A 57,671-nucleotide genomic window follows, 5' to 3' on the forward strand; every position below is an offset into this window, starting at 1 on the left:
GTGATATTTCTCTTATGTTGCGTCAAAAAACCACGTATCGCTATAAAATAGCCCTCGGTACTCGCCCCAAAATGTACCGAGTTCCGTTCAAATATGGGGAGGTTAGCCAATGACAACTGCTTCTGCTTTCCATTTTGAATCTTTAGTTTGGGATTGGCCCATTGCCGTTTACCTCTTTCTAATTGGTATTTCAGCAGGGTTAGTGGTGCTTGCCGTGCTATTGCGTCAATATTATCCGTCTGAAGCAACCAGTAAGAGCACACTAATGAGAGCCACTCTATTTCTGGCACCGACGACCGTTATTTTGGGATTACTCATTTTAATTTTCCATTTAACACGCCCATGGACCTTTTGGAAATTGATGTTCCACTACAGTCCGACCTCCGTCATGTCGATGGGGGTTATGCTCTTCCAAGTCTACATGGTGGTACTCGTTGTCTGGTTAGCTAAAGTTTTCGAAACTGAACTGGTCGCAATACAGCAAAAATGGCTACCGCGTTTTGGCTTTATTCGCTCACTATTAAATTTATTCACACCCGCTATACGCGCCATTGAAATCACCATGCTCGTACTGGCGGTATTATTAGGGGCTTATACCGGTTTTTTACTTTCCGCGTTAAAATCCTATCCATTCTTAAATAACCCTATCTTACCTGCTCTCTTTCTCTTTTCAGGGATCTCATCGGGGCTTGCCGTCGCGCTCATTGCTTTAGCATTGCGCTATCGCCAAAATGTCCATAACCCAGAAGCGCATTTTCTACATCGCGTTGAAGGCTTTGTCGTTTGGCTGGAAATTTTCTTATTAGCGGCTTTCTTTGTCGGTTTAGCATTAGGGGATGATGGCAAAATGCGCGCGCTTATCGCAGCACTTGGTGGAGGCTTTTGGACTTGGTGGTTTTGGATTGGTGTGGTTGGCATTGGTTTTATGATCCCACTGGCCTTGAAAAAATGGGTCAATAATAGCCAAAGTGCCGCCCGAGTGGTTTTTGTCAGTAGTGCGAGTTTGGTTGGGGTCTTTTTATTACGTTTCTTTGTCCTTTATGCAGGGCAATTAACGGTCGCTTAATTAACACAAACAAGGTGCTCATTGGAACTTATACTCCCTGAAATCGGGTTTATTAGCTTGCTGTTAACACTCTGCATAACCAATTTTCATGCCTTGTTTGGGTTGGTTAGTACCTACAAACACACCCAAAAATCACGCTTACTTGGGGTTTATTGGTCTACTCTGCAATTTATATTTCTCGTTATTGCGTTTCTTTGCCTAACTATTTCCTTTATTCAAAGTGACTTTTCGGTGGTATATGTTGCTCAACATAGCCACCGTTTATCCCCTTTATTAATAAAAATAGCGGCGGTTTGGGGTGGGCATGAAGGTTCACTCCTTCTTTGGGTGCTTTTACTGTCGACTTGGCATCTGTTATTCGCTTGGCGCTATCGCAAACAAGATCACCCCTTTTTTGCTTTAACCTTAGCTATTCTTGCCGCAATGAGCGCAGCGCTACTTTGGTTTATCGTGCTCTATTCAGACCCTTTTATGCGGATCTTTCCGCCCGCGATTGAAGGTCGCGACCTCAACCCAATGTTGCAACATTGGGGGCTTATTTTACATCCTCCGCTACTTTACTTGGGTTATAGCGGCTTGATGGTCGTCACATCATGCGTTTTGGCTTCGCTGATTGCTGGAAATTTCAGCCAAACTATTGCATGGGTTTGTTGGCGTTGGGCCGTACCAAGTTGGTGCATACTTACCATGGGGATCACGCTAGGCTCATGGTGGGCCTATAGCGAATTAGGATGGGGCGGTTGGTGGTTTTGGGATCCTGTCGAGAATGCCTCACTGTTGCCTTGGCTAGCGGCAACCGCCCTACTACACAGTTTAGCGGCTTCGCGAAAACAGGGAAGTTACCGCCATTGGTCGATGATCTTAGCCATAGTCACATTTATTTTATCATTACTTGGCACGCTTATTGTTCGTTCGGGCATACTCGTGTCAGTCCATGCATTTGCCCTAGATAATGTTCGTGCAATACCATTATTTTTATTATTTATTAGCATGAGCATCGTCGCCTTACTTATTTATGGTTGTAAGGCGAAACCCGCAGTATCAGCCTCTAAACGGGCATTAACCCTACGCGAAATCTATTTACAGATGACATTGATTTTATTTGTGGTTGTCCTGTTTATTGTGTTAGTCGGCACGCTATATCCCATGCTCTACAGCCTACTTGGGTGGGGAAAGATATCAGTCGGAGCGCCTTATTTTAACCAAACATTACTGCCTTTTGGCTTAATTATGCTGATGGTTATCGGCGCTTGGGCCGTGGGGAGCCTCAAATCATCTACCCGCTCTTTTTTCCGTTGGCGTTTGTCTGTTAGCATCATTGCCGCTGTAATCGCCCTACTTTTGCGATGGAGTGATGCTAAATTTATCGCGAGCGCAACGGCTATAATGGTTGGCTTACTGTTGCTATTATGGCTACGCCCTCTCAATGAAATACAGAAGCGACTAGCCTCATTACTTGCACACACTGGCGTGATTATTTTTGCCACTGGTATTGCTTTTTCTACTGTAAGCAAACAAGAAATCAGTGCCAATATGACGGTTAATCACACCGTTTCACTCGCCGGTTATCAATTTAATTTCAAGCAATTACAGTTGGATACTCAATCCAATTACACCACTGAAAAAGCGCTCATTGCCGTTTATCAAAAAGATACATTTATTACACACCTTGAGACTGAACGTCGATTTTATACCGCTCGCCAACAGATAATGATTGAACCTGGTATGCACTGGGGATGGATGCGAAATTGGTACGCCGTATTAGGTGAAAAGACGGGAAATAACCGCTATGCGCTACGATTCTATGTGCAAGATGGTATCCAGTGGATCTGGGGAGGGGCTTTTATCATGTGCATCGGTCTCTTTATTGGGTGGTTTAAAGGGCGAAGTCAGCATGAATAAACTCTTGCATTATGTTGTTCTAACGTTATTACTTATGGCGACGAATATAGCCAAAGCCGACATTGTGGATACTTGGCAATTTGCTACCGCAGAACAGCAAACAACTTCATTACAAATTGCGGCTCAATTACGCTGCCCTCAGTGCCAAAATCAAAACCTGCTCGAATCCAATGCCCCTACCGCTGTCAGTATGCGCCATCAAGTGTATAAAATGGTAGCGGAAGGGAAAACTGAAGCTGAAATACGCTCTTATATGACCGAGCGATACGGTGATTTTGTACTCTACAATCCGCCATTACACATGGGAACCATTGTACTCTGGAGCCTGCCTTTTATCGGATTCATCTTTGTCATCGCCCTGCTCTATTATTTAATAAAAAAAAGAGCCTCAGTACCGCGAACAAATCAACATAATTCAACGGAAGCTACCATTACTCCGACGTCTAAGCTGTCCATACAATTAACTCATGAAATTCCATCACAGCACGCCGAAGTGAAGCGCAACGATACCCTTTCTTATTATGCTATCCATTTATGCGTAGCTCTATTACTGCTCCTTACAATAGCAGGGTATTTTTTTCTACCGCGCTTTAGCGCCACTTATCATGAATACCAGCGCATCTCAGACCCATTACATATATTGCCCCCACTACAGCAACAACAAAGCGATCTGATACGCTTACAAAATAATATTCGACAATCCCCCCAAAATGGTGACCTTTGGGCAATCCTCGGTGAATATTATTTATATCAAAATAGCTATGACAATGCCTTGATTGCCTATAACCAAGCACTTAAATATACAGGAGAAAACGCGCAACTTTATTCAGCTATCGCGACTGTGCTCTATTATCAAGCGGGGCAACAGATGACTGAAGATACAATGCAAGTAATAGAGCATGCATTATCCATTGATAAACATGAAGTGACCGCTTTAATGCTATTAGCCTCAGACGCCTTTATGCACGCCAACTATGAAAAAGCCATTAGCCTATGGCAACAACTACTCGATAGTAATAGCCCTAGAATTAATCGTTCACAATTAATAGAAGCGATAAATATGGCCACAATAATGAAAAATAATCATTAAATCATTTTTTGATTATTTTTCATTTAAAGTACATACACGTCATCAATAAAAAACTTAAAATAACAATAACTATTCAAATAAACTTAACATAACAATTTATTATTAATTGTAACCCTTTGTCTTTAATTGACTATTGTTATTTCATCCCCATATAAACACGCCTATGCTTATGCTACCTTAATATCGCCTAATTCTAAAATTACTACTATTATTCAAATATAAAAAGAGTAACTTCATGAAAAAGAATATATTTTCATATTTAATTATTGCTCTTATCGCAGGCGGCTCATTTGTTGCTGGCATGATGGCAAATTATACCCCTGATCTGGATATCGTTAAAAAATCACAAAAAGCAGTGGAGGATTTCCTTACATTTCCCGAAACCGCCGAATATAAAAATGTTCATTACTATGAAATTCGGCAAACACTCGATCACGGAATACTTGGTTATGTATGTGGTGAGGTACTCGTTTTTAAAAGCGAAAATTCCTTTGGCTATAAACGATTCCTCGTCAAAACATATATGCACCAAGATGGAAGAAATGTCGTTTCTATCCCTTTAATTGAACGTTCTGGAAATATTTTTCCTAACGACAACTTCAACATCATCTGGGATCAATTTTGCCGTGAACAATCTGATAAGAAAGAATAATCTCTTTTGACGCCTGTAGTATGCAACTTAACCTTTATCAGCTCACCTTTTTGGCTTAGTAATAAATCACTCTTAATAAACCAGCACGCCCTCTTTTCTTCAACCCATTGATGAATATTGTTAATCTCCTTCAATTCATGTCTATTTATTACATAAGCCAAAAAGCCAATCTATTGAATACACAAGAAAATTTTACATAAGCAATATTAATATCTTTAAAAATATTAACACTTGACGTGTGTTTTGATACACAGTTCACATTTTTATCATCGGATTTATACGGTACATTAGTGTCAAGTCAAACGAAGGGAGAGATATCTCATCATTGAGGAATAAAAATTAATGTTGATGTTCTTTAATCACATTAACCAGTATCAATGTCGTTACACCATAAAATAGTAAATAATAATATTCGCAAAAATAAAAGTATAATATTTAACCAGTTGAATACTGAATTCTAATACCAGGGAATTTATTAGTACCAGTGTTATATCATTTCCTATCTGATATAGCGCGTAACAAAATATTACGCTTGTAATATAAAATAACATGCTAAGTTGAATACTTAAGTTATTATCATATAAACATTATATATTTAAGCTATGTATCAACGAAAAGCTAAGATATTTATTAAAAACTAACGTCTTCATCATGTACGTAGATATGCTATAGTACCGATTGCATAATTATAATATCGCTGTAAAGAACAAATCATGTAGTAGTGATTTCATTCAGTTAGAGTCCCTAAAGGGACTCTTTTTTTTATGTTTTAATATGGAAAAAAGCCATTAATACAAATCATTACCATGGCTTGCTATCACTTTTTTATACCACCAAAAAGATTTTTTACGTATCCTTGTTAGTGAGCCAGCTCCCTGATCATCCTTATCAACATACACAAAACCATATCGTTTACTCATTTCGCCTGTTGAAGCAGAGACTAAATCAATACATCCCCATGAAATATATCCCATAATGGGGATACCATCAGCGATAGCATCACCTAAAGCTTGAATGTGTGAACGATGGTAATCGATTCGATAATCATCAATAATTTCACCATCCTCATTTAACTTATCATGCGCCCCCAAACCATTTTCTACTAGAAATAATGGTTTTTGATAGCGATCATAGAGCATGTTTGCGGTTAATCTTAAACCGAGAGGGTCAATTCCCCACCCCCACTCACTCTGTTTTATATACGGAGAGCTTAAAGATTGTGCAGCATTAATCGACGGGTTTGTACCATCCCCCATATCCGCCGAGGCACAACGAGAGGCATAATAACTAAACGAAACAAAATCGACGGTATTTTTAAGGATTTGTTCGTCCTCTTCCGTGACCAGAAGTGTCACCTTGTTTTCACGAAAAATACGTTGCGCATAGGCGGGATAATATCCACGCACCTGTACATCAATAAAAAACAAGTTTTCACGATCTTTTTCCATTGCCGCCCATACATCTTCTGGTTTAGGCGACCAAGGGTAATATCCACCACCTGCAAGCATACAGCCAACTTGGTTTTGAGCATTGACTTCGTGGGCTATTTTTGTCGCTAATGCGCTAGCAACTAATTGATGATGAGCGGCTTGATATTTAACTTGTTCGCTATTTTCCCCCGCTTCAAAGACTAACCCTGATGATGAAAACGGCGTATGCAATAGCAAATTAATTTCATTAAATGTCAGCCAATATTTCACTATCCCATCAAATGCTTCAAAGCAGGCTTTGGCATAGGTCACAAAAAAATCAATCATCTTCCGGTCACGCCATGAGCCATACTCAGTGACCAAATGCATCGGAACATCAAAATGGCACAAGGTTACTAGCGGTTCAATATGATATTTTTTGCATTCATTAAATAAGTCGAGATAATAGGCGATACCTTCTGGGTTTGGAGTGACTTCATCCCCACGCGGAAATAAACGGCTCCATGCAATCGATGTGCGAAACACCGAAAATCCCATTTCTGCCATTAGCGCAATATCACGCTTGTATTGATGATAAAAATCAATTGCCAAATGGCTTGGGTAATATTCATCATCTCGTAATTTAAAACGTTTTTCGATCCCCATTTTTACCGGATGCCTGTTAGCTCCATAAGGAATAACATCTGCAATACTGAGTCCTTTCCCCCCTTCAAAACAAGCCCCCTCCGCTTGATTTGCCGCTATTGCACCACCCCACAGAAAATCTTGAGGAAATAGAGATCCTGGCATAATTACCCTCATTCAATAGTGAAAAAATTATTTACTTTCTGGTTAACAAAAATTTTTTATATTTCTTTGGCGATACTGTTTTTGTTTAATCTTACCTATTAATTATTTATTGATAATTAATGACGGTAATATCTATTAACTCCCTATTAATCATCTTTATTAATCACAAAATCAGTAGAAACCATTGCGGTAACAGCCACAACTATCCGTCGATTAAAGATAAAAACAATGCCATTTTGAATAGTAATTATTTTTTGTGATGCACCACACACAATAAAAAACCACACACGCAATAAAGCGCTATGCCACATCATTCATATCGATAAAATAATAATCATTTGATTGATTATTTTATTTACAATATTTATCTATAAGGGGGGAGTTTTGTTAGAGAATAATGTTTTTATTGATAGGATAAATTAAAAAAAGCGTTATAACCACAAAAACCCAATACTATCAATTAGTTAACAATCATTTTTTACTTGCTTTACTAAATACCACTATCGTTTTTTGATCATTAAAATAGTGGTTTCAAGCAGTAAGGTGATTAAATCATAAAAGATAGCAACAAGGTGCCCATACTCTCAATCATGTTTTCCTGGCAGAAATACTCCAATGGGTTAAAAATCATATTTATGGTATTGATAATGGAATAACCTAGTAGGTCAGTTATATCAACTGTTGGCATACTCATTCCTCATTTTGATGGCTCTCAGCAGGATAAATAATCCAATTAAAACTATCAATCAGAATCGTGTTAAAACTCATCTATTAAATACACCACCTATTTATCCCCTTTGTCAATATTATGTGATGACTAAAATACAATCGATAAGCTAAAAAATGTTTTCACTGCCTTTAAATGAAAACATGCTAAATCGCCCAATAACCCTAACTTATCTTAAATTTATCGATATCAAATCGTGATTATTACCTGACGTTTTAATTATAATAGCATCACAATATAATTAAATCACCTATATAGTGGTTAATAGAATGCTTATTTAGAATACGCGAGATATTTTATTAAAAGAATAAAATTGTGAAGTCGATCAATCTGAAAACCACTATAAAAAAGTTAAGTATTAACACTTAACCTTATTTCCACACCAACTTAATCATTGATGTTTTAATAATAATTCCAGCATGAAATATTCTTATTAGAAAGGATAAGAATAAAAAATAACCCATTCAAATCAATCAGATGAAAACAACATCCATTGCCTTTTATATCTCTTTATTATTTTAATTTAAATATTTCATCGTAATAATAAATTTTATAAATTACTTTTTACGGCCCTGCGTTAAAAAAAGATAAAAATCAGCCAGTTTGATAATTTGGTGTAATATTAAATAGCACAAATAGCTAATAAAAACTTCAATAATTTATTTAAATCATATACACTCAGCATGAAACGATAAAAAGGAATTGTTATGTTTAGATTTTTTGAAACATTTTTTAATGAGCTGTCCAATATAATGACTGCAAATAGCCGACGTATCATTGTGACAATCTTAGCTGTCGCAACGATTTCAACAACAGTAACCATGGAGTCTATCAACATCTATTTTATAGCCGCATTTATATTTATTAGTTTTTCACTATATCTACCTGAAATATATAAATTTATAATGAACAGGGTAAACTAAGTAACGTTGAATACATTGAGCTATAACATTTGACTTTGTCTTTTTAACAACACACATGCACCTGTTTTTGCCGTTAGTTGATTAAAAATTACGTATTAGCACCTAATTCACTTTTTACCATAAATCAAAAGAGCAATACGTAATCAGTAAAAATAACTACCAATAGTCACTAATCACATCAGCAAAGATAAAAGCCTGCGTATTGTTATCCTTAAAGTCAGAGTAAATACCTACGACCCGCCTTAAATACAGTTAGCTTCATTTGTAATGATGCTCAATCGCTGTTTCTTCCTTTAAATACCTATTAACCATGGCTGCTTTGTCACCTCACTTTCTATATCTTACGACAACCAATCAACCAATATAAATTTCTACCATCATGGTACATCACCGTATTACTACAGCTTCAAAAAGTAACTGTATCCGTTAGCGTAAATACAATCATTCCTTTCTGCATAGAAAGAGATAAGAAATTAAATGGCCCCATTAAAGGATTAATATATTTTGTATTTTCCTTTACACGAATGAGATGACTCCCCTCCTGCATGGATTCTCGAATGCGCTAATAGCGGCCTTATTTAGCATTAGCATGAGGGAATAGATTGCAGAAAGCAAAAAATGCCCTCACAAGGAGGGCTGTTATCAAATATGGGTCGGATAACTTAAAATCGATTTAATCTAAAATCTGTAAAGGCTAAATGGTTTCACATCCAATGAAGGTTCTTTACCTAACAGTAGATCTGCCGTGATTTCAGAAGAAACAGGGCTTTCTGTCATACCCCAACCTGTCGCGGTGTTAATCACCAGACCTGGATATTCATTAACTTGAGAAATGATAGGATTCTCATCTGGTGCTATCGCCATCGCACCACTCCACTGGTCGATAAGTTTAGAGTCTTTAAATGCAGGGAACTCTGCTTTCAATTTCTCTAATGAAGAATTTAGCTCAGGAATATCTGGCAGTGCGGTCATATTCCTATTTTTCTCAAACGGAGAAACTTCGTCTAGCTCCCAGTGTGTCGGTTGTGTAAATGAATTAATTAACTGTTCATTTAATGAAATGTGTACTGGGAAATCTGGCATTGATAGCAATGGCAGATATTTATAACCATAGATAAATGATTCTTTTACGACTGGAGCAACGATCACACGAGGCGAAGTCGCATAGGTGCCATCAGCTTGCTCACGGAAGAAAATGTTACCTGGTAAAGCGACGTTACCACCCGGTGCAGTAGGTGAACCACTGATCAATTGCTGAGATTGGTAAGCCGGTAATGTTGGTACGTCAACATTCAGATTTTGCATGAACAGTCTAGACCATACACCGCCAGCAACAACCACTCTAGAAGTTTTAATCGCACCTTTTTCTGTCACAACATCAGAAATTGCACCCGCTTGAGTTTCTAAGCCTCTTGCAGCACAGTTTGTGTAGATCTTAACCCCAATTTTTTTAGCGTATTCCGCCATAACAAAGGTTGCAATCTCAGCATCTAGGCTACCTGAGTCTTCTTCAAAACCGGCGATTGTCCAATTTGATGTAGCTCCACGAAGGCGCTGATTTAATTCATCACCTTCAATAATTCTAGTTTTGAATGGAATATCTGAACCGACATTCTTACTTCTTGTATCAATCCATTTTCTGACGTGATCTAAATCTTCTTCATCAAGAGGAACTTCTACGCGCCCTTGAGTACGATAGCTAGTATCGACACCCACTTTCGCATTCATTTCTCTCCAACGCTGTTTACCAATATGATGAAGCAGGAATGTCTCATCAGGCATTTTGTAAGTAATGACTTGGCCATAGAATCTAGAAGATTGTTCGCCAGCAATATTCCCCTTCTCAACGATTACAACAGACAAGCCGCGTTCAACAAGATTGATAGCGGTCATAATACCTAAAATACCAGCACCAATCACAACAACGTCAGCTTGCTTAGGTAGAGGACCTGCGGTTCCTTCAACAAACCCATGTCTCGGTGTGCCAGGAACAAATCTACCTTCTCGAGTTAACATCGGGGTTAAAATTCCCGCCCCACCAGCCACGGCTACAACAGCCCCGCCGATAAGAAACTTTCTTCTAGTTATTGCCATTTTAAAACATTTCCTTTTATCAAATGAACGTCAGTATCTAAATAATAAGATCATCATTTAATTTTTATTTGTAACGTAATTGTATTCTAATTTAGATTAAAATTAAATTTATTTGTTAAAAATTATTTTTAATGAATGTTTATTCATAAAATAAAAATAGAATATTAACTAAATAAAACTGAATACTTTTTAGACAAATAGCAATGCAAAACCCCTATTCTATCAATATCGGAACTTCTGCAAGATATAATATATTTAGCGCTAACAGAAAAATGACAAGTCACTATAAATGAATAGTTATTTTCATTATTTAAAAGAAAAACACTTGGTCGCTAGGGAGAATTTGTAACATCTGTAGGAAAATTAACCTATCGTAGACCTACGATTTGGGCAATATTAAAGCTAACAGGATACGTTATTTTACTTAAGTATTTTATCAATTCATTTTTAGCTTAATATATCAATGACCATTTAAAAAAGGGGGACTCTTGAATCACTCTTACGGATATTATTGACCACTTATTAATTAAGGTCTTTTTATGCCATCGCACTTTACTCTCTATTATTTTAAGATTAAATTTCACACTAAAATTAACCTTATTCTTTGAGCTGTTATGACGAGACTATTCATGTTAGTGAAAGCTATTTAATGGTTATCTCATATCTCACCACAATTTAACCTACAGTGGTTACGTATTGTATTATCAGCACCTAGACCCCGACTTTCTTCGAATCAAAGAATAAATCATATTGATATAAAACTGGGAGCTAGAACAAATAATAGGCGCCCTTTGTCAACCTTTTCCCACTCATTCATTTTCATTGCTAGCCCTAGCTTTGTCGGTATTTCCCTTTCAAGGCTGATCAAAAAAATCATGCTTAAAAATAAGGTGGTCTAGAGAGGTGCTGATCTGATATCAACTAACTGTGCTATATTCAATTTAGTCTGATATAAAAATCCCCCAGTCCGAGTTAGGAGCTTCCTCCTAACTCATTGGATATAAAATGGTGGCACAACAATAATTCTTTTCGCCTATAAGAAGTGATTGTGATGAAACTTATTTTTTATATTTATTATAAAATTCTTCACCGCACATCACTTTAGTAAAGTCGCTGCCAACGGTCATTACAGATAAAGGCTTAACTTTATCGACATAGATAAAGTGGTTTCTAATCTTATCTTTTTCTTTCACTGGTTTTACTTGACCATTTTCTATTTGGTCAGAGTCATAATTCACACAATACCCAATTGTGTTAGCCGTTTTTTTATCTTTTACCACCATGATTTCATTATATTTAAAACGATAACCTTGGTTGTCTTTAGCTAACTGTTCTTTCGTTTTATCGCTTCTCGCAAAAGGGCTTGATACGCGATATAGAGCATCAGCATATTCAGCATCCATTTTTTTGCTGACAAACTGTTGATCAGCAGAGCTAGCAGAAGCGTAAGTCACACCCTGCTGTGTTGTTTTAATACTATATGCTTCCCATTCCTCTGACTCTTGAACAACTGGGTTGGCGTCGCTCAGAATATTCGCGAATTCACCCCACATATCATTATTTGAGCTACAGCCTGTAACCAACAATGTGGCGGCGCTAAGTACTGTAATTGAGAGAATATGTTTTTTCATTTTTACCCTAAAAGTTAAGATTAATGGTACGCGATAGATTTGTAACCAATGATTTTTAAAGTATTTTCATTGTATCTAGGAAATAAATAATCTGCAAATAGGTGCCTTAATATCAATTACCATTAAATTTATCAGATAAATTAAGCATAGAAACTACAAGGTAATAAACAAACTATCACATCAATTTAATCCGATATTTAAAAATAAAATTTCTATCAATAGCCCTAATGATGGGCACTGAGTTTATATAAAAAGTCGACGGAGGTTGTGATCTATCTCTTTCCTACTCTCGATTTGTTCATCACGACAAAATGAAATTTAAAATAAAAACACACATCATTATTAAGTATTAATAACTAAATTTGTCAGATATATCTTAATTCTCACTTCATTAAAAATAAGAAATATCCTACTCACCAAGAGAATTAAATACTATACTTTGATTTTTATTGTTCGTATGCAGCATACGATAGTCAGTAAAATTAAAGGCTGGACATTCATGTTTTCTCTACGCAGCTACGCATTATATTTTTATATTTTTTCTATCCTCTTTTTTATCGCACCGCTTGTCTATGTCATAATAAATGAAGATAAAAATAACTTACTGACCTTCTTAAGCAGCCTTACAATAATTTTTTATGTTATCGTCTGTATGGCAATATTTTTTTAAATTAAGGTAATTAGCAAAATAAAATTCGCTATTTTTATAGTCTCCTTCTTTGTGCGATACACGTTTTTTAATATTCTTTGCCTTTTCACCTTCTTAAGTCATTTTTCAGTATCGAGGTATTCAGACTAGCCAATGATTAAGCGATAAGTTCAATAACAGCATTTAGTTTCGCCTTAGCCCAGAGGTTAGCCAGCTACCACAGTCACAGCGATCAATTAACGTCACATTTTAAGCAAAGGCTCTGCTTGAGCATGCCAATCTCAGTTAACTCTTATTTAAAATATTACCCCTCTTTTTTATTATCTGACTTATCTCTTACATTGGATTCTTACAAGCAAGGTACGAATATGGGCGTTTCTATTTATTATTCCGCAACAAAAAAGACTCCTTTCAATTTTGAAGAAAAAAATACGTTTGAAACCATGGTAAATCAGTTGAATCAAGCCTTTCCATACAAAGAAGATGCGGAGACTCTCTATTTTTATGAAGAGCCATCAGATCAATTCTTACTACAAGGTTCAACAAAATTACCACTTGATGATGAGTCCATTTTGCTCGAGTCTATCGATTATTGGTTAGATTGTCTTTCGCAATTAACTCTAGCGTTTTCGACAGCACAATGGAGTGTTAGCATCGAAGACTCAGAAGCTACATGGGTTGATGATCATTGGGAAATGTAATATTACGGGTAACCTAGAAATAGGATTATTTGCTATAATTAATTATTCCTATTCCCTCTCTTACCAATAAATACCCTTTATGTTTGAAGTACCGAATAATTAAAAAGACCCAACCAATGCGGGTCTTATATTATAGGGGGAATCCCCTTATCTTGCGTCACCATTTTCTAAATATAGAGAGAAGGCTCCCCATCAGGGCGAGTTTTAAACCTTCTATGCGCCCACAAGTACTGCTCTGGTGCTTTCATTATTTCTTTCTCTAGTACAGAGTTAATTGTCGCGGCATCATGTAGCGCATCGCTAGTTGGGTAATTGACTATTTCTTTCCCTAGCACCAAGTCATAACTAATACCATTACGGTTACGTAGCAGTGTGACAGTTAATGTTGGTGAGTGAGATAATTGAGCAAGCGTTGATGTACCTTTTGACGTTGAAGTATTTTTGACTGAAAAAAACGGAGCAAATACAGTTCCCTTTCGACCAAAATCTTGGTCAGGTGCGAACCAAATGGCCTTGCCACTTTTTAATTCTTGAACCATAAATCTTAAATTTTTACGATCAATCATTCCTTTGCCAGAACGACATCGACCCTTTGTTTGAATATATTCCATTGCTTTGTTGTTATGTGGTCGATACATCGCATTTACAGGAAAGCATAGCCCCATAATTCTGCCACCTAACTCCAGCGACATAAAATGAACCCCAACGATAATTACCCCTTTATTTTTGGCAATGGCTTCTTGATAATTAGATATTCCTTTGACTTGAAAGAGCTTTTTAATTCTTTTATCACTCCAGAACCACGCTATTCCGGTTTCAAATAACGCAATACCTAGCGATCTCAAGTTTTCGATAACTAAATCGTCTATTTCTTTGCGGTTTTTATTTGGAAAACACAATTCTAAGTTTCTTTTTATAATGGAAACTCGTCTTTTAATAAAATACTTCGAATTAACCCCCAAAAATGCACCAAGCCGAACAAGCCATTTATAAGGGAGTTGAACCAATAAAAATAAAATAACAATTCCTAACCATGTTGTAGCGTATTTGGGATGGAGTAACTTTAGGGAGAACAGGTTTTTAGCGTACATATGTATCTCAACACTTCGTCTTTGCGATATGCAATGTAAGTTAGACAGTTATTCTTATTTTTAATTCAAAAATTTCATCAATCCGCCATCGTCTATTTATCCTTTATTTTCAATAAGATAAATGATAGAGAAAAGATATCAATCACTTTGTAATGATTGATTTTATATATCACGCACCTAATGGGTATAAAAGTTTAAATCACCATTTAGCGAAGACATATCAAAAATAGTTAAAAACACTAACTCATCATACCCCTAATAATAGCTATGAGTCTTATCATCTATCAAATTTTCTGCCATTTGTTGATTTTAAATAGGCATATTCACTATAGGGAAGTCTGATAATAATATTATCTTTATCAATAGCGCTTCCTAACATTGTCATTCTACAGAGTAAATTAACCTTGCCGACTCTCTGCATACATAATCCGTCAGGACTTTCAAAAAAACGCATATCACCTTTCTTCCACATAACAACAGTGACACCATCCGGTATTGTGCCTATTGGCTGAACAGTAAAAATTGTCAGCTTATTATATGCAAATACAGATATTGCACTGATTAAAACAATAAATATTATTAGTATTTTCTTTATCATTTAACAGCCTATCATCTCGCCAGTATTTGTTATTGTGCACGTATTCCCTTCGCTATCAGATGTATGGCATCCAGAGCTGTCACACCAACTTTTTATCGAGTATTCATTGCCTTCACTATCAACTGAAAAGACTTCAGATGAACCATCCGCATAGTCTCTTGAGCCAGATGTTATTGAATATGAGTTACCGTCAGTATCATACGATTCAATAATATTATCGCCTTGTGCATTAGTACTCGATCTTGTACATGCTTGATAGGTACTATCACCTATACACTCCTCTGCCATTGCCGCTGTTGATATAAATGCCACAATAAGCGTATAGATTGTTTTATTTAGCAGCTTCATCCTGCCTCACCGATTAATTTTATTATTTAAAGGAATTGCACTGTTTTAATAAACTAGAAATCTCAATAAATATAATCTAATTATTAATCTTAAAATAGCGAAAAAAGAAGCCTGTGCAGCTTATTGGAAAGCACACAGGATAATCATTTATCATTTTTAGGCTGCCTATACGGCAGTACACCCAGATGGCATTAATAGATTGCCGCTTGTCTGTTTCTAAGCTGCCTATACGGCAGTACACACGAAGCTACATTTAAAAAGCTAGTTATTGATTTTCTAAGCTGCCTATACGGCAGTACACATGATTGAAGTAAATCGCTAAGTTTACTAACTTTTCTAAGCTGCCTATACGGCAGTACACCATCATCCTGATTCGCTAAGTGCTCACGGTCTTTTCTAAGCTGCCTATACGGCAGTACACTGACTTTGATAAACAGGATGTTATTAATTGGTTTTCTAAGCTGCCTATACGGCAGTACACTATCCAATAACTACATAGCCGGTTTCGATATATTTCTAAGCTGCCTATACGGCAGTACACACACGAGTAAAAAACACGAATGGGGCTGTCATTTTCTAAGCTGCCTATACGGCAGTACACGTTTTTGTAAGTAATCCGATACGGAGTGACTTTTTCTAAGCTGCCTATACGGCAGTACACAATATAACCCAGAAACCTCGTATCACGTCGATTTTCTAAGCTGCCTATACGGCAGTACACTATAAACTATCAGGAAAAAACCTTCGTGCAACAATAAATTATGGTTAATTTGTGCAAAATACCTTATTTTTTAGAGGGTATCATAACACTTTGTTTTTAAACAGAATAAAATTTCAATAAAAATAGAAGGTAAAATAAGATAACTATCACGCATCTTCCCCTTCTTACATCAAAAGAGATAGAAAGAGCCTTATTAGAAGCTGCCGATAAAACAATCTCTTCAAAAGTAATAGTGACATTTTAACCTTAGCTTGATTAATCAACTTATTACAATAAGAGCCATTTTAATGTATCTATTAAAATGGCCCTTATTGTTAACTCATTCAACGTATAAACTTAATCAGTAATTTCATTCCGTTTTACCGATTTTAAAGGTTATGGATTGGTTTTGTGTACCGTGCCATGACGACTTTACAAATAATCAAAAATACTGCCTTACTTGCCATAAGGGCATTTGGTCTATTCCAACAAAGAATGTCGCTGATAAACATTAACCAACAACAATGATTTCAAAGCATCATTTACTTTATTCTGCACCCTTGTTTATCAACGACAACTTCACCATCTTCTTTGACAAATTCATTTTGTTGCCGATTAGGTAATATATCCAGCACTACCTCTGAAGGCCGACACAACTTTACGCCTAGCGGAGTGACGACAATCGGCCTATTAATCAGTATCGGGTACTGCAACATAAAATCAATGAGTTGGTCATCTGTATAGCTATCTTGTTCTAAATTTAATTGTTCATAGGGTTCGACATTTTTTCGTAATAACGCCCTTACCGTGATTTTCATATCGGCAATAAGTTTTACTAACACATCTCTAGAGGGTGGTGTTTCTAGATAATGAATAATCGCCGGCTCAATACCACTATTGCGGATCATTGCAAGGGTATTGCGTGAAGTGCCACAATTTGGGTTGTGGTAGATGGTGATCTCATTCATTGGGTTACCCTTAATTTAACAATGAAAGTCGAAGCACTAAAGCAACGAGTGTGACAATGAGCACAGGGATCGTCATGATAATCCCTGTTTTGAAATAATATCCCCATGTAATGGTCATGTTCTTTTGTGATAACACATGTAACCACAACAATGTTGCTAAGCTACCAATTGGTGTAATTTTTGGCCCCAAATCTGCGCCAATTACATTGGCATAAACCATTGCTTGCTGAATTACCCCTGACGCTTCACTCCCTTCAATGGATAGAGCACCAATTAATACCGTTGGCATGTTATTCATTATGGATGATAAAAATGCGGTAATAAATCCAGTTCCCAGAGTTGCTACCCATAACCCTTTATCGGCAAGGTAATTGAGCGTTTCAGAAAGATAATCGGTTAACCCTGCATTTCTTAAGCCATAAACCACCAAGTACATACCTAAAGAGAAAATGACGATTTGCCACGGTGCACCACGTAAGACTTTTTTGGTATTAATCGTATGGCCTCTGGCTGCAATCACCCAAAGAATTAAGGCGCCAATTGCAGCAATAGCGCTAACAGGAATACCTAATGGTTCTAAGACAAAGAAACCGATGAGCAACAGCACCAATACAAGCCAACCTGCTTTAAACGTTGTCATGTCCTTAATGGCTAAAGCAGGCTCACTCAATTTAGTCATATCATATTGCTTAGGAATATCTTTACGGAAAAACCAATGCAGCATCACTAACGTTGCAATAATCGCCGCGATATCCACTGGCACCATAATTGAGGCATATTCAGTAAATCCAATATTAAAGAAGTCCGCAGAAACAATATTCACGAGGTTTGAAACGATAAGCGGTAAGCTCGCTGTATCTGCAATAAAACCCGCCGCCATGACAAACGCTAACGTCGTGCCTTTGTTGAAACCAAGTGCAAGTAACATCGCAATCACAATGGGCGTTAATATCAATGCCGCACCATCATTGGCAAATAAGGCTGCAACAGTTGCACCAAGCAATACGATATAACTGAATAACAGCCTTCCTTTACCACCGCCCCACTTGGCAACATGTAATGCCGCCCATTCAAAGAAACCACTTTCATCTAAAAGTAGGCTAATAATAATCACTGCAACAAATGTCGCGGTGGCATTCCAAACAATGTTCCAAACAATCGGAATGTCTTGAAAACTGATCACACCAAAGATCAGTGCTAATACAGCCCCTACTGTAGCACTCCAGCCAATCCCCAACCCTTTGGGCTGCCATATAACAAACGTAATCGTTAGAACAAAAATTAATGCGGCAATAAACATAACAACCTCGTTTAAAAGGTGCTTTCGTGCACCTTTTATTTTCTAAAAATAAAACTTATTCTGCGAGCTGACTTAATGCGGATATCCCCACAGGCTCAGTCTCAAGTAAAGGAACGATAGCAACACGTTTTGCTAACGTTGATGCCACCTTTTCAATCTGAACGACTTCCTGCTCTGCCCTTGAAAGTAACAATGGTGAGGTAGTTTCCGTGATAGATAGGCTATTATTAATTACCCACGCCCACGGATGTATATCTGCTCGTATTAAGTCATTCTGTAAGTTTTCCGCCTCAAGCACAGGCGTTGTTTCAGCGAGTGTCGTAATAATGACTTTGGTGCGCTCAGGATCTTGTAATTGCATCATAGGGGTCAAAAAGTGGCCTTTTTTGCCCATTTTCTTAGCAATTTCTTTATGATATGCCCCTGTTGCATCAAGAAGTAATAATGTATGTCCAGTCGGTGCAGTATCCATGACGACAAAACGTTTCCCTGCGTCTCTAATGATGCGAGAAAAGGCCTGAAACACAGCAATTTCTTCAGTACATGGAGAGCGCAAATCTTCCTCAAGTAATGCACGCCCCTCTGCATCTAAATCTTTCCCTTTTGTTTCTAAGACATAATTACGATAGCGTTCAGTTTCGGCGATGGGATCAATTCGGCTAACTTGAAGATTGGGTAAAACACCATCAAGTGTTGATTCAACATGAGCAGCAGGATCTGATGTAGTCAGATGCACATCAAGCCCTTTTTCTGCCAATTTAACCGCTATTGATGCTGCAATCGTTGTTTTCCCAACACCGCCTTTGCCCATTAACATAATCAGCCCATGTTGTTGCTGAGATATTTCCCCAACCAGTTCTGACAAGGAGGGTAAAGAAATAGGTTGTTTTGTCGGAGTAATGGTTGAAAATTGTGGCATGTCATTCGATAACAACTGCTTCAATGCATCGACACCAACCATATTGATATTTTGTAAATAAAGAATATCAATGGGTAACGAACGCAATGCCTCAGGCAGAGACTTTAATGCGGCTTGCTCTCGAGAGTAGAGTGCATGGGATAACTTATCATTTTCAGTCATCGCCGTTTCCGGGAAAACACCATTTATAATCAATTGTTGATTTTTGATACCCAGAGAAGACAATTCACTATAGGTCCTCGCAACCTCCCTCAAAGCGGCTGACTGAGGACGTGCAACCAATACTAACCTTGTTAGTGAGTTATCACTCAACGCTTGCACTGCCATGCTGTACTGCTCACGTTGTTTTTCAAGGCCAGACATTGGACCTAAACATGTCGCACCGTCAGGATTGTCACTAATAAAATCACTCCACGCGCTCGGGAGTTGTAATAAACGGATGGTATGCCCCGTAGGTGCGGTATCAAAAATGATATGGTCAAATTGGCGGGTAATTTCGGTATTGGTTAACAATCCAGTAAATTCATCGAAAGCCGCAATCTCTGTGGTACAGGCGCCTGATAGCTGCTCCGTAATGCTTTGAATTACCGCTTCAGGTAAATTTTCTTTGATTGGATTAATAATTTTATTTCGATATTCTTCGGCAGCAGCTTGAGGGTCTATTTCAATGGCAAATAGGTTTGGAACCAATGTTATTGGCTGAATATTGTTGCCAATCGATTGAGAAAATACCTGCCCAACATTAGAAGCCGGATCCGTACTCACCAGTAAGACTTTTTTCCCTTCCTCTGCCAACTTGATTGCTGTCGCACAGGAAATAGAAGTTTTACCCACCCCCCCTTTTCCAGTGAAAAATAAATAATTAGGTGTGCTGTCTAAAAAATTCATTTTATCGCCCCTGTTAACAACATGTTTTGTCATTACCGCAACACGACTTAACTGTCTCCACCTTCTCAATATTCAGGCGAATACCAAACCATCTTGCTAGCTCATGACGTTTAGGGTATCGACCTGTCAGCACAATCTCACCATCAAGAATAAAGAGCGGGAGTGATTCGGCGCCAGCGGTTTCCAGAAATGTTTTTACTTTTATGTTGTTAACAAATGCCATAGGCTCTTGCGCTAAATTAAAACGCTTTACATTCGCTCCTTGTTTTTTTAACCAATCTGCATCTGTTGCAAAGTCCACTAATGCTTGATCAACTTCTGTTCCACAAACGCCAGTGCTACAGCATAACGCGGGATCAAATACTTCGAGTTTTTTCATGTCTCAACCTTATATATGATTTTTCGAATATGTTAATTTAAAAAATTTTATATAGAACAGCGATTAGCAGATTCTTTTTTCTCTAAGCTTTTGAGTAAATCTGCGACTCTATTTTTCTCTGTGGCATAGGTGACATCAATGATACTTTTTACCCACGGTAGTAATGCCGGAGATAGCCGATAATGAACCCATTTCCCATGTTTTGAATCGAGTAGAAGACCCGCCTCTCTAAGCATTGCTAGATGTCGAGAGGTCTTCGGTTGCGATAAATTTAAGGCCGTATAGATATCACAGACACATAGCTCACCGGATGCTTTCAAAAGCAGCACGATATCGAGCCTTGTTTGGTCGCCTAAAATTTTAAACAGTTGTAATGGTTCCATATGTACCTCTTTAGCCTTTTCTTTAAATTATACCTAAAAAACACATACGTCAAATCGAATGTGTTTTATTTATAAACCATTTGTTCCTTTTTGTACTAGTTGATAGAAAAGGTAAGAATCAATGATGATAATACCACGCTCACTCTCTAGCTTGGCTCAACGATTCAAATAAATAAGCAAATCAAAAAATTACGACAAAACGAACCATTAAAACGCTCGATAAAGCCATTTTGCTGTAGCTTATCGGGTTGAATATGGCATAACGCTATCTGATTATTTTCACAGTAATTCAATTAATTCACTGAATTTTAGGCATAAAAAAAGACATCGGTTGATGTCCACTGACTTCGAAATGGTACGCCCTACAGGGTTCGAACCTGTGACCTACGGCTTAGAAGGCCGTTGCTCTATCCAGCTGAGCTAAGGGCGCATAAGAGAAATGCGGCAACCTATACGGTTGATGGCGTTGAATTATACGGTTGCTACGCGCTGAGTCAATGGCTTTTCTCTACTAAAATAACTATCTGCTCATTTTATGTTACAGATTGAACTGACATTGGCGCTAACTTCTGACAAAATAGGCACATCCCCAAGTCTCATATATGGATTAAGTCACAGATGTTAGCAAAAATTATTGATGGGAAAACGATTGCGCAGACAATTCGGCAGGAAGTTGCCCAAAAAGTCCAACAACGTATAGAACAGGGCAAACGCGCACCAGGCCTTGCTGTTATCTTAGTCGGTGCAAACCCGGCTTCACAAATTTATGTCGGCAGCAAACGCCGTGCATGTGAAGAAGTGGGTTTCCTATCTCGCTCTTATGATTTGCCTGATACAACAACTGAAGCAGAGCTTCTAAAACTGATCGATGATTTAAACCAAGATACTGAAATCGATGGTATCTTAGTTCAGTTACCTCTGCCGGCGGGCATCGATAACGTTAAAGTTATTGAGCGCATTCACCCAGATAAAGACGTTGATGGGTTTCACCCGTATAATGTCGGCCGTTTATGCCAACGCGCACCACGTCTACGCCCATGCACACCAAGAGGGATTGTTACCCTGCTCGACCGCTACGGTATTAACACCTATGGGCTAAATGCCGTTATCATTGGTGCATCTAATATTGTTGGTCGCCCTATGAGCTTGGAGCTGCTACTTGCTGGCTGTACAACCACCGTGACTCACCGTTTTACAAAAGATCTTGAGCAACACGTTCGCAATGCCGATCTTTTAGTTGTTGCTGTAGGAAAACCGAATTTTATTCCGGGTGAATGGGTTAAACCGGGTGCTATCGTGATTGATGTTGGCATCAACCGCCTTGAAAATGGTAAAGTCACCGGTGATGTAGACTTTGATGAGGCCTCCAAATATGCCTCTTGGATCACCCCTGTACCAGGTGGTGTTGGCCCGATGACGGTAGCCACACTGATCCAAAATACATTGCAAGCGTGCGAAGAGTATCACGATATTTAATGAAATCAGGAGCTGTCATGGATATTTTCAGGCTTGAAGGCCACCCACACATAGAACTGTGTGATTTGCTCAAAATAGAAGGATGGGCAGAAAGCGGGGCAATGGCTAAGGCCATGATCGCTGAAGGCTTAGTGCAAGTTGATGGCGTAATAGAAACTCGCAAGCGTTGCAAAATCGCGGCAGGAAAAGTAGTTTCTATGGGCGACCAAAAAATCAAAGTTCAAGACTAAATACCAACAAGTAAGCTGATGTGCAGATCAGCTTACTTTTACCGCCATTTTCTCTATTAACATACTTTTCTCTCTCACTTACCACCGAGTCGGCTCATCTCAATCTCATCTTAAAATGAAGGCGAGTAAGCTATACCCCACCAACGAGCTATAACTGAATAACTTATCTGTGACCGACATCCGAATTAGGAGAAATATTTGCACTCTATTCCAATAAACTATTCTTCCTAAACTAGATGATTAATTTAAGAAATTAATAGCCCAAGAATTATTTAGTCTCGAAATGTGATAATAACCGCCTATACCTATATTGCCTTTCTGCTGCACTGTGTGCCATTATCGAAAAGCAAGTTTGTAAGAGGTGCAACAACCACACCTAATAGCAACTCCTACTTGATTATGATAACAATTAATATACTTCTGTTTTCCCCCTTCAATGGGGGACTTTTTTATCTTACTTATTTTTATTTGAAAATTATATCAAGCTGCGCTGCGCCGGTTGCTTTCCCTGGTTTTTCCGTCTTATTAGGACATAGCGACCACACCAGCGGCTGAGATTGTGAAGAGCTTGCGGTTTGTGCGCCTATTTGCATGAAATTTAACCCTTGGTTATTGACGGAAAAAGGGATACTTGAAGTCCTATCCACGCAGCCTACTGCATCTGCTGCCGCATTACTGCCAATATAGCCGCGCACTAATCCCCCGATTGTGCCATCACTATAGTGTAAGCTAATTGCATGATTTCCGACGGCAGTTGATGGGGCAACAGGCTGCCCTGAAATAGCAATTTGGAAAGCTCGCCCATCATTAGCACCACAATTCACACTAATTGAAGATGTTGGATTGATAACGGGAAGCCCTTTTCTCGTATCAAATGAGACTTCTGTCGGCGTTGAAATGGAACAAGGTGGATAACTGACCGTCACTGTTCCGCTCGGAAAAATTAGATGGGAGACCAAATCACCCGACGAAGCTGATTTTATAAGATAAAGACTCGGTAACGTATAAGAGCCAGGCTTTGCATTATTACCAACATATAAAAATAACTCCCCTCGTATTGATGCCTTATTATTTTTCCTATTCGTATTCCATTGATGCTGAGTTGCTTCAGGCCAAGCAGAGCCACACCACATGGTCGACGCATTTTGTACTGGTGACGGTGTATAATTACCGTAGTTATCCCACGCCCCTTTTACAGTAACATCATGAAAAGGTCCTGATGTGCTCGCACCTGCTCCAACCGACGCAACCCCTGTTGCATTTGTACTACGAAAACCAATAATTATGTCCTGATCTACCCTATAACCTTTCATTTTACCCACTGTCATTTCATACGAGCTTGCTAAGCAATCAACCTTAGAAGAAGATGTATTAATACCAAAACCATCGGCCCTAATCGCGCTAGATGAGTTTACGGCACTAATTTTTGTTAGGGTTATTTCGGCGTTCACATTACCAAGTGAAATAATCTCTTGGCCAGGCATCGCATTAAAATTTGCAGCCAACGCGACTGGATGGATAAAACCAAAGGCAATGACTGTGCTAGTCATATATTTATTAAACACTGAACTCATCATGGTTTTATATTTAAAATAATAATATTTCATGGTCAGGCAAATACCTTAATCTATTTTATAATTTCACAGGGGTACATGTATAAGTTACTTGGCGTATTGGTTGGTCTGCCTCTAACTCGATATTGGCTAAATCGAAGCGAACTTCACATTGTTTTTCTGTAGACTCCCCCCATTTAACCAATAATTTTCCTTTTTCAGGTAATCCTGTTAAATAAACCAGCCCTGAATCACCAACGATGCTGCTATAACTATCTGACGTATTTTGTAAGCTAGCTATCGCACCAAACGGCACATTGACATTATTCTTAATCAACGTCATTAACACTTGATACCCTCGTTTTGTCGCAAATTTAACCGGAACAACTGCGCCCTTACTCGGATAAATATTGATATTTGTTTGAGCAACATCGACATCATCAGGTAATGTTGTTGGGTCGATACTGATACTATTTCTCTTATAGTCAGAAAGATAAGGAGCTATACCATAACCTCGCCAATCAGAGTAAGAGGAACCATTATTAATACTGACATTCGGTGCATCCGGTAAATAAACTAATGCGACTGATTCCCCCATATTTTTTGTCAGTGTAAGTCCGCCGGAATGGAGCAGCATGCCGCCATTTGCGTTCATATTAAATGTCTTCATCTGGCTACTATAACTATACCCCGCGGTAATACTTCCCTTACTTCCTTGATAACCAGCATTAATATTACTGCTATTAGCGCCATCTTTATTTTCCCAACTTTGAGAAGCGCTATAGGTAAAATCACCATCCATCAAACTACCATTTATCCCAGTTTGAATTTGCGATTTACCATTGTTATCGCGTGTATAGTAGCTAGTAGAATAAATAGACTGTAAGGAATCTGAATAACCAAATACACTAAATGGAATACTTATGTTAAAGGAAATTTGTCTATTCTCAGGCCAATTTCCGTTATCATCTTTAACCCTATCAATAGTAAAGTTACTGCCATAAGTTATCCCTTTATAGCTATTACTGTAGCCAATCGAACCTCCAGTTTGGGTTCTAGAGCTTCCCCAATAATCATCACGCGTAGCTCGAAGGTAAATTGTTCCCCATTCTCCCATACGCTGGCTGACTTGAGTTTGGAAACTACTACGCCGTCTTTGCATTGACCACGGGTAAACCCCGTCTTCAAGCTGATAACCTTCAGAGTTAAATTCACTAAAATTATAATAGTTACGTGTTGAATAACGTAATGCGGTGAGATCTACGGAGGTTCCCGTATTCATCATACTTTTCGAGTAACGAAGGCGATAAGACTGCCCCGTTTTCCGTGAGTTGTGATTTAATTTTGCAGCAGAAGCCGTGATATCAAGAGAAATGGCACCTACGTTGCCTAGTGAAATACCCGTTCCTACGTTTGCAGCTTGGTAATCTTCAGCAGCTAATACACCACCATAAACTGTGGTGTCATAAGGTAACCCATAAACAGCCGTTCCTAATAAAAAATCGGCCTCGCGGGATTGATTCGTCACATTACCGTCATAACGTCCAACTGTAACTTCATATTTCCAGCCACCGGGCCTTAGCATGACAGGTAATGATGAGTAAGGCACAATGAACTTCCGTTCAGTACCATTTGCCTCAGTGATAGTGACATCATAGTCACCTGAAAGCCCTGCTTCTTGAATATCATTGATGTAAAAAGCACCTGGAGCGACATAGGTTTCATAGATAATATTCCCATTTTGGCGAACGGTTACCCTTGCATTACTATTCGCAACCCCTTCTATGGGTGGAGCATAGCCCCGTAGCTGGCTTGGTAGCATCTCTTCGCTAGAACTCAATTTTATACCGCGAAAAGGGACACTATCAAAAACATCACTCCCCGTATTATTTTCACCAACTAACAGCACAGAGCGCAGTGGGAATAATTCGCGGTATAAATATGTATTCGTAAAACGGGTATAGTGCTGGTTATTATCTTGGTTATCACCACCATCCGTTTTTATTTGGCTATGGGTGATCGTGCTCCGTAAACGCCATGCCCCCGCGTTCAAACCAGCTCTTACTGTTGCAAAGAAGTTATCGGTTTTTCTATCTGAGCTATACCGTGAACTATTTTCAGTATGCCCATAACTTAAATTATAATTCGCAATAAGTGCCGGGATCCCATAATCCAATAAGTCAGGATCGAGTACCTCAGTATGGCTCGATTTCATTGCTATCTGCGGAATACTGATTTCAAGTTCTAGAATAGAAATATCAAAATGTGTTGATGCATCTGGGATCAAAGCCGGCAAATTATCAATCGGGTAATCTAACGGCAAATCCTTTGTTGTAGGAAGTTGCTTAATATTAACGCCATGTTTTTCTAGTAGCTCAGGTGTTAATACTGGAGAAACAACGCCTTGTTTATTTTCCTTAAATGTAATTGGAAGTTGCCCAATACCGACCTTATTAATATAAACAGAAACGAGATATTCACCCGGAGCAATACTCCCTTTTTTAGAATACACGGATAAATCAACTTGATCGGTTTCTCCCATTGCTTGTAAAAAAGCAGGATCAAAATAATCTTCTGCGGTAGCGGAGTGAATGCTTAACATCAAGCACAACGCAATAGGATGCCATGTAAACTTAGCTGGACTTACGCAAGCAGGTAGTGTGTGCTTATTTCTATTCATATTTATATCCATTGACTTATCAATAGCAAAATTAAGCCTAAAGCAGTAAGTGCTCTTTTTTACTTATATTCATTTCAATAACGAGTTCTGAAATAATTACAATAAACGCGTATATTGCTGTGTTACTCCACCATCTTGGTCAATTAAACTCCATTCAAGCTCACCTTTAATATTCTCAGGTAATGGATACCGCTGTTGCCCCATAGGTGGAACCATTTCAAATAGAGATAAAGAGTCAACATCTTGATTGCCCACTTTTATTGAATAAAAAGTGACATAATAAGGTGTTGGATTTTTAACAACTAAAGAGTCCTTATCACGAGAAAAAACTAATTTTTTTGATATTTCATCAGTACCATATTTGGGTAAACCACTTGGACGATAAAAAAGTTTTAAATGATTCTGTGTCGCAATAATCATTTGTGACTTTCCTGTATGGCCTGTTTCTTTTTTCTGATTAGGTATCGCCTTAATGTTAAGAATAAATAGTGACTCACGATCTTGCGGCATTTTATGATTAATTGATTTAATCATTAATACGACCGCGTCTTTTTCATTTATTTTTTCTAATGGCGGCAAAACAATAAAATCAGGCTTATTAAGTCCATCATCATTTGGGTTTACAACTTGAGATTGCAATAAATAAGCCATATTACTGTAATTAGTCACTTTAAAGGGTACACCTTTTTTCGCAGACTCTGGATAAATGACCCTTGTCGATTGCATGGCAATGCCATCATGCTTCACCATATTTTGCCCATAAGATGAAAGAGAAAATAACCAGAAGCAATGAAAAATAAACAAAGTAAACCATGATGAGCGTCTCATTATTTTTTCTCCGTATGACCCATTAAATAATGATACTCTCGACTTTCTCCACCAAAATCATTAACAACTCGCCAAGTTACCTCTTTAGCATTTTGGTTGATGTGATATTTTATTTCCGAAAACGGTGCAACCATCATTCCATTATTTTGATTATCAATTTGTTGTCCATTCACCTTTAACGAAGAAAAGGTCTGAAAATAGGCTGTTGGGTTATTTACAACTAAAACATTTCCTTTTTGTTGAAAAGTGAGTTGTGATGCTGACGAATTTACACCCTTGATAATACTTTCAGGGCGATAAAATAGTTTAATCACCATTTGCAAACCAAAAGAGACTTGTGAGTAATTATCACTCTCCTCACTTAATCCTTCCTTAGGTATACTCGGTATTGTTAAAAAGCTTAAATAGAAAACCGATTCCCTATCTTTAGGTAGATGCTTTATCTGATTAGGAACAATCACTACCGTATTTTGACTTTGTGGCTCCATTCTAAATAATGGTGGATTTACTAAAAAGGGAGCCTTTTCTAAGCTATCAGGTGAAATAAGTGCATTAACTTTAATTAAATAGGTATTATTGCTACGATTTTGAATCGTTGCTTTTGTGTTTTTATCGGTCTCTAAAAAGATCACACGCGTTTGATTCAATAACACACCGCCATCCGCAATAGCGCTATTAAATAGAGAACTAAGCAATAATGTTAATAAAGCTAAGAAATATTTCATCATCGTTTTCAGTCATAAAGAAATTGAAAAGTTACGGTGCTGTGTAATTTCCCAGCTTGTAATTCGCCACTACAATTCCCGCATGAAATTGTTGCCGTAAATGGTATTTTGGTTTTATTCAATATTGATAATGGACTTTCTGCCACCCAATTAGCATTAATTAATCCTGTTTCGGCTACATTAGTATTTTTCTTGAAATAAGTATTTCCTTCAGTACTAAGTAAAAAACCATACCCTTTAGTAGTTGAGCTTGCTGAGTTCACATATAGATGACGCCCACCAAGGGTTTTGCTTTCCCCCGTAACTTTAATTTTCGGCGTATAGTGTGTTAACCCTTTACTATCACAATCAATAAAGTCTAAGGTAAATTTTTCTTGTTTAGCTGTACCATTTTTAACCTGAGAGGTCGAAATATTAGCGCCATTATTAAACGCAATAACTGGATGACTAACGCTAATTTCACATGTGCCTTGAAAGTATTCAGCTGAAAAATTTATTTGAACTGGTGCAGCCTTTGCTAAGGGTAAATAACTCAATGTCAGTATCATCAAGCTAATTTGCGTCACCCGCTTTAATTTCTTATACAATGTAAAAAAATTCTGCACAGTGGCCCCTTACTTTTCACTGAAAAAGAACGGTAAATGTAATATTGGCTTTTAAAAAATCAGGGGTAACTGTGTTATCCACGCTTACAAGCCCAATCCCAAAATACTCGGTACTTGAAAATTGGTTCGATGAATTTAGCGGTGTTAAAGCCACCTGTTTTCCTTGATTTTCTAGCGCGTCACCATTATAGAAATCATTTAATCCAAGCTCTTTTTTACCATGCTGGATCATAAACCCTGTGCCATTAGGCGTACTGTCTAAAAAAACTTGATTATTACCGCTATAAGGCGTTATGCCTTTTAATGTTAATAACGGTGTGGTATTTCCCCCTTCACAGGTCACTTTTGCTGAAATAGGTTGAATTTCAACTGTTGTTTTTGCTGTTGGGAAACTAGCAACCGAATAAGGCTTAAAATGTAACGCCTTATCTGATAATTCAATGGAACAACTACCATCGACTAAGGAAGCCGACAAATCAACTTCTGCAGTACCTACCGCATATAATTGGCCAATGTTAGTTAGCATCAGCACAAAAAAGATCGAGGAAGACTTATTGAACCCAACCATCGAATTGATCCTTTCCGCCAAAGTCATTGATTGCGCTCCACTGTACTTTGCCTTTTTGGTGAATATCTTGATACAGCATGTCACTAAAAGGCGAAATCATGGTATTACCTAATTTAGGCTCCAGCTTAGCGAGCTTATTGCCCACTTTGATTTCACTGAGCGTAATATAATAAGGTGTCGGATTGGTCACCTTTAAGCCATTATTTTGCAAAGAGAACTTCAATAAGCCCATTGCCTCTTTTTGGCTGACAGAAAACTGAACAGGTCTATAGAATAATTTTATTGTGTTTCCCGTTGCGATTTGCAATGAGCCTGCTAATTTGGGGGTAGAATTATTATCTAACCCATCCGTTGCAGGTAACGCTATTGCTCTAAAATAAAAAATAGACTCACGATCTTTAGGTAAGTCATTTTTAACTTTTAGAATTTTAACTTGATTCAAGTCACTCGGTTCTAAACGGAACATTGAAGGTGTGGTGATAAAATTATTTTGCGCTATTTGCCCCTGTACATCACGGTAAATTTGCGTACGAACTAAATAAGGAGTATTCGAATTATCTTCACTTTTGATAGTAATATTAGCCCCTACATTATCCTGACTTTCATTATAAATTATACGAGTTCCATGCAGCACGATCCCCGCCATTGCTGAAGTTGTACTCAGTAATAATAATATGGTTCCGATAACTCTAAATACTTTTACTATCATTTCCCTATCCTAATAATTCACCTTAAACGATAAAATGAAGCGCAGGGCTCTGCGCTTCAAATATTATTAATTACTCAGATGCGTAAGAAATAATAATTGGCGCTGAATAGGCACCAACAGCAGGCGAGGCATCCGTTGTACCCATACCAACTTTGAAGGTATACGTTGTTGGTGCAGTATCAGAAACAGTCACAGGAATTGCTTTGTTTGCAACAACTTGATCGGGTTTACCCTCTTCTTGCAGCATAAAGCCAACGGTTGAACTTTCACCAATGAAGATATTTTTTGCAGTATTTGAAGTAGCCGTTGTGCCTTGTACATACAGTGCACCTTTATCGGATGCCTTGTCACACGCATCTAATTGTACGACAAGTGGAGTATCACCGTTTTGTACATTTGGACTAAAGGTATCTTGAGCAAATTTACCTACATAAAATACTGAATTACCACCATTAGCAGTCACATTACAAGTTACCGCCGTAATTACACCATTAAGTGTAATATTGTCACTATTACTACCAGCAACAGCACCTAGGCTGACACCGGTAAATAACATCGCTGTAATTAACTTAGTTTTAAAAGCCATGATATACCTCATGAACAAGTAGTGATTAATAGAGCCTAAATAGACCCCACAACAAATACAAAATAAAGAAATAAAAAATCAATTTAAAACAAGAATAGGAGTTTATTCCTACTCATCAGAATAATAGATAAAAATAAAAGTATGTAAATACCTACAATTTTAATAATTGAAAAATATCACGTCATTATATTATTTTTACCTTTATATAAATCTAAGTTTTTATTTAAAATAATATAGTAAAAACACTTAAAGCGAAAAAACAAGCAACAAAATCCATAACGATTAAATATTAAACTCAAAATTAGAATATAAATTTATATTAGATTCCATTGGTAGTTTTTTATTTCAATTAGGTGTTAATACTTATTACCATTAGATGACAATAACTGTTATTTATTAAAAAAGTTAAAAATAATTAATTATTATAAAATACAACTTATTCAAAATACACTTATTATGATAGTCGTAAAAAGACCAGTATTGCGTTTACTCCCAAAATAACGCTGTTTTTTTCTATCTCTATTTTATAAATATAAAGATAATTAATATGTGATACCGCATAAAGTTTAATTCAGCTAATCTATTAAGCTGAATCGATAAAAATTTGACTTATTGCGCTAATAATAGGGCTAGCTGTTGAATATCGATAGATATAATAAAACCCGTTAAAATGATTGAGTGCTATCTACTCAAATTTTAACGGGTTGATTTTAAATAAAGATAAGACTATTTACGGCGCCAAGTTGTTCCTTGAGCACCATCTTCTAATACGATTCCCATTGCCGTCAGTTCATCACGGGCTGCATCAGCCAATGCCCACTCTTTATTTTTACGAGCATCATTACGCTGTTTAATTAACGCTTCAATTTTAGCCACTTCTTCGTCGCCTTCACCTTGAGCATTACCTTGTAAAAAGGCTTCCGGGTCTTGCTCAAGTAAACCAAGCACACCCGCTAATTTACGTAACTCAGAGGCCAATTCATTGGCTGCAACCTTATTTTCTGACTTCAGTCGGTTGATTTCACGCGCCATATCAAACAGTACGGAATAAGCTTCAGGTGTATTGAAGTCATCATTCATGGCATCTTCAAAACGTTTTTTAAAGACTTCACCACCCGCTGGGGCGACTGATTTATCAGTACCACGTAAGGCAGTATATAAACGTTCTAAGGCTGTACGTGCTTGTTTCAAATTCTCTTCAGTGTAATTAAGTTGGCTACGATAATGACCAGATAGCAAGAAATAGCGCACCGTTTCAGGGTCGTAATACTCAAGCACATCACGGATAGTAAAGAAATTATTCAGTGACTTAGACATTTTTTCACGATCAACCATCACCATTCCTGAGTGCATCCAATAATTCACATAAGGACCATCGTGAGCACAAGATGATTGCGCAATTTCGTTTTCATGATGTGGGAACATCAAATCCGAACCACCGCCGTGAATATCAAAATGGTTACCCAATGCTTTGCTATTCATCGCGGAACATTCAATGTGCCAACCAGGGCGACCTAACCCCCATGGTGATTCCCAGCTAGGCTCGCCTTCTTTTGACATTTTCCAAAGAACGAAGTCCATCGGATTACGTTTTGAATCAGCAACTTCAACGCGTGCCCCAGCTTGCAGCTGCTCTAGGTCTTGACGAGACAATTGACCATAATTTTTATCCGTTTTGACTTCAAACATCACGTCACCGTTATCTGCCACATAAGCGTGACCTCGTTTAATAAGCAGATCGGTGATTTCGATAATTTCATCAATATGCTGGGTGGCTCGCGGCTCACTGTCTGGGCGTAAAATATTTAATGCATCAAAATCTTTATGCATCTCAGCTAACATCCGTGTTGTCAGCGAATCGACGGTTTCATTATTTTCAGCCGCACGTTTGATAATTTTATCGTCAATATCTGTTACATTACGCACATAATTCAGGTCATATCCCAAATAGCGCAAGTAGCGGCTAATCGCATCGAAAGCGACGAAGGTTCGACCATGACCAATATGACACAAGTCATAAATGGTGATACCACACACGTACATCCCTATTTTCCCTGGATGAATGGGTTTAAACTCTTCTTTTTGACGACTCAGTGTATTAAAAATCTGTAGCATCTGAACTATTCCGTTTAATGTGTACGTGTTTTTCCTTACTGGCTTACCTTGATTCAAGCCGCAACACAAACGGCGACTGCCTTTAACGCTAGCCATACATATTGCCTATGCCTAGCCGACTAGTCTGTTGCCGCCCTGTTACACCTTGAATTATTTAGCGTATTACTCGCTCAAGCTATAAGGGGTATCTCAATAATAAGGTATCAACCTGTTAAATAGAGTGATATTGAAACCTGAACATTGCAATAATGCAAGGTTTAACCATAGTGTTTACCTGTCTATTTTTATCACTCGCTGCTTTTACAAACCAGACTGTGACTTCAAGTCAGGTTTCATCTGTGATATAAACTTTCTGACAACAACGCCTTCATAAGAAGGCGCAATAAAACAATTATTCAGGATAGCTATTATGGTTACTTTTCATACCAATCACGGTGATATTGTTATTAAGACTTTTGACGATAAAGCCCCTGTTACTGTCGAAAACTTTTTAAGCTATTGCCGTGAAGGTTTTTACAATAATACCATTTTCCATCGAGTCATTGACGGTTTCATGATCCAAGGCGGCGGCTTTGAGCCAGGCATGAAACAAAAAGCAACAAAAGCACAAATCAAAAACGAAGCTAACAATGGCTTAAAAAATACGCGTGGTACTCTTGCTATGGCACGTACCAACGATCCTCACTCAGCGACAGCACAGTTCTTCATTAACGTTGTTGACAACGACTTCCTTAACTTCCGTTCAGAACGTCCTGAAGGCTGGGGCTATTGTGTCTTTGCTGAAGTTGTAGAAGGCATGGACGTTGTTGACAAAATCAAAGGCGTTGCAACAGGAAACAGCGGTTTCCACCAAGACGTTCCTCGCGAAGATGTTGTGATCGAAAAAGTGACTGTTAGCGAATAATTCGACTCAACAATATGTCCACTTATATCATTGCAGATTTGCATTTGAGTGAAGATGAACCGGCGATCACCGCCGGTTTTATGAATTTTATTCATCAGCAAGCAATTCATGCCGATAGCCTCTATATACTCGGTGATTTTTTCAATTACTGGATTGGTGATGACGATAAAACCCCACTCCACCAGCAAGTCGCCAATGCCCTAACAATGCTCACTGAGCGAGGCATTCCCTGCTACTTTATCCATGGTAATCGAGACTTTTTACTTGGGAAACGTTATGCCAAACAATGTGGTATGACTATACTCAACCAAGAAACATTACTGGAGCTTTATGGTAAACGCGTACTCATTTTACACGGTGATACACTGTGTATTGATGATCAGGCTTATCAAAATTACCGTAAAAAAGTGCATACGCCTTGGATCCAACGCCTATTTTTAGCCCTACCGCTGTTTATTCGCCGGCGGATAGCAGAAAAAATGCGCCAAAACAGCCAATACGCCAGCAGTATGAAGGCCGAATCAATCATGGATGTCAACCCACAAGCGGTGATTAACGCCTTAACAAATTACCAAGCTGATTGGATGATCCATGGGCATACACATCGTCCTGCTATTCATGAAGTGAAGGTTGGCGATAAGTGCTGCTATCGTGGTGTATTAGGAGCATGGCACCATGAAGGCTCCGCATTTGTGATTAACGAACAAGGTATCGAACTTATTTTTTTCCCTTTCGAGCCTGAGACACACTCGACTCGCTCTTAAACCCCCAGTCTGTTTGCTGACATTTTAACCACGCAAACGTTTTCCTTACCCTTTTACCATGATATGATCGAGATAATTTATTTTTCCCACCTCACGGTGAAAGTTTATTAACCACAGGATCACATCAAATGACTGCCCAAGTATCTGCACAATCTGCGGCTAAAATCGCCATTGTTATGGGTTCTAAAAGTGACTGGTCAACTATGCAACATGCGGCGGATGTTTTAACTGAGCTGCAAGTGCCCTTTCACGTTGAAATCGTCTCAGCACACCGTACGCCTGATAAATTATTCTCCTTTGCTGAAAAAGCAAAAGCAAATGGCTTTGATGTGATCATTGCTGGTGCAGGTGGCGCGGCACATTTGCCGGGGATGCTAGCTGCGAAAACATTGGTTCCTGTATTAGGTGTTCCTGTACAAAGTGCGGCTTTAAGCGGTGTCGATAGTCTCTATTCTATTGTGCAAATGCCAAAAGGCATTCCTGTTGGCACATTAGCAATTGGCAAAGCTGGAGCAGCAAATGCGGCATTATTGGCAGCGCAAATTTTAGCAAACACTGACACAGCCTTATTAACACGCCTATCGGCTTGGCGCGAAAGTCAAACTAATGACGTGTTGAACAACCCAGACCCTCGGGAGGCGTAATGAAACCTGTTTGTGTCCTTGGTAATGGTCAATTAGGAAGAATGTTACGCCAAGCAGGTGAACCACTTGGTATCGCGGTGTTTCCTGTTGGTTTAGATGCCGAGCCAGAAGCCGTTCCCTATCAACAAAGTGTCATTACTGCAGAAATTGAGCGCTGGCCTGAGACACCACTGACCAAAGAATTGGCCCGCCATAATGCGTTTATTAATCGCGATATTTTCCCTCGCCTAGCTGACAGGTTCCCCCAAAAAAGTCTATTTGATTCATTGGGCCTAGCAACCGCTCCTTGGGCCTGTCTTGAATCCAAAGATCAATGGCCTGAGTTATTCTCAACGCTTGGCGATTTTTTGATAGTTAAACGTAGGACTGGTGGCTATGATGGGCGCGGTCAATGGCGTGTTCGCCCTGGTGATGAAGCCAGCCTGCCCGATGAAATCTACGGGGAGTGCATTGTCGAACAAGGTATCCCTTTTGATGCCGAAGTTTCAGTCATTGGCGCGCGTAACCGCGCTGGTGAGAGTGTGTTTTATCCGATTACCCATAACCTACATCAAGAAGGGATTTTACGTACCAGCGTAGCGTTTCCGAAGGCAGATAACTCACAGCAAAAACAAGCACAATCCATGTTGAGTGCAGTAATGAATGAGTTAGATTATGTTGGCGTGATGGCAATGGAATGCTTTGTGGTTGGTGATAAGTTACTCATCAATGAGCTTGCTCCTCGCGTGCATAATAGCGGCCATTGGACTCAAAATGGCGCCTCCATTAGCCAATTTGAGCTACATTTGAGGGCTATTTTAGATTTACCAATGCCATCACCTGAAGTGTTTAGTCCATCCGTTATGGTTAATTTGATTGGTACTGATGTCAACTCACACTGGCTCAGACTACCACTCGTACACTTACACTGGTATGAAAAAGAAGTACGCCCAGCCCGCAAGGTTGGTCATTTAAATCTCACGCATAATGCTCCGTCAATGCTTGCTGATACATTAGACGCACTCGTCGATATGTTACCAAATGAGTACAAAAGTGGCATTGAATGGGCAAAAGCAAAATTAAACTGGTACTATGCCCAATAAACAGGGAAAATAGCGCGATACGATGCCCGATATTTTCGGGCATTTTGCGTTTATATCGCTGTCTTTTTTGTGCAAAAAACAGGCAGAGTGACCGGAGTTGACATGGTAGCCTCAAATTCCCCGTTGTTTAGCCCACTTTATCAGTGGAGTATCCTCATTTTGTTAGGGATGGTCTATTTTTTAGCCACCGCGACAACCTTTACCTCGTTAGGTGTTGTTCTCCCCAGTATGATTGAGGAACTGCAATGGAGTTGGACAGAGGCAGGGTTTGGTTTCACGTTATTGGGGTTGACTTGTGGTTTAGCCAGTTTTCTTCCGTCTGTCCTGATCCGTAAAATCGGCGTTCGCCTCACCCTTTTACTCGGTGCTCTCATCTTTATCGCGGGGTTTTATAGCCTCTATTCGACCGAAACCATTAGTCGCTATTTTCTCGGTACTGCCCTGATAGGTATAGGCTTTACTCTACTCGCGACCGTTCCGGGAACCTATGTTCTTTCTCGCCTATTTGAAAAACAGTCTCTCGCTTTTGGCCTCTATTTTACCATCGGGGGATTAGGGGGCGTCGCGGGGCCTTGGATCTATTTCTATGCGTCAAACCAGTTAGGGTCATGGCGTATGCACTGGGTACTCTGTGCGCTTTATCTCGGTATTGTCACACTGCTGACTATTTTGGTCTTACGCGAAGGTCAACGCGAACGTGAACACGCTAAAAGCGTGGTACAAAAACAGGTCAGTGATGTTAGCAAACCTATTTATCGCACCAAAGAAGTTTGGACAGTACGCCGTGCGCTACGTACTTGGCAATTCTATTTAATCGCAGCAACCTATACCTCATTTTTATGGTGCGGTATTACAGTAAACAGTTTTGCCGTCGCTCATATTGAAGAGCGTGGTTTTGGGATCACCGTAGCTGTTTCATTACTCAGTACCATGGCATTTGTGAACGCATTTTCACGCTTTATTGGCGGTGCGGCGGGCGAATGGTTGGAACCGAAAAAACTGTTAATTGGTAGTTTGATTATTATGATCATTGGGGTTATTTCTCTCAGTATCGCCACCTCTTGGTTATGGTTAATACTGTTTGTGCTCTGTGTTGGTATCGGCTATGGCATGACTTTCTTAGCATCTAGCGTATTATTATCGAATTATTTTGGCAGAGGCCCCTATTTAGAGTTATTTTCTGTCGTTAATTTGCTATCGACACTCGCTTGCTTAGCCCCCTTTATTGCTGGTGCTATTAAAGATTATACGCACAGTTTCACGCCGGCATTTCTTATTATTGTGGCTCCCGTTATTGTGGTGCTAATGTTTACATTAATGATGAAGCCGCCTGAGTTATCCGCTAAAAAATAATGGTGGCGGTAAAAATCACGATGTTTACAATTGGCGATAAATAAAAAAGCTCGGGCTACTCCCCGAGCAAAATCAATATAGACAAGGAAATTAAGGATTTAACAACGCAGGCACTTTCAATAAAATAAATTCGTTATCATCCGCTTGGTTCGGTTCGCGACTGGATGAGAATGGATAATTATTATCGTTGCCAACAATGATGTGTTCACCGTCGACAACATCCACATTTTCAATTGTAAAGAATGGGAAGGTAAATACGCCATTATTCAATGGTTTCTTCGCGACGCCTTCAGGATCTTTAATATTCATTAAGTCTACATAGGCTTGCTTATTAACTGGCTTACCTTGGTTTTTATCGGAAAATTCAACCCGATAAACTCGCTTAAATTTAGCTAAATGACTAAAGCAATGTTGGGTATCCGTAGCCCCCTCTGCACAAGCTTTATCGGCGGTTCCCTCGCCATTATCACGTTCAATAATCAAGCCATGAGTATCGTCAATCATATTAAAATCACCGATGGCATTTTGATTATCTTCAAAAACATATAACCAGCTACGCCCCGTCCATTGTTGTTTTTTCACATCAAATTCAAGAATGCGTGCAGCCCGTTTCCCTTCTACGCTCTCATAATCTTGTTTTTCGCTATCCCACAATGCGCCTTCGAGCATTGGATAGAGTTTGCTACCATCTGGCGATGAGGCCATCCCCTCAAAACCTTTTGAACGGTTCACTTGAAAGCTGACGCTATCGCTTGGCTTAGCCGGTGTTGTCACTTGATAATGATCTGGTGACACGACCTTTTTCCCATCAACGTACGTTTCAAAGAGAGCAAGCACCTTGCCATTCAGATCCATCTTAATCAAATACGGGCCAAACTCCTCTCCAACCCATAATGCGCCATCGGCAAACTGGAAGCTTTCAGGGTCGAAATCACTTCCGGTTAAATAACGCTTATCCGTGCTTTCATTAATAATATGGAACGGAATGATTTTATCGGGATCATGAAAGAAAACCGTTTTTAATGGCGTTGCTTTTCCAGTTTTAAAGTCGATGTCGTATTGAGTTAAATACAGCATTGAATCAGGTGAGTTAACTTTATTGCCGTAGCCATTGTCAGTCAGTACCCAATAAGTGCCATCTGACATACGTTTGATGCCTGAGTGCCCTTGTAATGGCTGCCCTTTAATGGGAACATGCATGCCTGTCGGGCGATCGGCTGACTTCCCTTCAACGCTTCCCAATGTCTCAATACGACTTCCCGTCGTGTATTTACCACTGTTTTGTAAATCTTTCGCTGCATCCGTTGGGGCAGATATCGTCGAATTCACAGGTAACACCGCGTGCCCTGCTAATGTTGCTGAAACTTCTTGTTGTGCGTATCCCGTGGTAGAAAAAGTAATCAATGTCGCGAGTAATGATAAAGAGCGCAATTTTATGGTGCGGCGATGCTGCATTATTATATTCCTATCAAATAGTTAATCATTTGTTGACCATAGGATCATAAACAGCATTGATGACAGTTTAGTGATAGATATAAGACAGTTATTTTATTCAACTATGGCAAGTAACAAGCTATTTTTCAAAGAAATAAAATTCGCGGCTAAATAGGGAATAGCCCAGATCACATGTTATCTGCGATCTGGGCGTTGAAAGGTTGTTGTGTGGTATATCAATGCGATTAATTATTCGGCATGCGACGATGCTGATTGCCTGTTCCTAGCAATCTTAATCCTAACCAACTACCACAAATAGACAGTAATAGGGCTGCACATAATGGTAATAGTAACCACATTGACCATTCAGGCTGCCAAGGGAAATCAAACACGCGAGTTTGCAGTAACCATAAAGCGACCTCAGCACCAAAGGCAGCAGCTAATCCAGCCATTAGCCCTAATAGCGCAAACTCACTCCATAAGGTTTTACGCATCAGTTTCCGGCTTGCCCCCAAGGTACGATAGACCACTAACTCACGCTCCCGCTGACTCATACCAACCTGAATTTGCGCTAATAACAACAGTAGTCCACAAAAGATCACCAACACGACCATCACTTCCAGTGCTTGGCTGACCTGTTGAAGGATTTGTTGTATTTGAGTAATTAATGCCCCTGTATCCAATACATTGATGGTTGGATAATGACGACTTAAGTCTGTCAGTAGCTTACCGTCGCCATCATAATGGAAACTGCTCATCCATGTTGCAGGCACATCTTTTAATGTTCCTTCAGCAAAGATAAAGAAGAAGTTTGGTCGCAAACTTTCCCAATCAACAGTACGAATACTAGTGACTGTTGCACTAAATACCTGAGCGCCGGCATTAAAAGTGAGTTTATCTCCGATTTTAAGTCCTAATTGTTTCACGACGGTTTGCTCGATAGAGACCTCACCGTCTTTAGGCGGCCAAGTGCCTTCATCAACCACATTGGCTTCCGGTAGTTTAGCTCGCCATGTTAGGCTCAGCTCGCGTCGCACGGTATTATTATTTGGATCACGCTCGTCCGCCCACTCTATCGCTGAGCTATCATTTATCTCTGATAAACGCGCTAAGATCACAGGATAAAACTCCGTCGGCTTCACTTGGTGTTGCACAAGTAGCTCCGTTACAGGTTTAATCTGCGATTCATTCATATTGATCAAAAAGTAATTAGGGCTATCCGCTGGCAGTTGTTGCTGCCACCTATCCAATAAATCCCCTCTGACTAGGATCAACAGGGCTAACAGCATAAATGAGAGTGAAAAGGCACTCATTTGCGAGACCGTTTGTAAAGGTTGACGCAATAAACGGCTCACCGAAAGCCGTAAGCTTAATTGCTTAAACTTAAATTGGCGTAGTACCCATAACCCTAACCAACCAATCAAAGCTAATAAAATAGCGACGATCACGATGCCCACTAAAATCGACCATAATAGTGGGTTCACACCTGTAAACAGAAATAACCCACCAACAACAATTAAGGTGACAATAGGTAAATAGTAACGTAATGGCCAAACAGGTGAGTTAGCATCTTCACGTAATACCCGTGATGGCTGCGTTGCAATTAACTGACGATAAGGACGAATCCCCACGAGAATAGCAATCACAAACAAAGTTCCAATCGCCCAAACCCATGGCCATAAACTGGCAGAAGGTAACGCTTTCGGCAGCATTGCACCGAGTATTTGCATTAAAATACCTTCAAAAGCTAGCCCTAGTAGCGACCCTAGCAAGGCTGCGGCTATCAAAATAGCCAACCACTGGCCTATTATCCATTTTTGTAACGCCGAGCGCCCTGCACCCAAGGTTTTAAGTACAGCAACTAATTGGTGGCGGCTACGGCAATAGTGAGTCATCGATACCACCACCGCCGCTATTGCTAGCAACAATGTCAGCAATACCGACAGTAATAAAAATTGCTGCGCCCGCTGGAAAGTTTTTCCTACCGCCCCACTATTTTCTTTTAACGTAAACCAACGTTGATCCGTTCTTAATTGCCCATCAAACTGAGATTCAAAAGCATCAACTGTGGCGGTTTCTCCAGCAAACATATCTCGATAGGTTAATCGACTCCCCACCTGTACGGCACCTGTCAATTCAGCATCTTCTAATGAGATAAGTACTCTCGGAGCGATTTGGAATGGGTTAAAGCCGCTATCCGGCTCTTGGACTAATGTTCCAGCAACTTTTAGGGTCGCGTCGCCAATATCGATGTTATCGCCAATTTTTAAGTTAAGTAACTCCAACAAGCGAGGGGCAACTAAAATTTCCCCTTTGGTTGGTCGAAGTCCGGCTGGCTCAGTGATAAGCTCGCCATAAAGTGGATAAGCCTGATCTGCGGCTTTAACCAGCACTAATTGTGGACGTAAATCTTCATCAGCCGTCGAATAAGCCATAGTAGAAAACGACATTTGTTGGCTTAGTTTTAGCCCCATCGCTTCTGCTTGTTGCAACCACTCAGGATCACTGGGATAAGAGGAGCGCAACACCAAGTCACCCGCTAATAGCTCTCGGCTTTGGTAGCTCATGCTATTTTCAATACGGTCACTAATACGCCCTAAAGCAAGCACACAAGCGACGGCTAAAGTCAGCGCCAGCCAGACGATCAGAAGTGATGGCGTTTTCCACTCACGCCAAAACCAACGCCAAATCATGCTTCTTCCCTCAATACACCATCTACCAGTCGTAAGCGACGCTGGCAACGGGCAGCTAATTCGTTATCATGTGTCACAAGGATCAATGTTGTGCCATGCTCTTTGTTCATGGAAAATAAAAGATCGGCGATTTTATCGCCAGTATGTCGGTCAAGGTTTCCCGTTGGCTCATCGGCAAACAGAATTTTAGGTCGCCCATTAAATGCTCTTGCTAATGCAACGCGCTGCTGTTCACCTCCAGATAACTGCGCCGGCATATGTTTTAAGCGATGGCCTAACCCAAGTTCAGAAAGCAAGGCGGCTGCTTGTTGATAGCTCTGTGACTCTGGCTCACCTCGCAATAGAGCAGGCAATTGCACATTTTCGAGGGCATTAAGTGTTGGTATCAACATAAAAGATTGAAAAACAAAGCCCACACTCTGGGCACGCAAATAAGCGCGTTGTTCTTCATCCATTTGGGTCAATTCGTGCCCTAATAGGCTAACGCTGCCACTGCTACCATCATCTAAACCGGCAATAATGCCTAATAAAGTTGACTTACCAGAACCAGACTCGCCAATTAATGCAATTGTTTGACCGGACTCGACAATTAGTTCAACACCTTGCAATATAGTGAGTTCATGTTCCCCTTGACCAACACGTTTAATGAGATGATGAACTTCAAGAATATTTTCCGCCGACATTTACTGGTATTTCTCCTATTATTTGTCGCAAGTGGGCAAGCACTCGCAGCCACAAAACTGTTAATCCTTGGTGACAGCCTCAGTGCAGGCTATCGCTTACCGGCAGAGCAAGCATGGGCTTCACTCCTTGCCGAACGTTGGCAGAAATCGTCGCCACCCGTTATTGTCATTAACGGTAGCATTAGTGGAAACACCTCAGCCCAAGGGCTCGAGCGCCTTCCTGCCTTACTTGAACAACACAAACCCGATTGGGTATTGATCGAGTTAGGTGCAAACGATGGTTTGCAAGGGCTATCTGTTAAACAGATGGAGAACACACTACAACAAATTATTGAACAAATAACGCAGTCCGGTGCGAAACCGCTTTTAATGCAAATTCGTATACCGCCGAACTACGGTAAGCGTTATACTTCTAGTTTCGAAAATGTTTATCCTGCACTTGCACAACAAAACGCGGTTCCACTACTGCCTTTTTATATGGAAACCATCATTACTAAACCTGAGTGGATCCAACAAGATGGTATTCACCCAACTGTAGAAGCTCAACCTTCTATCGCTGATTTTATGGAAAAACAATTACTCCCTTATTTAACTTCTTCAGCAAATTAAAAGAATAAATAAGTGGGTAATTGTAAAGCAGTTTTTATATCAATTTGAGCCTATAGGTAGGTAAAGTTATGCAAAAGTCGGTATTTATCACCGGTGCTTCTAGCGGTATTGGCTTTTGTGCCGCCCAAACACTTCGCAAACGAGGTTATCATGTGATAGTTGCCTGCCGTAAAGAAGCTGATGTCTTGCACCTAAAAGGACTAGGCTTCGATACTGTTGTACTCGACCTCGATGATAGCCATAGCATAGATAGCGCTGCCGATGAGGTATTGACGCTATGCCAAGGGCGCCTTTTTGGCTTATTCAATAATGCCGGCTTTGGTGTGTACGGCGCGCTAACGAGTATTAACCGCCAGCAATTAGAGTCTCAATTTTCGACTAACTTTTTCGGAATACACCAATTGACCTTGCGCTTGCTTCCAGCCATGCTAGCTCATCATGAGGGGCGTATCGTACAAACTAGCTCGGTAATGGGAATTATCTCAACGCCGGGTCGTGGTGCCTATGCAGCGAGTAAATATGCGTTAGAGGCATGGTCCGATGCACTCCGTTTGGAGCTAAAAGGCACGGGTGTCCATGTCAGTTTAATTGAACCAGGCCCCATCCATACCAATTTCACCAGTAATGTGGCACAAACACAGCAAGATAATCCGGTTAAAAACCCAGGAATTGCACAACGTTTTACCTTAACGCCAGAACATGTGGTCGCAAAATTGGTACATGCCCTTGAAAGCCCTCGTCCACGTATCCGTTATTCAGTCACTTTGCTCACCGTCATAGTTCGCATACTGAAACGGCTGCTACCGGATTGCTTGATGGATAAAATACTGGCAGGTCAGGGAAAAAAGGCTTGAAAAAAAATAAAATAGCCCCACCTTTAGAGTATTAAAAACTTATTTAAAAGAGATATTTTATGCAATCTTTTGCCCAAATCGTGGATGTTAATGAACAAAATTTACACCAAGTTGTAGAACAATCCATGCAGATGCCAGTTATGTTCTACTTCTGGTCTGCACAAAGCCCGCACTGTCAAGAGTTTGGTGCGACTCTCGATAAAATTGCCAATGACTATGCGGGTCTGTTTATGTTGGCGCGCGTCAATTGTGACGTAGAGCAAAATGTTGCAGCTCAATTTGGTCTTAGAGCAATACCAACCGTTTATATTCTGCAAGAAGGTCGTCCTGTTGATGGTTTCCAAGGCCCTCAACCCGAAGAAGTCGTATTAGAGATGCTTTCGCGCGTATTGCCTAGTCCAGAAGAGTTGAAAGCCGCACAAGCAGCAGAGTTGATTGCTGAGGGGAAACCTCAGGAAGCGCTACCGTTACTTAAAGAAGCGCATCAGCTTAATGAGAAAAACAGTGATATCACCCTGTTATTAGCAGAAACACAGATCGGTCTGAATCTTGTGGATGAGGCAGAAAAAACACTGACATCGGTTCCGATGCAGGACCAAGATAGCCGCTATCAAGGGTTAGTGGCACAAATTGAGTTGCTCAGACAAGCGGCGGATACGCCAGAGATCCAGCAATTACACCAAGAATTTGATGCTGACTCAGACAATGCCGAGCTAGCTGTGCAATTGGCATTAAAATTACATGAAGTGAATCGCAATGAAGAAGCTTTAGAAATGCTATTTAGCTTCTTGAAAAAAGACCTCAGCGCTGGAGATGGCGCCGTGAAAAAAACAATGATGGATATTATGTCGGCAATGGGAACAGGAGATGCGATGGCCAGTAAGTATCGCCGACAAGTATATTCATTACTTTACTAAATAAGGAATGATCATGGATTTGTTCGCGTTTGGTGCTATACCGATTATTATTTTTATTGCGATTGTTATTGTTTTTACCTGTGTCAAAACAGTACCGCAAGGCTATCAATGGACGGTTGAACGTTTTGGTCGTTATACCAGAACATTGCAGCCGGGGTTACATATTATTGTGCCATTTATGGATAAAATAGGTCGTCGCATCAATATGATGGAGCAAGTCCTTGATATCCCATCGCAAGAAGTTATCTCGCGTGATAATGCTAACGTCACCATCGATGCCGTCTGTTTTATTCAAGTCGTTGACCCAGTGCGTGCAGCTTATGAAGTTAGCAATCTCGAGCTGTCTGTTTTGAACCTGACAATGACCAATATTCGTACCGTATTAGGCTCCATGGAGCTGGACGAGATGTTGTCACAACGAGATTCCATCAACTCACGCCTTCTGCACATTGTGGATGACGCAACCAACCCTTGGGGGGTGAAAATCACCCGTATCGAAATTCGTGATGTTAAGCCGCCGAAAGAGCTAGTCAACGCGATGAATGCGCAGATGAAAGCAGAGCGTACTAAGCGTGCCGACATTCTGGAAGCTGAAGGTATTCGTCAAGCGGCTATCTTGAAAGCGGAAGGTGAAAAACAGTCACAAATTCTCAAAGCAGAAGGGGATCGTCAATCTGCATTCTTACAAGCAGAAGCCCGTGAAAGGGCTGCTGAGGCGGAAGCAAAAGCGACTAAGATGGTTTCTGAGGCTATCGCGGCGGGTGATATGCAAGCAATCAACTATTTCGTTGCTCAGAAATATACCGAGGCACTGACAAGTATTGGCTCTGCTGACAACAGTAAAGTGATCATGATGCCACTTGAGGCGAGCAATTTAATGGGCGCTATCGGAGGGATTGCTGAACTTGTCGGTGAAAGCAAAAAAACGCACTCGAATAAGAAACAGGAAAACTCATGATAGAACTTATCAGCGCTCAACCCGCATGGTTTTGGCTATGCCTTGGTGGTTTATTGCTGATTGGTGAACTGCTCGGTACCGGTGGTTATCTATTATGGTCGGGGATCGCTGCTGTTGCGGTGGCTATCATTACTTTCGTGCTGCCTTTTCTGGGTTGGGAATGGCAAGGGATTTTATTTGCTATCTTAACTATCCTTTCAGCCGTATTATGGCGGAAGTGGTTAAGTTTACGTAAAAACTCACAAGCAGATGAGGTCAACCAAAAGAGCCACCAACTCATTGGCACTAAAGTCCGTCTGATTTCCGATACGGATGAAGGTTTTAGCCGCGCACGCCTAGCCGATGGCAGTTGGCGAACATACAGTGAGCAACCTTTAAAAGCAGGCACTGAGGTGATCATCACCTCAGTGGATGGGATCACTCTGCATGTTAAGCCTTATCATGATGGCAACAACCCCGAGACAAGTGATCAATAATCGGGCAGTCTGCATTCTCATCACCGGGACAAGCGTCCACTAAGTTTTGCAGCGTATCTTTAATAGCAGACAATTTCGCGATTGTCTGCTCTAACTCTGCAATTTTCGCCATTGTGGTATTTTTCACATCCGCGCTGTGTCTTGCTGGGTTACGGAACAAACTCAATAACTCGCCGCACTCTTCTAACGTAAAACCGACATCTTTTGCCTGTTTTAACAGACCTAATTCATTAAGGTGTCTATCTTGATAATAGCGATAACTATTTTCCCCCCGTTCAGGTGGAGTAATTAAACCTTTTTCTTCGTAAAAACGAATGGCCTTTGCGGTAAGACCGGTTTTCTTGGCAATTTCACTAATATTCATCATACCCCTTGACCTTACCCTTGAGGGAAGGTTTAACCTTCCCTACATATCAAAAAATTTATATTTGTTTAAAAATTTCAGTGTATTCTGCCATGATAATAAAAACGACAGGATCCGTCATGAGTTAAGGAGATTTTACTTATGAGTAGCAAAATCATTCTCTCCCTGCAAGGGCTAAGTTGTATGCACTGTGTTGGTACAGTCACCAAAGCACTTGAAGCCCGCTCGGACATTGATCATTTCAACGTCACCATTGAGTATGCAGTGATTGAAAGTAATGCTAGCGCTCAATCATTGATTGAAACTATTCAACAGGCGGGTTATGACGCAAAAATGGCCGAACAACCGGATATCACGCTACAGCTATCCGGCCTTAGCTGCATGAACTGTGCCGGTAAAACACAGCAAGCACTTGAAGCGGTTGACGGTGTAGCGGCTGCTATTGTCGATACTCAACAAGCAAAAGTTTACGGTAGTGCAGCAGCAGATACCTTAATTAATGCGGTTGAGCAAGCAGGCTATCATGCAAAAGTGGCACAACCCAGTCAGGTGACATTAGCATTATCGGGGCTTAGTTGCATGAAATGTGCTGAAAAAACCCGCCTTGCCCTTGAGGCCGTTGACGGTGTTGATCATGCGGATGTCGATACTAACTCTGCCGTGATATATGGTAACGCACCTGTAGAGGCGTTAATTGCCGCTGTGGCTGATGCGGGTTACCAAGCCACATTAAATCAAGCGGGGGCTAACTTCCCAAAAACGCAGCCGCTAGCAAAATCGCCTGAACAGCCGGAAACTGACTCAGCGGCAATCTGTGAAATACCGGCTCAAGAGTCCGATTTAGGCGAGCAACCTGACATCTCCCCTTCAGATGACAGTATCCAGCTATTATTAGATGGTATGACTTGTGCAAGTTGCGTTAATAAAGTGCAAAAAGCCCTCAACAGTGTTCCGGGCGTTGAAAATGCCCGTGTTAACCTTGCTGAGCGTAGCGCGCTAGTGACGGGAACCGCGCAGCCAGCCGCACTGATAGCTGCGGTGGAAAACGCTGGCTACGGCGCCGAAATCATACAAGACGAAGCTGAACGCCGAGCACGGCAGCAACAAGTCGCTGATGCAAATATGCGCCGTTTTCGTTGGCAATCTGCACTTGCATTAGCCCTTGGTATCCCTGTGATGATCTGGGGGATGATCGGCGACAATATGATGCTCACGCCACAAAACCACTCAGTTTGGCTAACCATTGGGGTTTTAACTTTCGCTGTGATGGTCTTTGCTGGTGGTCATTTCTATAAAAACGCTTGGCAAAGCCTAAAAAATGGCAGTGCGACAATGGATACTTTGGTCGCACTCGGTACAGGTGCTGCTTGGTTATACTCAATTGTCGTCAACTTGTGGCCTGAGATTTTCCCTGAGCAAGCACGCCATCTCTACTATGAGGCCAGTGCAATGATTATTGGTCTGATTAATTTAGGCCATGCACTAGAGCAACGTGCCCGCCAGCGCTCCTCAAAAGCCTTAGAGCGATTGCTGGACTTGACGCCTCCGACTGCCCGCGTGGTTACCGAGCAAGGTGAAGTGGATATGCCACTTGAGCAAGTCAAAAAAGGGATGACTTTACGCCTAACAACGGGGGATCGTGTACCTGTTGATGGCGAAATTATTGAAGGTGAAGTCTGGCTAGATGAAGCGATGCTAACCGGTGAACCCATTCCTCAACAAAAAAGCAAAGGCGATCAGGTACATGCAGGCACTGTCGTTCAAGATGGTACTGTGTTATTTCGCGCGGCGGCTGTGGGTAGCCAAACCACACTAGCGCGTATTATCCATCTTGTGCGCCAAGCTCAAAGCAGTAAGCCTCAAATTGGCCAATTAGCCGATCGTATTTCATCGATATTCGTACCTGTCGTGGTTGCCATTGCTGTTATTTCAGGGCTTATTTGGTATTTTGTCGGCCCAGCCCCGCAAATTACCTACGCATTAGTCATCACCACGACTGTTTTGATTATTGCTTGTCCGTGTGCTCTTGGTCTGGCGACCCCCATGTCAATCATCTCTGGCGTTGGGCGGGCGGCAGAATTTGGTGTGCTTGTCCGTGATGCCGATGCTCTGCAACAAGCAAGTGAGTTAGACACTATCGTCTTCGATAAAACGGGCACATTAACAGAAGGCATGCCACAGGTTACCGATATCCATACCTTTAATGGCTTTTCTGAGACAGAAGTACTACAACTTGCGGCTTCATTGGAAAGTGGCTCTAACCACCCGCTTGCTCGTGCAATTGTCAATCGAGCCAAAGGGCTCTCCTTCCCTACAAGCGAACAATTTAAGACATTAGCGGGTCTCGGTGTCAGTGCCGTCATCGAAGGCAAAACGGTATTACTTGGTAACCAAAAATTATTGATGCAAAGTCATATCGATACCAGTGCGATTGAAGAAACATTGCATCAACAAGCTTCAATGGGGGTCACCCCCGTTTTGTTAGCCGTAGAAGATAAAATCGCTGCATTGCTTTCTATCCGTGATCCATTACGTGAAGACAGCGTCAGTGCCTTAGCTCGCTTACATAAACAAGGCTTTCGTTTAGTTATGTTAACAGGGGATAACCCAGTTACCGCAAAAGCCATCGCAAAAGAAGCGGGAATTGATGAAGTGATCGCAGGCGTCATGCCAGATGGTAAATCGGCTGCAATCGAAGCTTTACAAGCCAAAGGCCATAAAGTGGCAATGGTTGGCGATGGGATCAACGATGCCCCCGCACTGGCCCGTGCCGATGTTGGTATCGCAATGGGAGGCGGCAGTGATATTGCGATAGAAACAGCATCGATTACCTTAATGCGCCAAAGCCTACATGGTGTTGCAGATGCGGTTGCCATTTCAAAAGGCACATTGCGCAATATGAAACAAAACCTATTCGGTGCCTTTGTCTACAACACATTGGGGATCCCAATTGCAGCGGGTATTCTTTACCCTCTAACAGGAACATTGTTGAACCCTGTGGTTGCAGGTGCAGCAATGGCCCTCTCCTCAATCACCGTCGTGACTAACGCCAACCGACTGCTACGCTTTAAACCGAAACAACAATAGGCTACAGCCCGACATTGAGTTTAACTGAATGTCGGGCTTTTCACGCTTAGGTAAATTGCTCGTGATATCATGCCTAACCCCAATCCAATTTTACAGATAAAATAGCGCAAAGTGAGTCGCAAATCGCTACAAGATTGTTTAATCTAAAGGACTGATACTAAAACGTAGGAAAGTGAAATGGCCAAGCTGCTCGAAAACTTAAAAAACTGGTTACATACAGAAGCAGCTCCCGTCTACCCTTATCCAGCTATTGATGTTCGATTATCAAAAAATCTTAAGCTGCATATTGTTGGTAGTATTCATATGGGAACTGAAAACATGTTTCCACTTTCTGACATTCTTCTCGATAAACTCAACCGAGCCGATGCCCTGATTGTTGAAGCCGACATCACGGATACCCGCACCCCCTTTATAACCGATAATGCTCTTCGTGCCCCCCTACAAGATCGCCTAAGCGCTGACGAATATCAGCGACTGCAAAGTTGCTGCCAAGAAATACATCAAAATCCAAGCCAATTTGATGCGTTACCCTCATGGCAAGTCGCCCTAATTTTACAATCCACCCAAGCTCAAGGGTTAGGACTACACGGGCACTATGGGATTGATTACCAATTACTCCGTAATGCACAATCTCAGCGGATGAAAATCATCGAGTTGGAAGGTACTGATGCGCAAGTCGAGCTATTATTAAACTTGCCCCAAGAAGGCTTACCTTTATTACAAGATACGTTAGAGCACTGGCGCGCTAATGCCCGTTCATTACAGACCATGATAAGCTGGTGGCTTGATTACCACCCCCATAACCGTGTCACATTACCTAAAACATTCAGTGATGATGTTTATCGTGTTCTCATGGAACAACGTAACCAAGATTGGAGTAGCAAGCTAAAGGCATTACCTGATGGTAATTATGTGGTTACCGTTGGTGCTTTACATTTATTTGGTGATGATAGTTTAGTTAGTTATCTACGAAATTGAATACAAAACAGGTAAAAACATGACTCCCGCTGTAAAGTTACTTGAAAAACAAAAAATAAACTTCACGCTCCACCCTTATGATCATGATCCTAATGTGCATGATTTTGGTAATGAAGCAGTGAGCAAACTCGGTTTAGATGCTAAACAAGTTTTCAAAACGCTACTTATTGCACTTAATGGTGATCAAAAAACGTTAGCGGTCGCAGTAACCCCTGTATCAGGGCAGTTAGATTTAAAACTGGTTGCTAAGGTTTTCAAAACCAAAAAAGTTGAAATGGCCGACCCACAGATAGCACAAAAAACAACAGGTTATTTAGTTGGAGGGATAAGCCCACTAGGGCAGAAAAAACGTCTGCCTACCGTTATCGATAGCCAAGCGCAACAATTTTCCACCATCTTTATTTCTGGCGGTAAAAGAGGGTTAGACATTGAAATAGCGCCACAGGATTTAGCTCGCGTTCTCAATGCAACATTTGCTGAAATAAAGAAAGTGTAAATCCCCTGAGCGTTGTTATCGATAATACTCTCATTTCCCTTACACTATCAATTCATCATACTGGTTTATGCTTTATTATTTATAAGTCATAAGCCAGTCGATTTATCATAACTTTATAAAATAGTCATCATCTAAAATAAATGAGCACCTTTATTAAATCGATTGATATATAAGCATATTTTTATATGCTACCAGCTTGAATTATGAAAATTATAAATTAATATTTATTTTTATATTACATTTAAAAATCCAAAAATTATTATTTACCGTACAAATAAAATAATAATTTATATCCGTCTTTATAATAACAACTCAAACAGACTCCTAAAGGTTAAAAACCGTTTCTGTTTTATTTGCGATGAATGTTATGAACGCTCAATGCATTTGGCATCATCATAGAAACCATGTAAGGAGAACCTATGTTATCAGTTGGAATTCAAGCTGTTGCCATTCATTTACCAGAAGGTTTACGCACTAATGCATGGTGGGATAAAGAGGCCATCACCTCTTCTCATTCACCTAAATTTTCAACTCACCAACACCAGTCTCTTTATGATAAAGCCATGCAACCTTATCTATCCGATCCCTTTTTAGGCAGTGTCGAGCGCAGAGTCGTGGTCAATCATGAAAGCGCTTCCTCACTCGGGATCAAAGCAGCAATCAAGGTGTTATCAGCCGCAAAAGTCGCCGCTAGTGATATAGATTGCCTCATTGTCACTTCCATGTTTGATGACCATATTGGTTGTGGTGATGCAGGCTATATCGCACAGGCACTCGGTATCGGTGGTGGCGCCTTTAATATTGGGGCAACCTGTAATAGCTCGATGTCAGCATTACTAACAGCTTGTGGCTTGGTAAGCAGCGGCTTAAATAACAAGGTATTAGTCATTGCCACAGCACTATTCTCTCGGGCACTTGACGACGACAATGCCGCCATGCGTTTTCATGGTGACGCATCCACCGCCTTCATCGTAGGCCCTGTTAAAGAAGGATATGGCCTGCTGGGCTCTAAATCGTTACACCTTGGTGAAACATGTGGCACTTGGTGCTTTAAGGTCGTCGAAGACCAATATTCGCCAACAGCGCAACATATCCGCCTCAGTTTCAATAAGCCAGTAACCCACGTGCTACGTTCAACAGCGGAATATTACCTTAAACAGACCGTAAAAGGCGCATTAGCCAAAGCAAAACTCTCTATTAACGATATCGATTGTGTCGCACTCAATGCCCCGACAGCTTGGCATGCCGAGTTTTCCGCTAATGTATTGGGGATCGAACCCAAACGGGTCATCAATACATTTCCTCAATTTGCTTACAATGGCCCCGCCATGATGCCGATCCATCTGTATACCGCAGCGATACAAAAATCGATTAAGCCCGGCGGCATTATGCTGTTATACGCCTACGGAGGACAAACAGAAGCGTCAGCCGCTGTATTGCGCTGGCCTAATGTTATCCTTGGTGCACCACCGGAGCCTGCTTCCGTGATCGATCATAAAGACATACCGTAGATGACCTCTTTCAAGGTGCAAAATTAGTAAGCTTAACCAACGGCATTTGTTAACTTGCTGGATTTACGTTATTTTTGGTCAGATCACAAAATAGATTTCTCGAGATAAAGGGGGAATAAAACGCTCCTTGTTACTGCAATCTTCATCATGAAAAAGGTACTCAAAAATGGCAGTTGATGAAAATGGCTATATCTGCACATTAAAAAAGCAACCTATACCCGCGAGATATCAAGAACTACTCACATCTGTTCAATCACAACTACTCGCTCAGTATGGCGATAGAATTTGCAGTATTTTTATTTATGGTAGCGTTGCACGTGGCAAAGCTACTCCTCCTAAATCCGATCTGGATCTCTGTGTTATTTTTCACGGCAATATTGATAACACAGAGGCTTTAGCGCTCAGCAAGATAGGCGAAAATAGCCTTCGACTTTACCCTATTGTTCCAAAGGTGGATTTCGATATAGCCAGTCAACAGGAGGTCCTGTCACCGAATAACACCAACAGTTGGGGATACTGGCTAAAGCACCATTGCCGTATCATTTATGGTGACGACCTTTCCCGATATTTTCCCCTATTCCGCCCATCAAGGGCCATCGCCTTAGCCGTCAATGGTGATTATCACACCACTCTCTTAGATTACATTCAGAAAATGGCAAGTACGGATGATCAGGCAACGTTCTTAAAATTATCCAAAGAAGCTTCTAAGAAACTTATCCGCTCTACAAATATTTTACGGACGCCTAACGACACAGACTGGCCAGATACATTAGATGAACATATCACTCGGCTACACAATAAATATCCTGCCTTAGCGCATCAATTACCCTTTTTTATGGCGCAAATCCAGTTCGCGACTTACTCTAAAAAAGATTTTATCCCCCATTTGCACACGGCAATAACTCGCCTATTGCAAGCAGATGAAAGTATGAAAGCAAACGAAAAGGCCTGACCCCAGTTACTATCTGGGATCAGGCCTTGTAAGCAGTTCACTCGCCTATTGAAATGTTATTAATAGGCGACTTAGGCATTATTTTTTATAAACAATTTCGCCTTTTGGTTCATAGTCTGCCGCTTTTAGTGGTGAATGTTTTTCAATATAGCCTTTCAACACTTCCGCATCGACAAACCCTGTATTGACGTAGTTAGGATGATTATCGATTTTCGGATAGCCATCACCACCTATAGCATTAAAATTCAGTGTTGCCATACGGTAAGTTTTTTCAGGATCAACTGGCTTACCATCAATTTTCACGTCACTGATGCTACCATCCGGATTAACAGTCAGGCTGACATTATAAAACTGTGCGTAAGCGCCTGAATCAGGTTTCATGTTCGCAGCAGCCTGCAAATATGGAAGCACTTCGCTGCCTTTGAAGTCAACATACACTAATTCATTCGTAAATGGCTGTACCTTTAAAACATCTTTATATGTAATATCACCGCTCTCAATCGAATCACGGACACCGCCGCCACTCATAATTGCAAAATCAGCACCTGCACGCTCTTTTTGTGCCGCTAACAAGAGACGCCCCATGTTAGTTTGCACAAAACGAACTTTACTACGGTCGCCTTCGAGTTTGCCTTCAACAGAGCCAACTTTAACATTCAGCTGCTCACCCCCTTTCTCTTGATAAGGTGTCAGTAACTTCATCATTTCTGGGTTGTGCGCAATTTCTTGAGTGTAATAGACACGCTCAGTGGTGCCATCTTCTTTAGTCACTTTCTTTTTCAAGTTGATAGGGATCAATTGGTAATGTTTCAGTGTGAACTTACCATTTTTAAATTCGAAATCTGCGCGACCGACATATTTCCCCCATTCATGGGCTTGAACGATCCAAGTGCCATTTTGATTATCAGGTGCACAAGGTGTTCCCGGCACATAGTCGACTTGTTTATAGTTTTTATTCTCCGCAGACATACAAACGGGATCTTGTGAGTGACCACCTACTATCATATCTAAATATCCAGCAGGTAAACTACGAGCCATTTCAACATCACCCGGTGCATTCGAACCATGTTGACCGTCATCGTAGTGCCCCATATGGGTGGCTGCAATAATAATGTCTGGCTTTTCAGTCTCACGCAGCTCTTCAATCACTTTTTTCGCTTCTACCGATGGCGTTCTAAATTCCACGTCTGGGAAATTAGCTGGATTGCCGAGTTTCGCTGTATCGTCCGTGGTCAATCCTAATACGGCGATTTTGACGCCTTGCTTATCAAAAATTTGATAAGGCTTGAACAAGCGTTTACCGGTGCTAGTTTGGTAAATGTTGGCAGATAAGAATGGGAAATTAGCCCATTTTTCTTGGGTACGTAACACTTCAAGCGGATTATCAAACTCATGGTTACCTAATGCCATCGCATCATAACCGACTAAGTTCATCCCTTTAAAATCAGGCTCTGCATCTTGCAAGTCAGATTCAGGTACACCTGTATTGATATCACCACCAGAAAGCAGCAATAGGCTTCCACCTTGTTTCGCAACTTCATCACGGATTTCATCAACCACCGTTTTTTGAGCCGCTAAGCCATACTCACCGTGATCGTTATGCCAGAAGTGACCATGATGGTCATTAGTATGCAAAATGGTGATGTTATAGGTTTTATCTTTTTCCCAAGCATTTGCCTGTGCGATAGGCAACAGTGCTAAAGATACCGTTAATGCGCATACCGATGCTTTAAAGGTTAATTTCATCTCTTTCTCCCTGCCGATATAGGAATTTTGTGCGGTATAAGTAGATAATAAGTTTAATATCACCGCCTATCTTATACTCTATATCATTTAAGATACGTCACGGACGTATTACCATAGAAATATAAGGCAGGCTGTGTCTCATACGAATGAGCGCCGTCAGTAGCACCACACGTTGAAGTATGATGAGTATATAGCACAAAACCGCGATCATAATTAGATAACCAGTGCATAAAATGATGCTTGTTTCATTAAAGTGAGACATCAATCAAAATAATGACACGAGTGACTTTTTTTATCGTGATATTTATTAGTTCAAATAAATTACAAATACGCTATATTGATAACAATTGTGCAACACAACTAGAAGTTACTAACTATGAGCGACCAAACAACAAGTTCTAGCAATACCGCACCATCAAAGCCTATCAGCAAAACAGGCAAAACCGTTTTCAGTATTCTAACCGCAATTAGCTTCTCTCATTTACTGAATGATATGATCCAGTCTTTGATATTAGCTATTTATCCGTTATTGCAATCCGACTTTTCATTAAGTTTTGCACAGGTTGGTTTGATCACGTTGACTTACCAAATTACGGCATCACTACTACAACCGATCATTGGCTATTATACTGACAAACATCCACAACCTTATTCACTCCCAATAGGAATGGGCTTTACGCTAACAGGTTTGTTGCTACTCGCTATGGCGGAAACCTTCCCGGTTATTTTGCTTGCTGCTGCGCTGGTAGGAACAGGCTCTTCCGTATTCCATCCTGAATCATCTCGCGTTGCGCGTATGGCGTCAGGGGGGCGACATGGCCTTGCACAATCGTTCTTCCAAGTCGGTGGAAATTTAGGTTCCTCATTAGGCCCGCTACTTGCGGCACTCATCATTGAGCCATATGGTAAAGGGAACGTTGGCTGGTTCTCTCTAGCGGCCTTATTAGCTATTGTGGTTTTATTGCAAGTGAGCCGTTGGTATAAGCAACAGCATCGCACCACCAGCAAAAAACCAGTTCGTCACGTGGAAGTCAAAGTACTACCACGTAAAGCGGTGATTGGCTCATTGACGATATTGCTGATTTTAATTTTTTCCAAGTACTTTTATCTAGCCAGCATTAGTAGCTATTATACCTTTTATCTCATTGATAAATTTGGTGTTAGTGTACAAAACGCCCAGTTCCATCTGTTTATTTTTCTCTTTGCCGTCGCAGCAGGAACCATGATTGGTGGGCCTGTTGGCGATAAGATCGGGCGCAAATATGTTATTTGGTTTTCTATTTTAGGCGTTGCGCCTTTCACGCTAATGCTACCGCATGCTTCCCTGTACTGGACCAGTATTTTGACCGTTATTATCGGATTAATATTAGCTTCTGCATTTTCAGCCATTTTAGTCTACGCACAAGATCTCATCCCCGGTAAAACAGGCATGATTTCAGGGCTATTTTTTGGATTAGCATTTGGTATGGGAGGCGTTGGAGCGGCAGTGCTAGGGCAGATTGCCGATAAGACCAGTATTGAACAAGTTTATCAATATTGTGCTTTTCTACCATTATTAGGAATTTTCACTGTACTACTACCAAATTTAGAACAAAAATAACCATTTCTCTTTATTTCACCCATACTTATTGAAAAATAAGTATGGGCATTTCCTTCTATATCCCACTTAAAATTCAATAAAAAATCATAAAAATGACATCTTTGTAACGATTTAGCACTAATACAGTACTTTTATTTGAAAAACATTGAAATTTTTTAAGGAAATTTTTCTCAAATAACGATAAAATAGAATTATATGCAAAGCGCATTCCAAAATACGGGAATTTTATTCCTAAAAATTCAAATTAATAAAAGGAGACTAAA

General features: G+C 40.3%; 51 protein-coding genes, 1 tRNA gene, 1 pseudogene and 1 CRISPR repeat array (2 of these 54 only partly in view). Of the genes and pseudogenes, 26 read left to right on the plus strand and 27 right to left on the minus strand.

The window, feature by feature from the left end; genetic code table 11:
• The 5 genes from nrfC to PR675_RS05010 all read left to right on the plus strand — a co-directional run.
• Positions 1-113, plus strand: partial view of a cytochrome c nitrite reductase Fe-S protein gene (gene nrfC / locus PR675_RS04990; protein ID WP_004922233.1) — the end only. 559 nt of this gene lie to the left of the window's left edge; 113 of the gene's 672 nt are visible here — the last part of the coding sequence; the start codon falls outside the window, past its left edge; its stop codon occupies positions 111-113.
• On the plus strand, positions 110-1,066 hold the full coding sequence (gene nrfD / locus PR675_RS04995; protein ID WP_004922237.1) for a cytochrome c nitrite reductase subunit NrfD: 957 nt from the start codon (positions 110-112) through the stop codon (positions 1,064-1,066). Before nrfC ends, nrfD begins: the two co-directional genes overlap by 4 nt.
• 21 nt (positions 1,067-1,087) lie before the next feature.
• A complete protein-coding gene (locus tag PR675_RS05000) occupies positions 1,088-2,968 on the plus strand; it encodes a heme lyase CcmF/NrfE family subunit (RefSeq protein ID WP_060560847.1) in 1,881 nt (626 codons plus the stop codon).
• Positions 2,961-4,058, plus strand: coding sequence for a heme lyase NrfEFG subunit NrfF (gene nrfF, locus PR675_RS05005; protein WP_060560846.1), 1,098 nt, complete (start codon positions 2,961-2,963; stop codon positions 4,056-4,058). Before PR675_RS05000 ends, nrfF begins: the two co-directional genes overlap by 8 nt.
• A gap of 235 nt (positions 4,059-4,293) precedes the next feature.
• Positions 4,294-4,710, plus strand: a complete 417-nt coding sequence (locus tag PR675_RS05010; protein WP_004922246.1) for a hypothetical protein — start codon at positions 4,294-4,296, stop codon at positions 4,708-4,710.
• 788 nt (positions 4,711-5,498) lie between these two features.
• On the opposite strand, the gene ascB is transcribed toward PR675_RS05010, so the two are convergent.
• The 3 genes from ascB to PR675_RS05025 all read right to left on the minus strand — a co-directional run bounded on the left by ascB (position 5,499) and on the right by PR675_RS05025 (position 12,304).
• Positions 5,499-6,929, minus strand: coding sequence for a 6-phospho-beta-glucosidase (ascB, locus tag PR675_RS05015; RefSeq protein WP_060560845.1), 1,431 nt, complete (start codon positions 6,927-6,929; stop codon positions 5,499-5,501).
• 2,328 nt (positions 6,930-9,257) lie between these two features.
• On the minus strand, positions 9,258-10,673 hold the full coding sequence (locus PR675_RS05020; protein WP_004922269.1) for an NAD(P)/FAD-dependent oxidoreductase: 1,416 nt from the start codon (positions 10,671-10,673) through the stop codon (positions 9,258-9,260).
• A 1,058-nt stretch (positions 10,674-11,731) separates the two neighbouring features.
• Complete coding sequence (locus tag PR675_RS05025; protein ID WP_014656465.1) at positions 11,732-12,304, minus strand: hypothetical protein; 573 nt, start codon at positions 12,302-12,304, stop codon at positions 11,732-11,734.
• Between the two features lie 1,017 nt (positions 12,305-13,321).
• Here PR675_RS05025 and PR675_RS05030 point away from each other — a divergent pair.
• Positions 13,322-13,654, plus strand: a complete 333-nt coding sequence (locus tag PR675_RS05030; protein WP_004922279.1) for a hypothetical protein — start codon at positions 13,322-13,324, stop codon at positions 13,652-13,654.
• A 167-nt stretch (positions 13,655-13,821) separates the two neighbouring features.
• Here the strand turns inward: PR675_RS05030 and lpxL are convergent, their stop codons facing one another.
• The 3 genes from lpxL to PR675_RS05045 all read right to left on the minus strand — a co-directional run bounded on the left by lpxL (position 13,822) and on the right by PR675_RS05045 (position 15,691).
• Complete coding sequence (lpxL, locus tag PR675_RS05035; RefSeq protein ID WP_040132273.1) at positions 13,822-14,745, minus strand: LpxL/LpxP family Kdo(2)-lipid IV(A) lauroyl/palmitoleoyl acyltransferase; 924 nt, start codon at positions 14,743-14,745, stop codon at positions 13,822-13,824.
• 277 nt (positions 14,746-15,022) lie between these two features.
• Positions 15,023-15,343, minus strand: coding sequence for a hypothetical protein (locus PR675_RS05040; RefSeq protein WP_060560844.1), 321 nt, complete (start codon positions 15,341-15,343; stop codon positions 15,023-15,025).
• Positions 15,344-15,691 (minus strand): hypothetical protein, encoded by a 348-nt coding sequence (locus PR675_RS05045; RefSeq protein ID WP_014656468.1) that lies wholly within the window; start codon positions 15,689-15,691, stop codon positions 15,344-15,346.
• A gap of 152 nt (positions 15,692-15,843) precedes the next feature.
• A CRISPR array of direct repeats spans positions 15,844-16,412; the repeat unit is 29 nt; unit sequence TTTTCTAAGCTGCCTATACGGCAGTACAC.
• A 377-nt stretch (positions 16,413-16,789) separates the two neighbouring features.
• Between PR675_RS05045 and PR675_RS20985 the strand changes: the two genes are divergently transcribed.
• The gene (locus PR675_RS20985; protein ID WP_115113469.1) at positions 16,790-16,906 is read left to right on the plus strand and encodes a putative zinc ribbon protein; all 117 of its coding nucleotides are present in this window, start codon (positions 16,790-16,792) and stop codon (positions 16,904-16,906) included.
• A gap of 27 nt (positions 16,907-16,933) precedes the next feature.
• Here the strand turns inward: PR675_RS20985 and arsC are convergent, their stop codons facing one another.
• The 7 genes and pseudogenes from arsC to PR675_RS05080 form a co-directional block, all read right to left on the minus strand.
• The gene (gene arsC, locus PR675_RS05050) at positions 16,934-17,359 is read right to left on the minus strand and encodes a glutaredoxin-dependent arsenate reductase (RefSeq protein ID WP_053110357.1); all 426 of its coding nucleotides are present in this window, start codon (positions 17,357-17,359) and stop codon (positions 16,934-16,936) included.
• Positions 17,360-17,369: 10 nt separating this feature from the next.
• Positions 17,370-18,659 carry an arsenic transporter gene (locus tag PR675_RS05055; RefSeq protein ID WP_004922295.1) on the minus strand — a complete coding sequence of 430 codons (1,290 nt, stop codon included), beginning with the start codon at positions 18,657-18,659 and terminating at the stop codon, positions 17,370-17,372.
• A 55-nt stretch (positions 18,660-18,714) separates the two neighbouring features.
• Positions 18,715-20,466 carry an arsenical pump-driving ATPase gene (arsA, locus tag PR675_RS05060; protein ID WP_060560878.1) on the minus strand — a complete coding sequence of 584 codons (1,752 nt, stop codon included), beginning with the start codon at positions 20,464-20,466 and terminating at the stop codon, positions 18,715-18,717.
• A 13-nt stretch (positions 20,467-20,479) separates the two neighbouring features.
• On the minus strand, positions 20,480-20,845 hold the full coding sequence (gene arsD, locus PR675_RS05065) for an arsenite efflux transporter metallochaperone ArsD (RefSeq protein ID WP_004922301.1): 366 nt from the start codon (positions 20,843-20,845) through the stop codon (positions 20,480-20,482).
• A 47-nt stretch (positions 20,846-20,892) separates the two neighbouring features.
• On the minus strand, positions 20,893-21,228 hold the full coding sequence (locus tag PR675_RS05070) for a metalloregulator ArsR/SmtB family transcription factor (protein WP_004922304.1): 336 nt from the start codon (positions 21,226-21,228) through the stop codon (positions 20,893-20,895).
• A 142-nt stretch (positions 21,229-21,370) separates the two neighbouring features.
• Positions 21,371-21,521: pseudogene (locus tag PR675_RS05075) on the minus strand (integrase core domain-containing protein); the annotation flags it as partial.
• A 60-nt stretch (positions 21,522-21,581) separates the two neighbouring features.
• Positions 21,582-21,658, minus strand: a tRNA-Arg gene (locus tag PR675_RS05080).
• A gap of 188 nt (positions 21,659-21,846) precedes the next feature.
• On the opposite strand from PR675_RS05080, the gene folD reads away from it, so the two are divergent.
• On the plus strand, positions 21,847-22,704 hold the full coding sequence (gene folD / locus PR675_RS05085; protein WP_004922311.1) for a bifunctional methylenetetrahydrofolate dehydrogenase/methenyltetrahydrofolate cyclohydrolase FolD: 858 nt from the start codon (positions 21,847-21,849) through the stop codon (positions 22,702-22,704).
• Positions 22,705-22,721: 17 nt separating this feature from the next.
• Positions 22,722-22,934, plus strand: coding sequence for a ribosome-associated protein YbcJ (gene ybcJ / locus PR675_RS05090; RefSeq protein WP_014656527.1), 213 nt, complete (start codon positions 22,722-22,724; stop codon positions 22,932-22,934).
• A 464-nt stretch (positions 22,935-23,398) separates the two neighbouring features.
• On the opposite strand, the gene PR675_RS05095 is transcribed toward ybcJ, so the two are convergent.
• The 9 genes from PR675_RS05095 to cysS form a co-directional block, all read right to left on the minus strand.
• Positions 23,399-24,541: a hypothetical protein gene (locus PR675_RS05095; RefSeq protein WP_060560843.1), complete on the minus strand. Its 1,143-nt coding sequence runs from the start codon at positions 24,539-24,541 to the stop codon at positions 23,399-23,401.
• Between the two features lie 25 nt (positions 24,542-24,566).
• On the minus strand, positions 24,567-27,167 hold the full coding sequence (locus PR675_RS05100; protein WP_014656528.1) for a fimbria/pilus outer membrane usher protein: 2,601 nt from the start codon (positions 27,165-27,167) through the stop codon (positions 24,567-24,569).
• A gap of 96 nt (positions 27,168-27,263) precedes the next feature.
• The gene (locus PR675_RS05105; protein WP_014656529.1) at positions 27,264-27,995 is read right to left on the minus strand and encodes a fimbrial biogenesis chaperone; all 732 of its coding nucleotides are present in this window, start codon (positions 27,993-27,995) and stop codon (positions 27,264-27,266) included.
• A complete protein-coding gene (locus tag PR675_RS05110) occupies positions 27,995-28,720 on the minus strand; it encodes a fimbrial biogenesis chaperone (RefSeq protein ID WP_239686446.1) in 726 nt (241 codons plus the stop codon). The genes PR675_RS05105 and PR675_RS05110 overlap by 1 nt, the downstream gene beginning before the upstream one ends.
• Positions 28,721-28,728: 8 nt before the next feature.
• A complete protein-coding gene (locus PR675_RS05115) occupies positions 28,729-29,325 on the minus strand; it encodes a fimbrial protein (RefSeq protein ID WP_014656531.1) in 597 nt (198 codons plus the stop codon).
• A gap of 16 nt (positions 29,326-29,341) precedes the next feature.
• Positions 29,342-29,893: a fimbrial protein gene (locus PR675_RS05120; RefSeq protein ID WP_004922332.1), complete on the minus strand. Its 552-nt coding sequence runs from the start codon at positions 29,891-29,893 to the stop codon at positions 29,342-29,344.
• Positions 29,877-30,602: a fimbrial biogenesis chaperone gene (locus tag PR675_RS05125; protein ID WP_004922334.1), complete on the minus strand. Its 726-nt coding sequence runs from the start codon at positions 30,600-30,602 to the stop codon at positions 29,877-29,879. Before PR675_RS05125 ends, PR675_RS05120 begins: the two co-directional genes overlap by 17 nt.
• Positions 30,603-30,672: 70 nt before the next feature.
• A complete protein-coding gene (locus PR675_RS05130) occupies positions 30,673-31,188 on the minus strand; it encodes a fimbrial protein (protein WP_072197202.1) in 516 nt (171 codons plus the stop codon).
• A gap of 726 nt (positions 31,189-31,914) precedes the next feature.
• Complete coding sequence (cysS, locus tag PR675_RS05135) at positions 31,915-33,303, minus strand: cysteine--tRNA ligase (RefSeq protein WP_036943984.1); 1,389 nt, start codon at positions 33,301-33,303, stop codon at positions 31,915-31,917.
• A 409-nt stretch (positions 33,304-33,712) separates the two neighbouring features.
• Between cysS and ppiB the strand changes: the two genes are divergently transcribed.
• The 5 genes from ppiB to PR675_RS05160 all read left to right on the plus strand — a co-directional run bounded on the left by ppiB (position 33,713) and on the right by PR675_RS05160 (position 38,050).
• Entirely contained in the window at positions 33,713-34,207 is a 495-nt protein-coding gene (gene ppiB / locus PR675_RS05140; RefSeq protein WP_004922346.1) for a peptidylprolyl isomerase B, read from the plus strand.
• Between the two features lie 14 nt (positions 34,208-34,221).
• A complete protein-coding gene (locus PR675_RS05145; RefSeq protein WP_036941271.1) occupies positions 34,222-34,971 on the plus strand; it encodes a UDP-2,3-diacylglucosamine diphosphatase in 750 nt (249 codons plus the stop codon).
• Between the two features lie 128 nt (positions 34,972-35,099).
• Positions 35,100-35,615, plus strand: coding sequence for a 5-(carboxyamino)imidazole ribonucleotide mutase (purE, locus tag PR675_RS05150; RefSeq protein ID WP_004922352.1), 516 nt, complete (start codon positions 35,100-35,102; stop codon positions 35,613-35,615).
• The gene (gene purK / locus PR675_RS05155; RefSeq protein WP_060560840.1) at positions 35,615-36,697 is read left to right on the plus strand and encodes a 5-(carboxyamino)imidazole ribonucleotide synthase; all 1,083 of its coding nucleotides are present in this window, start codon (positions 35,615-35,617) and stop codon (positions 36,695-36,697) included. Before purE ends, purK begins: the two co-directional genes overlap by 1 nt.
• A gap of 102 nt (positions 36,698-36,799) precedes the next feature.
• Complete coding sequence (locus PR675_RS05160; protein WP_036941274.1) at positions 36,800-38,050, plus strand: MFS transporter; 1,251 nt, start codon at positions 36,800-36,802, stop codon at positions 38,048-38,050.
• A 90-nt stretch (positions 38,051-38,140) separates the two neighbouring features.
• Here PR675_RS05160 and PR675_RS05165 read toward each other — a convergent pair whose 3' ends face one another.
• From PR675_RS05165 to ybbA, 3 genes are all read right to left on the minus strand, one after another.
• Positions 38,141-39,505 carry an esterase-like activity of phytase family protein gene (locus tag PR675_RS05165; RefSeq protein WP_036941277.1) on the minus strand — a complete coding sequence of 455 codons (1,365 nt, stop codon included), beginning with the start codon at positions 39,503-39,505 and terminating at the stop codon, positions 38,141-38,143.
• Between the two features lie 224 nt (positions 39,506-39,729).
• Positions 39,730-42,177, minus strand: a complete 2,448-nt coding sequence (gene ybbP, locus PR675_RS05170; protein ID WP_004922364.1) for a putative ABC transporter permease subunit YbbP — start codon at positions 42,175-42,177, stop codon at positions 39,730-39,732.
• Positions 42,174-42,860 carry a putative ABC transporter ATP-binding protein YbbA gene (gene ybbA / locus PR675_RS05175; protein WP_014656538.1) on the minus strand — a complete coding sequence of 229 codons (687 nt, stop codon included), beginning with the start codon at positions 42,858-42,860 and terminating at the stop codon, positions 42,174-42,176. Before ybbA ends, ybbP begins: the two co-directional genes overlap by 4 nt.
• Here ybbA and tesA point away from each other — a divergent pair.
• The 5 genes from tesA to PR675_RS05200 all read left to right on the plus strand — a co-directional run bounded on the left by tesA (position 42,828) and on the right by PR675_RS05200 (position 46,674).
• A complete protein-coding gene (gene tesA / locus PR675_RS05180; protein WP_036941282.1) occupies positions 42,828-43,469 on the plus strand; it encodes a multifunctional acyl-CoA thioesterase I/protease I/lysophospholipase L1 in 642 nt (213 codons plus the stop codon). The two genes, ybbA and tesA, sit on opposite strands and share 33 nt — an antisense overlap.
• 68 nt (positions 43,470-43,537) lie before the next feature.
• Positions 43,538-44,323, plus strand: a complete 786-nt coding sequence (locus PR675_RS05185; protein WP_004922369.1) for an SDR family oxidoreductase — start codon at positions 43,538-43,540, stop codon at positions 44,321-44,323.
• Positions 44,324-44,382: 59 nt separating this feature from the next.
• On the plus strand, positions 44,383-45,240 hold the full coding sequence (locus tag PR675_RS05190) for a co-chaperone YbbN (protein WP_060560839.1): 858 nt from the start codon (positions 44,383-44,385) through the stop codon (positions 45,238-45,240).
• Between the two features lie 13 nt (positions 45,241-45,253).
• Positions 45,254-46,198, plus strand: coding sequence for an SPFH domain-containing protein (locus PR675_RS05195; RefSeq protein ID WP_014656542.1), 945 nt, complete (start codon positions 45,254-45,256; stop codon positions 46,196-46,198).
• A complete protein-coding gene (locus tag PR675_RS05200; RefSeq protein ID WP_004922378.1) occupies positions 46,195-46,674 on the plus strand; it encodes an NfeD family protein in 480 nt (159 codons plus the stop codon). Before PR675_RS05195 ends, PR675_RS05200 begins: the two co-directional genes overlap by 4 nt.
• Here the strand turns inward: PR675_RS05200 and cueR are convergent.
• Positions 46,628-47,038: a Cu(I)-responsive transcriptional regulator gene (cueR, locus tag PR675_RS05205; RefSeq protein ID WP_014656544.1), complete on the minus strand. Its 411-nt coding sequence runs from the start codon at positions 47,036-47,038 to the stop codon at positions 46,628-46,630. The two genes, PR675_RS05200 and cueR, sit on opposite strands and share 47 nt — an antisense overlap.
• A gap of 141 nt (positions 47,039-47,179) precedes the next feature.
• On the opposite strand from cueR, the gene copA reads away from it, so the two are divergent.
• The 5 genes from copA to PR675_RS05230 all read left to right on the plus strand — a co-directional run bounded on the left by copA (position 47,180) and on the right by PR675_RS05230 (position 54,062).
• Positions 47,180-50,125, plus strand: a complete 2,946-nt coding sequence (copA, locus tag PR675_RS05210) for a copper-exporting P-type ATPase CopA (RefSeq protein WP_272582698.1) — start codon at positions 47,180-47,182, stop codon at positions 50,123-50,125.
• Positions 50,126-50,302: 177 nt separating this feature from the next.
• Complete coding sequence (locus PR675_RS05215; protein WP_040132304.1) at positions 50,303-51,103, plus strand: TraB/GumN family protein; 801 nt, start codon at positions 50,303-50,305, stop codon at positions 51,101-51,103.
• A 19-nt stretch (positions 51,104-51,122) separates the two neighbouring features.
• Complete coding sequence (gene ybaK / locus PR675_RS05220; protein ID WP_004922388.1) at positions 51,123-51,599, plus strand: Cys-tRNA(Pro)/Cys-tRNA(Cys) deacylase YbaK; 477 nt, start codon at positions 51,123-51,125, stop codon at positions 51,597-51,599.
• Between the two features lie 419 nt (positions 51,600-52,018).
• Positions 52,019-53,110 (plus strand): 3-oxoacyl-ACP synthase III family protein, encoded by a 1,092-nt coding sequence (locus PR675_RS05225; RefSeq protein ID WP_040132306.1) that lies wholly within the window; start codon positions 52,019-52,021, stop codon positions 53,108-53,110.
• A 166-nt stretch (positions 53,111-53,276) separates the two neighbouring features.
• The gene (locus PR675_RS05230; RefSeq protein ID WP_014656548.1) at positions 53,277-54,062 is read left to right on the plus strand and encodes a nucleotidyltransferase domain-containing protein; all 786 of its coding nucleotides are present in this window, start codon (positions 53,277-53,279) and stop codon (positions 54,060-54,062) included.
• 78 nt (positions 54,063-54,140) lie between these two features.
• On the opposite strand, the gene ushA is transcribed toward PR675_RS05230, so the two are convergent.
• Positions 54,141-55,808 (minus strand): bifunctional UDP-sugar hydrolase/5'-nucleotidase UshA, encoded by a 1,668-nt coding sequence (gene ushA / locus PR675_RS05235; protein WP_004922398.1) that lies wholly within the window; start codon positions 55,806-55,808, stop codon positions 54,141-54,143.
• 376 nt (positions 55,809-56,184) lie between these two features.
• Between ushA and PR675_RS05240 the strand changes: the two genes are divergently transcribed.
• Positions 56,185-57,408, plus strand: a complete 1,224-nt coding sequence (locus PR675_RS05240; RefSeq protein WP_004922399.1) for an MFS transporter — start codon at positions 56,185-56,187, stop codon at positions 57,406-57,408.
• 262 nt (positions 57,409-57,670) lie between these two features.
• Position 57,671, plus strand: partial view of a YbaL family putative K(+) efflux transporter gene (gene ybaL, locus PR675_RS05245; RefSeq protein WP_004922404.1) — a 1-nt sliver only. 1,742 nt of this gene lie beyond the right edge of the window; only 1 of the gene's 1,743 nt is visible here; its start codon straddles the right edge of the window (only 1 of its three bases is visible, at position 57,671); the stop codon falls past the right edge of the window.

The sequence above is a fragment of the Providencia sp. PROV261 genome, from assembly GCF_028477945.1.
Classification (GTDB): Bacteria; Pseudomonadota; Gammaproteobacteria; order Enterobacterales; family Enterobacteriaceae; genus Providencia; species Providencia stuartii.

Excerpts from the sequence above, each read along its gene's own strand:
- nrfD (WP_004922237.1), top strand. The coding sequence starts at position 110 with ATGACAACTGCTTCTGCTTTCCATTTTGAATCTTTAGTTTGGGATTGG.
- nrfF (WP_060560846.1), top strand. The coding sequence starts at position 2,961 with ATGAATAAACTCTTGCATTATGTTGTTCTAACGTTATTACTTATGGCG.
- PR675_RS05010 (WP_004922246.1), top strand. The coding sequence starts at position 4,294 with ATGAAAAAGAATATATTTTCATATTTAATTATTGCTCTTATCGCAGGC.
- ascB (WP_060560845.1), bottom strand. The coding sequence starts at position 6,929 with ATGCCAGGATCTCTATTTCCTCAAGATTTTCTGTGGGGTGGTGCAATA.
- PR675_RS05020 (WP_004922269.1), bottom strand. The coding sequence starts at position 10,673 with ATGGCAATAACTAGAAGAAAGTTTCTTATCGGCGGGGCTGTTGTAGCC.
- PR675_RS05025 (WP_014656465.1), bottom strand. The coding sequence starts at position 12,304 with ATGAAAAAACATATTCTCTCAATTACAGTACTTAGCGCCGCCACATTG.
- PR675_RS05030 (WP_004922279.1), top strand. The coding sequence starts at position 13,322 with ATGGGCGTTTCTATTTATTATTCCGCAACAAAAAAGACTCCTTTCAAT.
- lpxL (WP_040132273.1), bottom strand. The coding sequence starts at position 14,745 with ATGTACGCTAAAAACCTGTTCTCCCTAAAGTTACTCCATCCCAAATAC.
- PR675_RS05040 (WP_060560844.1), bottom strand. The coding sequence starts at position 15,343 with ATGATAAAGAAAATACTAATAATATTTATTGTTTTAATCAGTGCAATA.
- PR675_RS05045 (WP_014656468.1), bottom strand. The coding sequence starts at position 15,691 with ATGAAGCTGCTAAATAAAACAATCTATACGCTTATTGTGGCATTTATA.
- PR675_RS20985 (WP_115113469.1), top strand. The coding sequence starts at position 16,790 with ATGGATTGGTTTTGTGTACCGTGCCATGACGACTTTACAAATAATCAA.
- arsC (WP_053110357.1), bottom strand. The coding sequence starts at position 17,359 with ATGAATGAGATCACCATCTACCACAACCCAAATTGTGGCACTTCACGC.
- PR675_RS05055 (WP_004922295.1), bottom strand. The coding sequence starts at position 18,659 with ATGTTTATTGCCGCATTAATTTTTGTTCTAACGATTACGTTTGTTATA.
- arsA (WP_060560878.1), bottom strand. The coding sequence starts at position 20,466 with ATGAATTTTTTAGACAGCACACCTAATTATTTATTTTTCACTGGAAAA.
- arsD (WP_004922301.1), bottom strand. The coding sequence starts at position 20,845 with ATGAAAAAACTCGAAGTATTTGATCCCGCGTTATGCTGTAGCACTGGC.
- PR675_RS05070 (WP_004922304.1), bottom strand. The coding sequence starts at position 21,228 with ATGGAACCATTACAACTGTTTAAAATTTTAGGCGACCAAACAAGGCTC.
- folD (WP_004922311.1), top strand. The coding sequence starts at position 21,847 with ATGTTAGCAAAAATTATTGATGGGAAAACGATTGCGCAGACAATTCGG.
- ybcJ (WP_014656527.1), top strand. The coding sequence starts at position 22,722 with ATGGATATTTTCAGGCTTGAAGGCCACCCACACATAGAACTGTGTGAT.
- PR675_RS05095 (WP_060560843.1), bottom strand. The coding sequence starts at position 24,541 with ATGAAATATTATTATTTTAAATATAAAACCATGATGAGTTCAGTGTTT.
- PR675_RS05100 (WP_014656528.1), bottom strand. The coding sequence starts at position 27,167 with ATGAATAGAAATAAGCACACACTACCTGCTTGCGTAAGTCCAGCTAAG.
- PR675_RS05105 (WP_014656529.1), bottom strand. The coding sequence starts at position 27,995 with ATGAGACGCTCATCATGGTTTACTTTGTTTATTTTTCATTGCTTCTGG.
- PR675_RS05110 (WP_239686446.1), bottom strand. The coding sequence starts at position 28,720 with ATGAAATATTTCTTAGCTTTATTAACATTATTGCTTAGTTCTCTATTT.
- PR675_RS05120 (WP_004922332.1), bottom strand. The coding sequence starts at position 29,893 with ATGGTTGGGTTCAATAAGTCTTCCTCGATCTTTTTTGTGCTGATGCTA.
- PR675_RS05125 (WP_004922334.1), bottom strand. The coding sequence starts at position 30,602 with ATGATAGTAAAAGTATTTAGAGTTATCGGAACCATATTATTATTACTG.
- PR675_RS05130 (WP_072197202.1), bottom strand. The coding sequence starts at position 31,188 with ATGGCTTTTAAAACTAAGTTAATTACAGCGATGTTATTTACCGGTGTC.
- cysS (WP_036943984.1), bottom strand. The coding sequence starts at position 33,303 with ATGCTACAGATTTTTAATACACTGAGTCGTCAAAAAGAAGAGTTTAAA.
- ppiB (WP_004922346.1), top strand. The coding sequence starts at position 33,713 with ATGGTTACTTTTCATACCAATCACGGTGATATTGTTATTAAGACTTTT.
- PR675_RS05145 (WP_036941271.1), top strand. The coding sequence starts at position 34,222 with ATGTCCACTTATATCATTGCAGATTTGCATTTGAGTGAAGATGAACCG.
- purE (WP_004922352.1), top strand. The coding sequence starts at position 35,100 with ATGACTGCCCAAGTATCTGCACAATCTGCGGCTAAAATCGCCATTGTT.
- purK (WP_060560840.1), top strand. The coding sequence starts at position 35,615 with ATGAAACCTGTTTGTGTCCTTGGTAATGGTCAATTAGGAAGAATGTTA.
- PR675_RS05160 (WP_036941274.1), top strand. The coding sequence starts at position 36,800 with ATGGTAGCCTCAAATTCCCCGTTGTTTAGCCCACTTTATCAGTGGAGT.
- PR675_RS05165 (WP_036941277.1), bottom strand. The coding sequence starts at position 39,505 with ATGCAGCATCGCCGCACCATAAAATTGCGCTCTTTATCATTACTCGCG.
- ybbP (WP_004922364.1), bottom strand. The coding sequence starts at position 42,177 with ATGATTTGGCGTTGGTTTTGGCGTGAGTGGAAAACGCCATCACTTCTG.
- tesA (WP_036941282.1), top strand. The coding sequence starts at position 42,828 with ATGATGAACTTCAAGAATATTTTCCGCCGACATTTACTGGTATTTCTC.
- ybbA (WP_014656538.1), bottom strand. The coding sequence starts at position 42,860 with ATGTCGGCGGAAAATATTCTTGAAGTTCATCATCTCATTAAACGTGTT.
- PR675_RS05185 (WP_004922369.1), top strand. The coding sequence starts at position 43,538 with ATGCAAAAGTCGGTATTTATCACCGGTGCTTCTAGCGGTATTGGCTTT.
- PR675_RS05190 (WP_060560839.1), top strand. The coding sequence starts at position 44,383 with ATGCAATCTTTTGCCCAAATCGTGGATGTTAATGAACAAAATTTACAC.
- PR675_RS05195 (WP_014656542.1), top strand. The coding sequence starts at position 45,254 with ATGGATTTGTTCGCGTTTGGTGCTATACCGATTATTATTTTTATTGCG.
- PR675_RS05200 (WP_004922378.1), top strand. The coding sequence starts at position 46,195 with ATGATAGAACTTATCAGCGCTCAACCCGCATGGTTTTGGCTATGCCTT.
- cueR (WP_014656544.1), bottom strand. The coding sequence starts at position 47,038 with ATGAATATTAGTGAAATTGCCAAGAAAACCGGTCTTACCGCAAAGGCC.
- copA (WP_272582698.1), top strand. The coding sequence starts at position 47,180 with ATGAGTAGCAAAATCATTCTCTCCCTGCAAGGGCTAAGTTGTATGCAC.
- PR675_RS05215 (WP_040132304.1), top strand. The coding sequence starts at position 50,303 with ATGGCCAAGCTGCTCGAAAACTTAAAAAACTGGTTACATACAGAAGCA.
- ybaK (WP_004922388.1), top strand. The coding sequence starts at position 51,123 with ATGACTCCCGCTGTAAAGTTACTTGAAAAACAAAAAATAAACTTCACG.
- PR675_RS05225 (WP_040132306.1), top strand. The coding sequence starts at position 52,019 with ATGTTATCAGTTGGAATTCAAGCTGTTGCCATTCATTTACCAGAAGGT.
- PR675_RS05230 (WP_014656548.1), top strand. The coding sequence starts at position 53,277 with ATGGCAGTTGATGAAAATGGCTATATCTGCACATTAAAAAAGCAACCT.
- ushA (WP_004922398.1), bottom strand. The coding sequence starts at position 55,808 with ATGAAATTAACCTTTAAAGCATCGGTATGCGCATTAACGGTATCTTTA.
- PR675_RS05240 (WP_004922399.1), top strand. The coding sequence starts at position 56,185 with ATGAGCGACCAAACAACAAGTTCTAGCAATACCGCACCATCAAAGCCT.